A 57,671-nucleotide genomic window follows, 5' to 3' on the forward strand; every position below is an offset into this window, starting at 1 on the left:
AATGGGAGTGAAAAACTCCCACGCCGAAAGACCAAGGTTTCCTGCGCAACGTTAATCGACGCAGGGTTAGTCGGTCCCTAAGGCGAGGCTGAAAAGCGTAGTCGATGGAAAACAGGTTAATATTCCTGTACTTCTAGTTATTGCGATGGAGGGACGGAGAAGGCTAGGCCAGCTTGGCGTTGGTTGTCCAAGTTTAAGGTGGTAGGCTGAGATCTTAGGTAAATCCGGGATCTTAAGGCCGAGAGCTGATGACGAGTTGCCTTTAGGCGACGAAGTGGTTGATGCCATGCTTCCAAGAAAAGCTTCTAAGCTTCAGATAACTAGGAACCGTACCCCAAACCGACACAGGTGGTTGGGTAGAGAATACCAAGGCGCTTGAGAGAACTCGGGTGAAGGAACTAGGCAAAATGGCACCGTAACTTCGGGAGAAGGTGCGCCGGTGAGGGTGAAGGACTTGCTCCGTAAGCCCATGCCGGTCGAAGATACCAGGCCGCTGCGACTGTTTATTAAAAACACAGCACTCTGCAAACACGAAAGTGGACGTATAGGGTGTGACGCCTGCCCGGTGCCGGAAGGTTAATTGATGGGGTTAGCTAACGCGAAGCTCTTGATCGAAGCCCCGGTAAACGGCGGCCGTAACTATAACGGTCCTAAGGTAGCGAAATTCCTTGTCGGGTAAGTTCCGACCTGCACGAATGGCGTAACGATGGCGGCGCTGTCTCCACCCGAGACTCAGTGAAATTGAAATCGCTGTGAAGATGCAGTGTATCCGCGGCTAGACGGAAAGACCCCGTGAACCTTTACTATAGCTTTGCACTGGACTTTGAATTTGCTTGTGTAGGATAGGTGGGAGGCTTTGAAGCGTGGACGCCAGTTCGCGTGGAGCCATCCTTGAAATACCACCCTGGCAACTTTGAGGTTCTAACTCAGGTCCGTTATCCGGATCGAGGACAGTGTATGGTGGGTAGTTTGACTGGGGCGGTCTCCTCCTAAAGAGTAACGGAGGAGTACGAAGGTGCGCTCAGACCGGTCGGAAATCGGTCGTAGAGTATAAAGGCAAAAGCGCGCTTGACTGCGAGACAGACACGTCGAGCAGGTACGAAAGTAGGTCTTAGTGATCCGGTGGTTCTGTATGGAAGGGCCATCGCTCAACGGATAAAAGGTACTCCGGGGATAACAGGCTGATACCGCCCAAGAGTTCATATCGACGGCGGTGTTTGGCACCTCGATGTCGGCTCATCACATCCTGGGGCTGAAGCCGGTCCCAAGGGTATGGCTGTTCGCCATTTAAAGTGGTACGCGAGCTGGGTTTAGAACGTCGTGAGACAGTTCGGTCCCTATCTGCCGTGGACGTTTGAGATTTGAGAGGGGCTGCTCCTAGTACGAGAGGACCGGAGTGGACGAACCTCTGGTGTTCCGGTTGTCACGCCAGTGGCATTGCCGGGTAGCTATGTTCGGGAGAGATAACCGCTGAAAGCATCTAAGCGGGAAACTTGCCTCAAGATGAGATCTCACTGGAACCTTGAGTTCCCTGAAGGGCCGTCGAAGACTACGACGTTGATAGGTTGGGTGTGTAAGCGCTGTGAGGCGTTGAGCTAACCAATACTAATTGCCCGTGAGGCTTGACCATATAACACCCAAGCAATCTGCAACGCAGATTGTGGTGGTGAAGACGAAAGTCACCGAAAGTTTGCAAAACCACAAAGTCACATACCCAATTCGCTGGAGTGTCTAACAAGACCTTCTGGCAACAGAATTTCTTGACGACCATAGAGCATTGGAACCACCTGATCCCATCCCGAACTCAGCAGTGAAACGATGCATCGCCGATGGTAGTGTGGGGTTTCCCCATGTGAGAGTAGGTCATCGTCAAGATTAAATTCCGAAACCCCTATCTGCGCATGCAGGTAGGGGTTTTGTCTTTATAGTAGAAGCATCAAGAATTCGCCGGTACGTCACAACAGACGGACCAGCACACAGAATTTCTTGACGACCATAGAGCATTGGAACCACCTGATCCCATCCCGAACTCAGCAGTGAAACGATGCATCGCCGATGGTAGTGTGGGGTTTCCCCATGTGAGAGTAGGTCATCGTCAAGATTAAATTCCAAAACCCCTGTCTGCCTTGCAGACAGGGGTTTTGTCTTTTCTGGCTACTATCAAGCGCTCAGGTAAGCCTTGATAGTCCTGGCCGCCGTATTCAAATGGCGTTCAAGCACCTTGATGGCATCATCAACTGACTTATCGTTCGCAGCATCTACCAAGGCGTTGTGGTCATCCTGGGTCAGTTTCCCCAAGCCCATCGACGACAGGTGAAAGCGTAAGAAGCGCTCTTCTTCGTTCAGCTCGATTTCAATCAGGTGCAGCAGCTTCTTGTTGGAAGCCTTGCTGTACAGGCTCATGTGAAACAACCGGTTCAGCCGGCCGATTTCGGCGTGCCGGGTTTCGTTTTCCAGTTGCTTGATATAGCTGCGAGCAAGGGCGATATCTTCGGCTTCCAGCAGAGGGATCGACTGGCGCAGCGCTTCAGATTCCAGAATCACTCGCAGGGCATAGGTGTCTACCGCATCTTCACCGATCAGCGGAGCAACCACCGCGCCTTTGTGTGCCACCACCTGTAGCAATGACTGCGCTTCAAGCTGGCGTAGAGCCTCGCGTACGGGCATACGGCTGACGCCGAACAGCGTCGCCAACTCTTGCTGTCGCAGAGCCATACCGGGTGCCAGGCGGCCTTCCAGAATGGCATTGCGCAACCGCTCTTCAATCACACTACGAGCCAGGTGCGGCGGGATTTGCTCGCTGCCCAGTATTTCGCTCAAGGATTTGGATTTCTCGGTCACGCTTTACTCTGTCCTTAATGTCGGGATGGATTAAATGTTGGATCCAATCACGCTAGTTAGCGTATGGACCCTTGTCAAACTCGCAGGCGCGCGCCTGAACCGGTCGGCAGGCTGCGAGTGTGATGGGTAGTTGCTATCGTGAATGAAGTTTTTCTCCAAGGGAAGTCGAGCCGACTACAGGGCATGGGTCTTCCGGGATGATCGCAGGCTGATGTTGTCGTGATTGTAAGGTGCCATTGTTTTTTCATGGGCAAGGCCGCACCATCGGTGTTTTTCCACAGGTTTGCGCAGGTTTTCGTATTGGCGATGCGTTGGGCTGTTCAGTTGACCTTGCGCCGGCTCGGCCTTGCCGTGGTGTTCGGCTGCCTGCTGTTAGGCAGCCTGCACGCCGATTGGGATTTCTCCCAGATCAGCCGACGAGCCCAATCCCTGTATGGCCCACTGGGGCCAGGGCAGGGTCGTATCGATGCCTGGCAAAACATGCTGACCACCCAGAAGCAGGGCAGTGAAGCCGAGCAGCTCAAGCGGGTGAATCAGTTCTTCAACCACCAATTACGTTACGTGGAAGACATCGACCTGTGGCGCGAGGTCGATTATTGGGCAACACCGATACAGGCACTGATCAAGGGGCAGGGCGACTGCGAAGACTATGCTATCGCCAAGTACTTCAGCCTGCGGCGCATGGGAGTGCCGGCGGAAAAACTGCGCATCACCTACGTCAAGGCGTTACGCCAGAACCGTGCGCATATGGTCCTGACCTATTACTCAAGCCCCAATGCCATGCCGTTGGTACTCGACAGCCTGATGGACGCAATCAAGCCCGCCAGCGAGCGTACCGACCTATTGCCGGTTTATTCCTTCAACGGTGAAGGCCTGTGGCTGACAGGTTCCGGAGGTAATAAAAAGGTTGGCGACACGAAACGTTTGTCGCGCTGGCAGGATCTACTGAAAAAGATGCAGGCCGAAGGTTTCCCGGCCGAACCGGTTTACTAAAGGAGCACAGATGTCACTGTTCAAACAATTGCTGCTTGCCATCTGCCTGTTCCTGGTAGTCGCGTTCAGCGGCAGCTTCATGGTTAGCCTGGAAAGCTCACGCAGCCAGTACGTAAACCAGTTGCGCTCCCACGCACAGGATGCGGCCACGGCGTTGGCGTTGTCGCTGACGCCGAACATTGATGATCCGGCGATGGTCGAGTTGATGGTCAGTTCGATTTTCGACAGTGGTTACTACTCCAGTATCAAGGTCATCGACCTGGGCTCCAACGCCGTGCTGGTAGAGCGCCACGCCGAAGCTGATGCCAATGGTGTACCTGCCTGGTTCATTCGCCTGATAGGCCTTGAGGCCGCAGGAGGCGATGCTATCGTCAGCCGCGGCTGGCAGCAGGCGGCGCGGGTTGAGGTGGTGAGCCATCCTATGTTCGCTCTGGGCAAACTTTGGCAAAGCGCTCTGGGCAGTCTCGGTTGGCTGCTGCTGTGCGGCGCCTTGAGTGCGGTGCTCGGTGCGTTGCTGCTGCGCCGTCAGCTCAAGCCACTGGACTACATGGTGGCGCAGTCTCACGCTATCGCTCGTCGCGAATTCCTCAGCCTGCCAGACCTGCCCAGCACACCTGAACTGCGTCGGGTGGTCCAGGCCATGAACCAGATGGTCGAAAAGCTCAAGGCGCTGTTCAAGGAGCAGGCTGAGCGCAGTGAAAAGCTGCGCGTCGAATCCTACCAGGACAGCCTGACGGGCTTGGCCAACCGCCGTTATTTCGAGATGCAGCTCAATGCCCAGGTCAGCAATATCGAGGAAGCCCGGCCGGGTTACCTGTTGTTGCTGCGAGTGAAGGATCTGGCCGGGCTTAACCAACGCCTGGGTGGCCAACGCACTGATCAGCTACTCCAGGCGGTAGGGCAGCAACTGCAACGCACCTGCGCTAACTACCCGGAAACCAACAACCTGATCACCCGCAGCCGTGGCGGTGAGTTTGCCGTGCTGGCACCGGGCTTGGTGCATGAAGAGGCGGTACAGCTTGCTCAGGCCCTGGAGGTGACCCTGCAGAGCCTGGCCGACACCGGCGCCACTGACGTCACGCCAGTGGCCTGTATCGGCATGGCGCCGTATAGCCCCGGTGATGCTCCCCAAGCCTTGCTCAAGCTGGCAGATGAAGCCTTGGCGCGTGCAGAGAGCCAGGTAGAGCCGGGTTGGGTGTGCCTCGAGCAGGGCACCGCCCCGCAAGCTGGCAATACTCACCATGCCTGGCATCAGTTGCTCGACGATGCACTGAAGCAAGGGCGCTTTCAGCTGTTTTTCCAACCGGTGGTGGCCAGTGATGCACCGGAGCGGGTGTTGCACTACAAGGTAATCTCGCGGGTACTGGATGACCAGGGTCAAGCGATTGCCGCGGGGCGCTTCCTGCCCTGGCTTGAGCGCTTTGGCTGGTCGGCGCGCCTCGATGTGCTGATGCTTGAGCAAGTGTTGAAACACATGCAAAACCACACCGAGGCCCTGGCCCTGAACCTGTCGGCGTCCACCTTGGCAGATCCGGCCGCGTTGCAACGGGTTTATGAGCTGCTTGGCCAGCATCCGGCACTGGGGCCGCGTCTGACCCTGGAGATTGGTGAAGAACAGTTACCCGACCAGGCCGTACTCGAACAGTTGACCCGGCGTTTGCGCGCGCTCGGTTTCAGCCTGAGCCTGCAGCGCTTCGGTGGGCGCTTCAGCATGATCGGTAACCTGGCCCATCTGGGGCTGGCCTACCTGAAGATTGATGGTAGCTACATCCGTGCGATCGATCAGGAGCGGCACAAGCGCTTGTTCATCGAAGCGATTCAGCGCGCCGCTCACAGCATCGACCTGCCGCTGATTGCCGAGCGCGTCGAAACCGAAGGGGAGCTTAAAGTGTTGCGCGAGATGGGCATCCAGGGCGTTCAGGGGCGTTTGGTAGGTGAGCCTGCACCCTGGCGCTAAAACAGGCGTGGGCAGGCCCTGAGGGGCCTGCAGCGCTTAGATCAGGCCGCCGTTCTCGTCACTGTCATCGATCAGATTGGTCAGCCCGCCCAGCACCTGACGGGCATTCGACCGGCTGAGCAGCTTGGCTTGAGCACCAGCCGGCAGGTCGGTGATGCTAATCACACCTTTGGTGGTGAGCACTTCGATCAAGTCTTCGAGTACCCGGATCATGTCCAGGTCACTCTGCTTGAGCTGCTTGAGGCTGTTCTCGACAACGTCATCAGCAAACCAGTCCTGAATTTCGGCGTGGTCGGCAGGCAACTGTTCCGTGTATTCGTCAAAGGCGGCGGCTTCTACCCGAAGCAACTGGCCCTGTGCGTCACGTTGCACATAGAACATGGGAATCCCTCGTAAATTGAGTCCGTAACCGCAGTCAGCAGCATAGGCCAAGCTCGCCAGGCTGTGGGACTGGCGAGCGAGTATGCCGGGTGAACAGGGTACAGGCCAAGCCTGCTGGCCTCGGTAGCCATGCCAGGCTACCGAGGTCGAGGGCTATCAGCTGTTGGAGTGGTCGATCTTGATGGTCGGGTCGGCACCAGATACCAGCGAGTTGATCGTGGTGTTGGCCCAGTTGACGCCTTCCAGCTTGATCGTCACATCCGCGTTGGCCAGGCCACCGGCGGAGTTCAGCTTGCCTTCGGAGCTGACCTGCAGGGTCGACTCGCCATTGACCGTGGTGATCTTCAGGAAGTTGTCGATCGTGCTGCCCTTCTCGCTCTGCAGCAGGTCGCTCAGATCCAGACGGTCACCCTCGCCAGGCTTGAAGTCCTTGATCACATCCTTGCCAGTGTCGCCGGCTTTCCACACGAAGGTGTCGGCGCCGCTGCCACCGGTAAGAATATCGTCGCCTTTGCCGCCCATGAGGATGTCGTTCCCTTCATCGCCAAGCAGGGTGTCAATGCCCTCTCCGCCAATCAGCGTGTCGTTGCCGGCGCCACCGATCAACACATCCTTGCCGCTACCGCCGAGCAGAATGTCATTGCCCTTGCCGCCTTCGAGACGGTCATCGCCACCCTGGCCGAAGATAATGTCATTGCCGTCGCCGCCGAGCAGCGTATCGGCACCATCGTTGGCGCGTGAAACATCAAAATCACTGACGTGTTCGGTGATGTACTTGTGCAGAACGCGGCCATCGACATCGCCCAGTTTCATATCCAGCTCACGGGCAACATAAGCCTGTATCGCTTCGATACCGTTGCCGGCGATTCCGTCGAAGCTGACCAGATCACCGAAGATAATGTCGTTGCCTTCACCGCCGTTGACCGTGTCGTTGCCAGGGTTAGTGGCTTCGGTATGACTGAGAATGGCTTCGGCCAGTTTGCTCGGATCGATGTTGGACTGCGGTTTGCCGTCGGTGTCGTAGTACTTCAGGTCATTGGCGTTAATCGTGCTATTGAGCCCGATCGCTTCCACACTTGAATGCTTCGACAGCAACAAGAACGAGTCTTTTGAGTTGCTGTCGATGTACCAGGACGACCCGCCCTGATACGACAACTCATACGTGCCGTCGCCTTGAGCATGCAGCTCACCCGAGGCTTTGTCGTCGTCACGCCAGCGGTTGCCAGAATAGTATTCGGCTGTGAGGTAACCGTTTTTGTCGATACTGATCCGGTTGTTGTCACCGATCATTTTGTCAGTGACAACATCACCCAGTTTGTACTTCATCGCGCCGAGCACACCGTCCAGGGTGAGGCTGGAGTTCTTGAATACCGGGTCGGACTCGCCGGTTTGATACCGGTTAGGTTTGCCGTCAGTGATAAAGAACGTCTGGTTGCTACCGGTGCTGCCGCTGATTTTGAGGTTCTGGAACCAGTTGGCGGTGGTTTTGAACGCGTCTTCGTAGTTGGTATTGCCGCCGGCATAGAACTTCTGCAGTGCAGCTTGCAGATCAGTGAGCGCGTTTTTGTCGGCCAGGTTGACCGTAATAGTGGTGTTCACCTGATCGGAGAAGTCCACCAACAGGATGTTCACCGTACCGGACTGCGCACCTTTGACACTGTTGGCCAGCGTAGTGAATACCGACTCCAGGGATTTCTTCGCAGCTTCTACGCCTTTGCTGCCCATACTGCCCGAAGTATCGACAATGAACGCCAGGTTGTAGTCCTGCCCTGGGGTAACGTGCAGACCGTTGACGTCAGCAACGACGATGTCGTTTTCGCTGCCCAGCGACTTATCGTCATTGACCTCGGTCAGGTTGCCGGGGAGGTAGCTGTCCGGGTGAACGGTGACCGTGATCTTGCCAGGGGTGGACGCGCTGTCGTTGTTGGCCTTCTCGGTCGATGTCGCGGTGACAGAGATGTCGAACTTGCCTTGGTAGTAAGCCGGTGGCTTGAGGCTCAGACCATTGAGGTTCCAGCCGGTGACATCCACTTCAGTCTTGCCAACGGTGACAGTGTGACCGGCGCCATCGCTGAGGATCGAGCCTTCCGGAATACCGCCCAGTTTGATGCTGAGGGTTTCCGAGCCATCGGTGTCGGTCAGGCTGCTGGAGATGCCCACCAGTTTGACGGTACCGTTCTCGGCACCTTCATTGAGCTTGTAGCCTTGGTAGTAGCCTTCACCGTTGTCGCCGTGCAGTTCGCCGACGGTCACGCCAGCGTTGTTCAGGTCGTTCACGCTCGGGTACATCGGGATGTTGCTATTGCTCAGGTCGACCGGAGCGCTGCCGTTGACCGACAGGTTGACGTCATAGCTGCCCGGACCACTCTGGTTCGCGTGGTAGATGTCCAGGGTGTAGTAACCACTGGCGCCCGGCGTGAATGAACCCGTGAACGTCCCGCTGGCATTGCCCCAGGTGGCAGACGCCACTTTCTGGCCGCCGATGGTAATCAGCAGGCTGTCGTCACCCATACCGCTGAAGGTGTAGGTTTTACCGGCTTCAAGATAAATCAGGCCAGAAGTCTTCGAGCCCGAGCCGGCTGTCACGCTGCTATCGGATTGGGCATTGGTGACCGTCGACGAGCTATTGGGTTTACCGGCGTTGTCGAAGACCGTCTTCAACGCGTTATCGGTGATGCCGTTGCCGTTGGTACCCAGGCCGCTCAGGCTGTTCCAGGTTTCCTTGAGCAAGCCGATCGAGTTCACGTTGTTGCTGCCGATGATCAGAGTCGGTGCATCGGCAACCGGAGTAATGTCGACCTTGATGGTCGATTCATTACCCACGCCTTGGCCATCAGTAGGTTTGAACTTGATCTGCGCGTAGTCGGCTTCTTTGTTGCCCACGCCGTTGCCGCCGTTGGCATTGATACCCGACTCGTTGCGATCCGGAACGAATTTCAGCTTACCGGCATCGATATCGGCTTTGCTGAAGACCTTGCCAGCATCAGCGCTGGTCAGGGTTTTCCAGACGTTGCCGTCCTTGTACTGCAGCACACCATCGGCAGGCAGTTGAGTGATGGTAAGACCGAGGTTGGCGGCCGGGGTATCGGCATCGGTGATGCCAAAGTTGGCCCAGCTCAGCACCAGGTCATTATCTTCAGTGCCGGTTACGGCACCACCTGCGGCAACGGGGGCTTCGTTGCTCTGGATGGTGGTGGTGACGCTGCCGTTGCTACCGACCTCCAGTTTTTCGAAATTGCCACCGGTGGCCGAATCGATCTTCACGGTGAAGGATTCAACGCCCTCGGCGACACCATCACGCAGGATCGGCACACTGAAGTTCCCAGTGCTGCTGCCTTTCGGAATCGTCACGGTCGTTACGCCGGTGAAGTCCGAGCCATCTTTGGCCGTGCCGGAGTAAGTCAGCGTAATAGTGACGTCGGCTTCCGCCTTGCTGGACAACGTCAGGGTGTAATTGGCGGAATCACCCTCGGCAACCGAGGTGGTGCCGGAGATATTGACCGTGGTGGTGTCGGTGGTGTCCTTGATATCGGCGGTTGCGGTAGCGCCGGTAAGGTCAGTGCCTTCGAAGTTGCCGCCGGTCACCTTAGTGACGGTGGCGGTCAGGGTGCTGCCGTCTTTGTAGACGTCTTCGACGTTGGTGTTCGGCACGTCGAGTTTGCCGTAGCCCTTGTCGTTGACGGTGACGGTGTAGTCCTTGCCCGCGACGTTGACGGTCAGGGTAGCGGTGGTGCCGGTCTGTGGCGGATTGCTCAGCTGGAAGTGGAAGGTGACGTTAGCGTCGCCTTCTTTCGCAGCGTCTGCAGTGACCTTGACGGTGGTGTCCTGGAAGGTGTCTTTGACATCAACCGTGACCGACGCGTCTTTGAGGTCAGTCCCTTCGAAGTTGCCGCCGTTCACTTCAGTCACGGTCGCGGTGACCTTGCTGCCGTCGAGGTAAGCGTCTTCGATGTTGGTGTTCGGGACGTCGAGCTTGCCATAGCCCTTGTCGTCAACGGTGACGAAGTAATCCTTGCCGCCAACGTTGATGGTCAGGATGGCAGTGCTACCGGCTTGCGGTGGATTGCTCAGCTGGAAGTGGAAGGTGACGTTAGCGTCGCCTTCTTTCGCCGCGTCTGCAGTGACCTTAACGGTGGTGTCCTGGAAGGTGTCTTTGACATCAACCGTGACCGACGCGTCTTTGAGGTCAGTCCCTTCGAAGTTGCCGCCGTTCACTTCAGTCACGGTCGCGGTGACCTTGCTGCCGTCGAGGTAAGCGTCTTCGATGTTGGTGTTCGGCACTTCGAGCTTGCCGTAACCCTTGTCGTCAACGGTGACGAAGTAGTCCTTGCCGCCGACGTTGATGGTCAGGATGGCAGTGCTACCAGCCTGCGGTGGGTTGCTCAGCTGGAAGTGGAAAGTGACGTTAGCGTCGCCTTCTTTCGCAGCGTCTGCTGTGACCTTGACGGTGGTGTCCTGGAAGGTGTCTTTGACATCAACCGTGACGGAGGCATCTTTCAGGTCGGTACCTTCGAAGTTGCCACCGTTCACTTCGGTCACGGTCGCAGTGACCTTGCTGCCGTCGAGGTAGGCGTCTTCGATGTTGGTGTTCGGGACGTCGAGTTTGCCGTAGCCCTTGTCGTCAACGGTGACGAAATACTCTTTACCGCCGACATTGACGGTCAGCACCGTCGTGCCTTGTGGCGGGTTGCTCAGCTGGAAGTGGAAGGTGACGTTAGCGTCGCCTTCTTTCGCCGCGTCAGCAGTGGCCTTGACGGTGGTGTCCTGGAAGGTGTCTTTGACATCAACCGTGACCGACGCGTCTTTGAGGTCAGTCCCTTCGAAGTTGCCGCCGTTCACTTCGGTCACGGTCGCAGTGACCTTGCTGCCGTCGAGGTAAGCATCTTCGATGTTGGTGTTCGGGACGTCGAGCTTGCCGTAGCCCTTATCGTCGACAGTGACGAAATAGTCTTTACCGCCGACATTGACGGTCAGCACCGTCGTGCCTTGTGGTGGGTTGCTCAGCTGGAAGTGGAAGGTGACGTTGGCGTCGCCTTCTTTCGCAGCGTCTGCTGTGACCTTGACGGTGGTGTCCTGGAAGGTGTCTTTGACATCAACCGTGACGGAGGCATCTTTCAGGTCGGTACCTTCGAAGTTGCCGCCGTTCACTTCGGTCACGGTCGCAGTGACCTTGCTGCCGTCGAGGTAAGCATCTTCGATGTTGGTGTTCGGGACGTCGAGCTTGCCGTAGCCCTTATCGTCGACAGTGACGAAATAGTCTTTACCGCCGACATTGACGGTCAGCACCGTCGTGCCTTGTGGTGGGTTGCTCAGCTGGAAGTGGAAGGTGACGTTGGCGTCGCCTTCTTTCGCAGCGTCTGCTGTGACCTTGACGGTGGTGTCCTGGAAGGTGTCTTTGACATCAACCGTGACGGAGGCATCTTTCAGGTCGGTACCTTCGAAGTTGCCACCGTTCACTTCGGTTACGGTCGCGGTGACCTTGCTGCCGTCGAGGTAGGCGTCTTCGATGTTGGTGTTCGGGACGTCGAGCTTGCCATAGCCCTTGTCGTCGACAGTGACGAAGTAATCCTTGCCGCCAACGTTGATGGTCAGGATGGCGGTGCTACCGGCTTGCGGCGGGTTGCTCAGCTGGAAGTGGAAGGTGACGTTAGCGTCGCCTTCTTTAGCCGCGTCTGCAGTGACCTTAACGGTGGTGTCCTGGAAGGTGTCTTTGACATCAACCGTGACCGACGCGTCTTTGAGGTCAGTCCCTTCGAAGTTGCCGCCGTTCACTTCAGTCACGGTCGCAGTGACTTTGCTGCCGTCGAGGTAAGCGTCTTCGATGTTGGTGTTCGGCACTTCGAGCTTGCCGTAACCCTTGTCGTCAACGGTGACGAAGTAGTCCTTGCCGCCGACGTTGATGGTCAGGATGGCAGTGCTACCAGCCTGCGGTGGGTTGCTCAGCTGGAAGTGGAAAGTGACGTTAGCGTCGCCTTCTTTCGCCGCGTCTGCAGTGACCTTGACGGTGGTGTCCTGGAAGGTGTCTTTGACATCAACGGTGACGGAGGCATCTTTCAGGTCAGTGCCTTCGAAGTTGCCGCCGTTCACTTCAGTCACGGTTGCAGTGACCTTGCTGCCGTCGAGGTAGGCGTCTTCGATGTTGGTGTTCGGCACTTCGAGCTTGCCATAGCCCTTGTCGTCGACAGTGACGAAGTAGTCCTTGCCGCCGACATTGATGGTCAGGATGGCAGTGCTACCGGCTTGCGGTGGATTGCTCAGCTGGAAGTGGAAGGTGACATTGGCGTCGCCTTCTTTCGCAGCATCTGCAGTGACCTTGACGGTGGTGTCCTGGAAGGTGTCTTTGACATCAACCGTGACCGACGCGTCTTTCAGGTCAGTCCCTTCGAAGTTGCCGCCGTTCACTTCGGTTACGGTCGCAGTGACTTTGCTGCCGTCGAGGTAAGCGTCTTCGATGTTGGTGTTCGGCACGTCGAGCTTGCCGTAGCCCTTATCGTCGACAGTGACGAAATAGTCCTTGCCGCCGACATTGACGGTCAGCACCGTCGTGCCTTGTGGTGGGTTGCTCAGCTGGAAGTGGAAGGTGACGTTGGCGTCGCCTTCTTTCGCAGCGTCTGCAGTGACTTTGACGGTGGTGTCTTGGAAGGTGTCTTTGACATCAACCGTGACCGACGCGTCTTTGAGGTCGGTACCTTCGAAGTTGCCACCGTTCACTTCAGTCACGGTCGCAGTGACCTTGCTGCCGTCGAGGTAAGCGTCTTCGATGTTGGTGTTCGGCACTTCGAGCTTGCCGTAGCCCTTGTCATCAACGGTGACGAAGTAATCCTTGCCGCCAACGTTGATGGTCAGGATGGCGGTGCTACCGGCCTGCGGTGGGTTGCTCAGCTGGAAGTGGAAGGTGACGTTAGCGTCGCCTTCTTTCGCCGCGTCCGCAGTGACTTTGACGGTGGTGTCCTGGAAGGTGTCTTTGACATCAACCGTGACGGAGGCATCTTTGAGGTCGGTACCTTCGAAGTTGCCGCCGTTCACTTCGGTCACGGTCGCAGTGACCTTGCTGCCGTCGAGGTAAGCGTCTTCGATGTTGGTGTTCGGGACTTCGAGCTTGCCATAGCCCTTGTCGTCAACGGTGACGAAGTAATCCTTGCCGCCAACGTTGATGGTCAGGATGGCAGTGCTACCGGCTTGCGGCGGGTTGCTCAGCTGGAAGTGGAAGGTGACGTTGGCGTCGCCTTCTTTCGCCGCGTCCGCAGTGACCTTAACGGTGGTGTCCTGGAAGGTGTCTTTGACATCAACGGTGACCGACGCGTCTTTCAGGTCAGTGCCTTCGAAGTTGCCGCCGTTCACTTCGGTTACGGTCGCAGTGACCTTGCTGCCGTCGAGGTAAGCATCTTCGATGTTGGTGTTCGGGACGTCGAGCTTGCCGTAGCCCTTATCGTCGACAGTGACGAAATAGTCTTTACCGCCGACATTGACGGTCAGCACCGTCGTGCCTTGTGGCGGATTGCTCAGCTGGAAGTGGAAGGTGACATTAGCGTCGCCTTCTTTGGCCGCGTCTGCAGTGACCTTGACGGTGGTGTCCTGGAAGGTGTCTTTGACATCAACCGTGACCGACGCGTCTTTCAGGTCAGTGCCTTCGAAGTTACCGCCGTTCACTTCAGTCACGGTCGCAGTGACTTTGCTGCCGTCGAGGTAAGCGTCTTCGATGTTGGTGTTCGGCACGTCGAGCTTGCCGTAGCCCTTGTCGTCAACGGTGACGAAGTAGTCCTTGCCGCCAACGTTGATGGTCAGGATGGCGGTGCTACCGGCTTGCGGTGGATTGCTCAGCTGGAAGTGGAAGGTGACGTTGGCGTCGCCTTCTTTCGCAGCGTCTGCTGTGACCTTGACGGTGGTGTCCTGGAAGGTGTCTTTGACATCAACCGTGACCGACGCGTCTTTCAGGTCGGTACCTTCGAAGTTGCCGCCGTTCACTTCAGTCACGGTCGCAGTGACCTTGCTGCCGTCGAGGTAAGCGTCTTCGATGTTGGTATTCGGGACGTCGAGCTTGCCGTAGCCCTTGTCGTCAACGGTGACGAAGTAGTCCTTGCCGCCAACGTTGATGGTCAGGATGGCGGTGCTACCGGCTTGCGGTGGATTGCTCAGCTGGAAGTGGAAGGTGACGTTGGCGTCGCCTTCTTTCGCCGCGTCTGCAGTGACCTTGACGGTGGTGTCCTGGAAGGTGTCTTTGACATCAACGGTGACGGAGGCATCTTTCAGGTCAGTGCCTTCGAAGTTGCCGCCGTTCACTTCAGTCACGGTTGCAGTGACCTTGCTGCCGTCGAGGTAGGCGTCTTCGATGTTGGTGTTCGGCACTTCGAGCTTGCCATAGCCCTTGTCGTCGACAGTGACGAAGTAGTCCTTGCCGCCGACATTGATGGTCAGGATGGCAGTGCTACCGGCTTGCGGTGGATTGCTCAGCTGGAAATGGAAGGTGACATTGGCGTCGCCTTCTTTCGCAGCATCTGCAGTGACCTTGACGGTGGTGTCCTGGAAGGTGTCTTTGACATCAACCGTGACGGAGGCATCTTTGAGGTCGGTACCTTCGAAGTTGCCGCCGTTCACTTCAGTCACGGTCGCAGTGACCTTGCTGCCGTCGAGGTAAGCGTCTTCGATGTTGGTGTTCGGCACTTCGAGCTTGCCGTAGCCCTTGTCGTCAACGGTGACGAAATAGTCTTTACCGCCGACATTGACGGTCAGCACCGTTGTGCCTTGTGGCGGGTTGCTCAGCTGGAAGTGGAAGGTGACGTTGGCGTCGCCTTCTTTCGCCGCGTCCGCAGTGACCTTGACGGTGGTGTCCTGGAAGGTGTCTTTGACATCAACCGTGACCGACGCGTCTTTCAGGTCAGTCCCTTCGAAGTTGCCGCCGTTCACTTCGGTTACGGTCGCAGTGACTTTGCTGCCGTCGAGGTAAGCGTCTTCGATGTTGGTGTTCGGCACGTCGAGCTTGCCGTAGCCCTTATCGTCGACAGTGACGAAATAGTCCTTGCCGCCGACATTGACGGTCAGCACCGTCGTGCCTTGTGGTGGGTTGCTCAGCTGGAAGTGGAAGGTGACGTTGGCGTCGCCTTCTTTCGCAGCGTCTGCAGTGACTTTGACGGTGGTGTCTTGGAAGGTGTCTTTGACATCAACCGTGACCGACGCGTCTTTGAGGTCGGTACCTTCGAAGTTGCCACCGTTCACTTCAGTCACGGTCGCAGTGACCTTGCTGCCGTCGAGGTAAGCGTCTTCGATGTTGGTGTTCGGCACTTCGAGCTTGCCGTAGCCCTTGTCATCAACGGTGACGAAGTAATCCTTGCCGCCAACGTTGATGGTCAGGATGGCGGTGCTACCGGCCTGCGGTGGGTTGCTCAGCTGGAAGTGGAAGGTGACGTTAGCGTCGCCTTCTTTCGCCGCGTCCGCAGTGACTTTGACGGTGGTGTCCTGGAAGGTGTCTTTGACATCAACCGTGACGGAGGCATCTTTGAGGTCGGTACCTTCGAAGTTGCCGCCGTTCACTTCGGTCACGGTCGCAGTGACCTTGCTGCCGTCGAGGTAAGCGTCTTCGATGTTGGTGTTCGGGACTTCGAGCTTGCCATAGCCCTTGTCGTCAACGGTGACGAAGTAATCCTTGCCGCCAACGTTGATGGTCAGGATGGCAGTGCTACCGGCTTGCGGCGGGTTGCTCAGCTGGAAGTGGAAGGTGACGTTGGCGTCGCCTTCTTTCGCCGCGTCCGCAGTGACCTTAACGGTGGTGTCCTGGAAGGTGTCTTTGACATCAACGGTGACCGACGCGTCTTTCAGGTCAGTGCCTTCGAAGTTGCCGCCGTTCACTTCGGTTACGGTCGCAGTGACCTTGCTGCCGTCGAGGTAAGCATCTTCGATGTTGGTGTTCGGGACGTCGAGCTTGCCGTAGCCCTTATCGTCGACAGTGACGAAATAGTCTTTACCGCCGACATTGACGGTCAGCACCGTCGTGCCTTGTGGCGGATTGCTCAGCTGGAAGTGGAAGGTGACATTAGCGTCGCCTTCTTTGGCCGCGTCTGCAGTGACCTTGACGGTGGTGTCCTGGAAGGTGTCTTTGACATCAACCGTGACCGACGCGTCTTTCAGGTCAGTGCCTTCGAAGTTACCGCCGTTCACTTCAGTCACGGTCGCAGTGACTTTGCTGCCGTCGAGGTAAGCGTCTTCGATGTTGGTGTTCGGCACGTCGAGCTTGCCGTAGCCCTTGTCGTCAACGGTGACGAAGTAGTCCTTGCCGCCAACGTTGATGGTCAGGATGGCGGTGCTACCGGCTTGCGGTGGATTGCTCAGCTGGAAGTGGAAGGTGACGTTGGCGTCGCCTTCTTTCGCAGCGTCTGCTGTGACCTTGACGGTGGTGTCCTGGAAGGTGTCTTTGACATCAACCGTGACCGACGCGTCTTTCAGGTCGGTACCTTCGAAGTTGCCGCCGTTCACTTCAGTCACGGTCGCAGTGACCTTGCTGCCGTCGAGGTAAGCGTCTTCGATGTTGGTATTCGGGACGTCGAGCTTGCCGTAGCCCTTGTCGTCAACGGTGACGAAGTAGTCCTTGCCGCCAACGTTGATGGTCAGGATGGCGGTGCTACCGGCTTGCGGTGGATTGCTCAGCTGGAAGTGGAAGGTGACGTTGGCGTCGCCTTCTTTCGCCGCGTCTGCAGTGACCTTGACGGTGGTGTCCTGGAAGGTGTCTTTGACATCAACGGTGACGGAGGCATCTTTCAGGTCAGTGCCTTCGAAGTTGCCGCCGTTCACTTCAGTCACGGTTGCAGTGACCTTGCTGCCGTCGAGGTAGGCGTCTTCGATGTTGGTGTTCGGCACTTCGAGCTTGCCATAGCCCTTGTCGTCGACAGTGACGAAGTAGTCCTTGCCGCCGACATTGATGGTCAGGATGGCAGTGCTACCGGCTTGCGGTGGATTGCTCAGCTGGAAATGGAAGGTGACATTGGCGTCGCCTTCTTTCGCAGCATCTGCAGTGACCTTGACGGTGGTGTCCTGGAAGGTGTCTTTGACATCAACCGTGACGGAGGCATCTTTGAGGTCGGTACCTTCGAAGTTGCCGCCGTTCACTTCAGTCACGGTCGCAGTGACCTTGCTGCCGTCGAGGTAAGCGTCTTCGATGTTGGTGTTCGGCACTTCGAGCTTGCCGTAGCCCTTGTCGTCAACGGTGACGAAATAGTCTTTACCGCCGACATTGACGGTCAGCACCGTTGTGCCTTGTGGCGGGTTGCTCAGCTGGAAGTGGAAGGTGACGTTGGCGTCGCCTTCTTTCGCCGCGTCTGCAGTGACTTTGACGGTGGTGTCCTGGAAGGTGTCTTTGACATCAACCGTGACCGACGCGTCTTTCAGGTCAGTCCCTTCGAAGTTGCCGCCGTTCACTTCAGTCACGGTCGCGGTGACCTTGCTGCCGTCGAGGTAAGCGTCTTCGATGTTGGTGTTCGGCACTTCGAGCTTGCCGTAGCCCTTGTCATCAACGGTGACGAAGTAATCCTTGCCGCCAACGTTGATGGTCAGGATGGCGGTGCTACCGGCCTGCGGTGGGTTGCTCAGCTGGAAGTGGAAGGTGACGTTAGCGTCGCCTTCTTTCGCCGCGTCCGCAGTGACCTTGACGGTGGTGTCCTGGAAGGTGTCTTTGACATCAACCGTGACCGACGCGTCTTTCAGGTCAGTCCCTTCGAAGTTGCCGCCGTTCACTTCAGTCACGGTCGCGGTGACCTTGCTGCCGTCGAGGTAAGCATCTTCGATGTTGGTGTTCGGCACGTCGAGCTTGCCGTAACCCTTGTCGTCGACAGTGACGAAGTAGTCCTTGCCGCCGACGTTGACGGTCAGGATGGCAGTGCTACCGGCTTGCGGTGGGTTGCTCAGCTGGAAGTGGAAGGTGACGTTAGCGTCGCCTTCTTTCGCAGCGTCTGCAGTGACTTTGACGGTGGTGTCTTGGAAGGTGTCTTTGACATCAACCGTGACCGACGCGTCTTTGAGGTCGGTACCTTCGAAGTTGCCACCGTTCACTTCAGTCACGGTCGCAGTGACCTTGCTGCCGTCGAGGTAAGCATCTTCGATGTTGGTGTTCGGCACTTCGAGCTTGCCGTAGCCCTTGTCGTCAACGGTGACGAAGTAGTCCTTGCCGCCGACATTGACGGTCAGCACCGTCGTGCCTTGCGGCGGATTGCTCAGCTGGAAGGTGAAGGTGACGTTGGTATCGCCTTCCTGTGCAGCATTGGCTTTGACCTCTACCGTTGTGGTGTCGATGGTGTCTTCGACATCGGCAGTGGCGGTCGCGCCAGTGAGGTCCGTGGCTTCGTAGTTGCCGCCATTGATCTCGGTAACGGTGGCGGTGACTTTGCTGGCATCGAGGTGCGCGTCGTCGAGGTTGGTGTTCGGCACATCGAGGGTGCCGTAGCCCTTGTCGTTGACGGTGACGAAGTAGTCTTTGCCGCCGACATTGACGGTCAACACGGTGGTGCTACCCGCTTGTGGCGGGTTGCTCAGCTGGAAGGTAAAGGTGACAAAGTCGCTGCCTTCCTGCGCGGCGTTAGCCTTCACTTCGACCGTGGTGGTATCAACGGTGTCTTTGACCTCAGCCGTCGCCGTGGCACCGGTCAGGTTGGTGGCTTCGTAGTTGCCGCCATTCACCGACGTCACGGTAGCGGTGAGGGTGCTGCCATCGGCGTAAACGTCTTCACCGTTGGTGTTTGGCACGGAAAGCGTGCCTTTACCGCTGGCATCGACGTTGACGGTGTAATTCTTGCCACCGACGTTAACGGTCAGGGTCGTAGCGCCCTGTGGCGGATTGCTCAGTTGGAAATTGAAGGTGACATTGGTATCGCCTTCCTTCGCCGGATCAGCGCTGACGGCCACGGTGGTGGTATCAACGGTGTCTTTGACCTCAGCCGTCGCCGTAGCACCGGTCAGGTTGGTGGCTTCGTAGTTGCCGCCATTCACCGACGTCACGGTAGCGGTGAGGGTGCTGCCATCGGCGTAAACGTCTTCACCGTTGGTGTTTGGCACGGAAAGCGTGCCTTTACCGCTGGCATCGACGTTGACGGTGTAATTCTTGCCACCGACGTTAACGGTCAGGGTCGTAGCGCCCTGCGGCGGATTGCTCAGTTGGAAATTGAAGGTGACATTGGTATCGCCTTCCTTCGCCGGATCAGCGCTGACGGCCACGGTGGTGGTATCAACGGTGTCTTTGACCTCAGCCGTCGCCGTAGCACCGGTCAGGTTGGTGGCTTCGTAGTTGCCGCCATTCACCGACGTCACGGTAGCGGTGAGGGTGCTGCCATCGGCGTAAACGTCTTCACCGTTGGTGTTTGGCACGGAAAGCGTGCCTTTACCGCTGGCATCGACGTTGACGGTGTAATTCTTGCCACCGACGTTAACGGTCAGGGTCGTAGCGCCCTGCGGCGGATTGCTCAGTTGGAAATTGAAGGTGACATTGGTATCGCCTTCCTTCGCCGGATCAGCGCTGACGGCCACGGTGGTGGTATCAACGGTGTCTTTGACCTCAGCCGTCGCCGTAGCACCGGTCAGGTTGGTGGCTTCGTAGTTGCCGCCATTCACCGACGTCACGGTAGCGGTGAGGGTGCTGCCATCGGCGTAAACGTCTTCACCGTTGGTGTTTGGCACGGAAAGCGTGCCTTTACCGCTGGCATCGACGTTGACGGTGTAATTCTTGCCACCGACGTTAACGGTCAGGGTCGTAGCGCCCTGCGGCGGATTGCTCAGCTGGAAATTGAAGGTGACATTGGTATCGCCTTCCTTCGCCGGATCAGCGCTGACGGCCACGGTGGTGGTATCAACGGTGTCTTTGACCTCAGCAGTCGCCGTGGCACCGGTCAGGTTGGTGGCTTCGTAGTTGCCGCCATTCACCGACGTGACGGTCGCGGTGAGGGTGCTGCCATCGGCGTAAACGTCTTCACCGTTGGTGTTTGGCACGGAAAGCGTGCCTTTACCGCTGGCATCCACGTTGACGGTGTAATCTTTGCCACCGACGTTAACGGTCAGGGTGGTAGCGCCCTGCGGCGGGTTGCTCAACTGGAAGTTGAAGGTGACGCTAGTGTCGCCTTCCTTCGCCGGATCAGCGCTGACAGCCACAGTGGTGGTGTCGATAGTGTCTGTAATCTGGGTGACCGCCGGCGTCTTGTCCGAGATTACGCTCAGTCCACCGCCGCCCGTAGTGCCGGTAATGGTCGTGGAGATTTCGCCGCCATCCAGGTACACGGTATCGTTCGGCGGGATGGTCACGCTGACGCTACCGGTGGTTTGCCCGGCGCTGATCACAATGACCTGGCCATTGGACAGGGTCACGGTCAGGTCGGTCAGGGGTGGCTGGCCGACAGTGGCGGTGTAGATAATCACGCCACCGGCTTCAGTAATCGACGGCGTCGCTTTCAGGGTGAGGCCGGTTTCGACATCGGCGGTCGGTGGCACCAGCTGGTTGTTGCCGTTGGTGTCCAGGCCGCCCAGTTCTTCACGCTGATCGTCGGTGGCAAAACCGATCGGGCCGGTCGGGAAGCCGATGGTCGGGTCCACGGAGCCTGCAGTGGCATCAAGCATCACGAAGCTGTGGCCACCACCGGCGGCACCGCCAGAGCCGGAGGCCGAAGGGCCTGCTGCGGTGGCTTCAAGTTCGGTCGTCGGGTCAGCACCGGCGGCGATTGCCTGCTGCAGCTCTTCAACCGAAGGCGCCGCTTGAGCGGTGGCAGCGGCCAGGTCGGTGCTGCTGTCCGGGGCATCAGCGCTCCATTGGGTATCGCGGCCCAGGTCCAGGGTGCGGCCGTCAGCCAGCTCCAGGCTCACGGCGCCGGCAAGGCCGGTCAGTACCTGCTCGCCAACGAACAGGCGGTCACCTTCGATAAGTACGCGCCGCACGCCTTCTGGTGATACGGCGATAACTTGACCAACAATGCTTTTGACGATGGCAACAACACTGCTCATTGGACTCTCCGGGTTACCCGTTCAATTGGCTTCCATGCCCAGGCGGCGCTGAATTGCCGCGTTTAGATGGAATGTTTCGAATTTAATTTGACGCTGAATTTGTCAAACTTTTGACTATATCTTTTGGCTATTAACTTTATGCCAAACTATTGACCTTACTGTTGCCATCCTAAACAATCGGCCCCGTAATGTCACATTGATATTTTTACGGCTGCCACCCTTCCTGCGTACGCTTGAGTACCCATTCGGAAGTCTCCGACATAACGTCTATCTGGTTGCCATTTTCGAATGCAGCAACGCCTTTTGCTGTGATTTGGGACAAGAGGTCCCCAGGAAAAAAGTCTAATGCGCGCGTCATTGTTCACCGCTCTTCCTTTCGCTCTCGCTGCCAGCTTCGTTCAAGCACAAACTCTGCCAGAGGCCATGCAAAAAGCCCTTGAGGTGCACCCGGAAATCCAGGCCGGGGTCAACAGCCGTATCGCTGCGGACTACCAGCTGCGTGCTGCCAAGGGTGGCTACTTGCCGAAGGTTGACGTGCTGGCAGGCTACGGCCGCGAAGGGACCGACAGCCCGAGCACTGGCAACCGCTGGGAGACGCTCAACCGTGGTGAATCCAGCCTGCGCCTGCGACAAATGGTCTTCGACGGTTTTGCCACGTCCAGCGAAGTAGGGCGTCAACAAGCCACCGTCAACTCGCGTGCCTATGCCTTGCTTGGCTCGTCCGAGCGCACGGCACTGACCGTAGCCCAGGTTTACCTGGATGTCCTTACCCGACGTGAAATGGTGCGCCTGGCCGAAGACAACCTGCGCAGCCACGAACGTATTTACGACCAGATCAAACTGCGTACCTCGAATGGCGTTGGTCGCCTGGCTGACCTTGACCAGGCCGAAGCGCGTCTGGCCCAGGCCCGCAACAACCTGATCACCGAGCAAACCAACCTGGCAGACGCCAAAACCAACTACCTGAGCGTGGTTGGCCAGATGCCTGATGAGCTCAGTGCGCCTGCACCGTTCATCGACCTGTTGCCGGCCAACCTCGACGAAGCGCGTCAGCAGATGGTCGAGAGCAGCCCGATCCTGCGTTCGGCAGAATCCGACATTGCGGCAGCGGAAAAGCAATACGAGGCGGCGAAGTCTACGTTCTATCCGCGCTTTGATGCAGAACTCGGACGAACGGCCGATAACGATATTGATGGCATGAACGGCCACAATAACGAATGGCAGGCTATGCTGCGTATGAGCTTTAACCTGTACAACGGTGGAAGCAACAAGGCCGACCTGGAATCCAAGTCGTACCTGACCAATCAGGCGCTGGACATTCGTAACAATGCCTTGCGCCAGCTCAATGAGGAATTAGGCCTGGCATGGAATGCTATGGACAACGCCAACGCGCAATTGCCTATTGCCCAGCAATATGTCGACTACAGCAGCAACGTGCGTTCCGCTTACCAGAAGCAGTTCAGCCTGGGCGAGCGGACCTTGCTCGACTTGCTCGATAGTGAAAACGAACTCTTCACCGCCCAGCGTCGTCTGACGGAGGTGAAGAACATTCAAGTATTTACTCAGTATCGAATCAAGGCGACCATTGGCCAACTGCTCAAGAGCCAGGGTGTTGTAGCGCCGATGGCCACCGTTGTGCAGAACGATTTGAAACCGCAAGTGAGCCTGCCTGGCATGAACTGAGGCTCACCGTGAACCCCGACCGTCACCATTAAGAGAAGCCGCGTGGAATCAGAAGTCAGTCGAGTCCAACTCAGCCATGATCCACGCAGCCAGCACGACGACCCGCTGCTGGACAGCCTTTTGTCACTGTGTGTGCTGCACCAGAAGCCCGCCAGTCGAGCCATGCTGACCACCGGCCTGCCGCTGCCGGAGCAGCGCCTGAGCCCGGAACTGCTGCCACGCGCAGCAGCCCGTGCTGGTCTGCAGGGTCGTCTGTTGCAACGCAAGCTTGAGCAGATCCCGAGCATTGCCATGCCCGCCATGCTGCTGCTCAAGGACGGTCGCAGTACGGTGCTGCTCGGTTGGGAAAATGACGATACCGCGCGGCTGTTGCTCAGCGAGAGTGACGGCGGCGAGGTCCACGTCAGCCGCGAGGCGCTGCAGGCGGACTACAGCGGCCGGGTGTTTTTTGCCCAGCCGCAGCACAAGTTCGACGTCAATCACGGCAACCTGATTCCCCGCGCCCGCTCCTGGTTCCGCGACACGCTCAAGCGCAGCCGCTGGCTGTACATCGATGCCATTGCCGCAAGCCTGGTGATCAACCTGATCGCCCTGGCGGCGCCGCTGTTCGTCATGAACGTCTACGACCGGGTGGTACCCAACCAGGCGACGGCGACCCTGTGGGTGCTGGCCATCGGTATTGCCGGTGCCTATATCTTCGACTTGATCCTCAAAGGCCTGCGCAGTTTGTGCCTTGACCTGGCGGGGAAAAAGACTGACCTGATCATCTCGGCCACGCTGTTCGAACGCATTGTCGGCATGGCGATGAAGTACCGTCCGGCGCGGGTCGGCAGCTTTGCCCAGAACATTCACGAGTTCCAGGGGCTGCGTGATTTCCTGGCCTCGCTGACCCTGGCGAGTCTTATCGACCTGCCGTTCACCCTGCTGATCTTGCTGGTGATCGCCATCATTGGCGGGCACCTGGTGTGGATCCCGATCATTGCCTTCCCGCTGGCCCTGGGCATTGGCTACGCCCTGCAGAAGCCCCTGACCGCCACGCTTGAGCAAACCATGGCCCTGGCCTCCGAGCGCCAGTCGAGTCTGATCGAGACCTTGGCCGGCCTTGATGCGGTCAAGGTCAATAATGCCGAGAGCGAGCGCCAGTACATGTGGGAGCAGACCATCGGCACCCTTAGCCGTCTGGAACTGCGAGTCAAAGTGCTGTCTGGCCTGGCGATGAACATCACCCTGCTGATCCAGCAACTGGCGGGTGTGGCGCTGATCTGTGCCGGTGTCTACCAGATCATTGCCGGCAACCTCAGTATGGGCGGCCTGATTGCCTGTTACATGCTCAGTGGTCGCGCCCTGGGCCCGATGGCGCAACTGTCCGGTTTGCTCACCCGCTACCAGCAGGCCAAGGTCACCATGGTGTCGACCGACCAAATGATGGCGCTGCCGCAGGAGCGCAACTTCGAAGAGCGCCCGCTGAGCCGTCAGGTGCTGCAAGGTGCGATTGAGTTCCGCGGTGTCGATTTCACTTACCCGAACCAGCAGAACCAGGCGCTCAAGGGCGTCAACCTGGTCATTCGGCCGGGTGAAAAGATCGGCATCATTGGCCGTAGTGGCTCCGGTAAGAGCTCGCTGGCCAAGCTTATTGTCGGCCTCTACGAAGCCGACAAAGGCTCGCTGCTGGTCGACGGCGTAGACATCCGCCAGATCGACGTCAGCGAACTGCGCCACAATGTCGGTTACGTGCCGCAAGACATTCAGCTGATGGCCGGTACCCTGCGTGACAACCTGGTCAGCGGCGCACGTTACGTCGAAGATGAACTGGTGCTGCAGGCCGCCGAGCTGTCGGGCGTCCATGAATTCGCGCGCCTGCACCCGCAAGGCTATGAGCTGCAGGTGGGTGAGCGTGGCCAGAACCTCTCTGGCGGTCAGCGCCAGAACGTCGCCCTGAGCCGGGCACTGCTGCTCAATCCGCAGATCCTCTTGCTCGATGAACCCACCAGCGCCATGGACAACACCGGCGAGGAACGTCTCAAGCAGCGCCTGCAGGCCGTTATCGAGAGCAAAACCGTGGTCCTGGTCACCCACCGGGCATCGTTGTTGTCACTGGTCGATCGTCTGATCGTCGTTGACCGGGGGCAGATTGTTGCGGATGGCCCGAAAGCCGCCGTTATGGATGCGCTGAAGAAGGGGCAGATCAGTGTTGCATAAGATCGATATGGGCCAATTCAAAGAGAACCTGCGCAAATACTTCAAAGGCACCGATTCCCTTAGCGGCCAGCCACTGCCAGAGGTCAACAAGGCGCTGATCGAAGATGCGCCGCGCATCGTGCGCATGACCATCTGGGGGGTAATCGCCTTCTTCCTGTTCATGGGGCTGTGGGCCAACTTCGCGATCATCGACGAAGTCACCCGCGGTGAAGGCAAGGCAATTCCTTCGTCCAAGCTGCAGAAAATCCAGAACCTGGAAGGCGGTATCGTTGCGCAGATCTACGCCAAAGAGGGTCAGATCGTCGAAGCGGGCGCCCCTTTGCTGCGCCTGGACGACACGCGTTTTGTCTCCAACGTCGGTGAAACCGAGGCAGACCGGCTGGCCATGGCGCTGCGTGTAGAGCGCTTGAGTGCTGAGGTTGAAGACCGCCCACTGAAAATCGACGAAGAGATTCGCAAGGCCGCACCAAGCCAGGCAGCCAACGAAGAGGCGCTGTACCAGAGCCGTCGTCAGCAATTGCAGGACGAAATCGGCGGCTTGCAGGAGCAGTTGGTACAACGTCAGCAAGAATTGCGCGAGTTCAGTTCCAAGCAGGCCCAGTACCGCAACAGCCTGCAGCTGTTGCGCCAGGAAATCAGCATGTCTGAGCCGCTGGTAGCCCAGGGCGCGATTTCCCAGGTTGAAGTGCTGCGCCTCAAGCGTGCCGAAGTGGAGAACCGCGGCCAGCTGGACGCCACGTCATTGGCCATCCCGCGCGCCGAATCGGCGATCAAGGAAGTAGAGCGCAAGATTGACGAGACTCGCGGCAAATTCCGTAGCGATGCGCTCACCCAGCTTAACGAAGCACGTACCGACCTGAGCAAGGCTCAAGCCACTGGCAAAGCCCTGGATGACCGGGTCAACCGGACCCTGGTGACCTCGCCGGTTCGCGGTATCGTCAAGCAGCTGTTGGTCAACACCGTGGGTGGTGTGATCCAGCCGGGCAGTGACCTGGTTGAAATCGTACCGTTGGACGACACCCTGCTGGTTGAAGCGCGTGTGCGGCCGCAAGACATTGCCTTCCTGCATCCTGGCCAGGAAGCCATGGTCAAGTTCACCGCCTATGACTTCACCATCTATGGTGGCCTGAAAGCCAAGCTTGAGCAGATTGGTGCCGACACCATCACCGATGAAGAAAAGAACACCTTCTACGTGATCAAACTGCGCACCGAGCGCAGCCACCTGGGTACTGACGACAAACCGTTGTTGATCATCCCGGGCATGGTCGCTTCGGTGGACATCATCACTGGCAAGAAAAGCGTGTTGAGCTACCTGCTCAAACCGATCATCCGCGCCCGCGCCGAAGCCCTCCGCGAACGCTAAGAGCGGGCTTTCTGTAGGAGCGGGCTTGCCCCGCGATGCGACGTGACTGACGGATCGCAATCGCGGGGCAAGCCCGCTCCTACCGGGTGTTTTAAGCGGTCTGGTACTGCGCCGCTGCATTGCTCAACGTTTCGGCAATCTGCTGGCGCAGGGCCAGAGGCTGTTCAACGATCAAACTGTCGCCCTGACTCAACAGCCACCAGCGCAACTGCCAGCTGTTACTCACCGTCGCCTGCAAACAATGGCCGTGCTCCAGTTGCGTCAGTTGCATGTCCGCCGACAGCGGCGTTTCCCGCACCAAACGCGCCAGGTTATCGCTGATCCAGGCGTGCAATTCGATCTTGTCGGTGTCACCGAACTGCAGCGCATCGCTACGCAGGTAGGCCTGCAGATCAAAGTCGCGCAGGCCTTCGGTGGCGGTGTCGAGTACGCGCAGCTGGCGGAAGCGATGCACGGCGAACTGACGAATGTCGCTGTAAGGGGCCGCGGTGGCAATCAGGTAACTGATCTGCCCACGCTGAATCAGCGCCAACGGATTGAGGGTCAACTGGCTAACCCGGTCGTTGTGCGCCGAATAGTACTGGCAGTGCAGTTGGTATTCTTCAAGCAAGGCTTCTTGCAGGGTTTCCAGAATAGTGTCCGGAACTTCCGGGGCCTGCATATTCAGGTCCGCCCGCACACTCGCAACCTTGTCCAGCCAGCGCGCCGCCTTGTTGGCGCTGGACAGGTGTTCGAGCTTCTGCCGCGCATGATTAAAGCGCGCATCCAGCACTTTGAGCATGCTGCTGGGCAATAGCGGTCGCACCGCTTCTTCAACCAATGCCAGGCTCAGCGCCTCATTGACACTGATCCCGCGCAATTCAACGCAGGCGTTGGCCGCCCAATGCCAGCCGTAGGGAATGCTCTTGTCGTTGCGTTCCAACGGGAAAATCAGCGACAGCTCGTTCAAGTCGCGTTCGATGCTGCGTTTGCTGATGGTAAAGCCGGCGCCTTGCAAACGGGCGACCAGCTCGGCGCTGGTAATACCGGGCGAACGGCTGGGCAATTGGCGCAGCAGCTCCCATTGGCGGCTGAGGGTGGCACGGGTAGTGGCAGAGGGCAAAAGATAACGTCCTTGTCTAGGCTTGCGGTTGTAGCATGGTCCCAGCGGAGAGATATGGCAATTGGCCATTTATCTTTCAATTCAAGGATGAAGCCGTTGATTTGCCTCAAACGGATTGTTCGCGACAGGTTTTGTCGTCGCAGTGAGCAGAATCACGCCTCATCACACCCGCCATCAGTCTGGATGGGTTGTTCAATGAGGATGAACATGTCAGCTGCCAGCAACATCTACCCACTGCTCGAGCGTCTGCTGCCTGAGCGAATCATTCCGATGCCGGGTCGCTCCGGGCAGTTGGAGCGGTTGTACGCCGGGGTAGGTATGCCCAGTCAGCGGGCGGCTTTGGGCGAAAGCTTCATCCTGATCAGCCGCCTGGAAGAAGCCAGCGATCTGCAAGCGCTGTACAGCGAGCTGCGTGGCCTGGCACTGGATGGCAGTGTGGCGGCGCTCAACGACCTGGGCTGGATCTGGCTCAATGGCAAATACTGGCGCGCCGACCCGCCGCTGGCCGGTCACTTGCTGCGCATGGCCGCGCTGCAGGGCAGTGCCGCGGCCTGGTTCAACCTGGGGCAGCAGTACTATTTCGGCAAGGGTGTGGAGGTTGCCTATGCCAGCGCGGCCGAGTATTACCAACACGCCTTCGAGCGTGGCATGGAGCAGGCAGCCGCGGCCCTGGGTGATCTCTACGAGGAAGAAATCTGCGACAGCGACGCGCAGCAGTGGCAGGTCGATCTGCACATGGCTTACAGCTGGTTCTTGCGAGGTGCGCAGCGTGGCGAGGCGCGTTGCCGCTTCGAAGTCGGTTATCGGCTGCTGCATGGGCAAACCGTGGCCGTCGATCAGAAGGCCGGCATCTATTGGCTGGAGCTGGCGGCCGTCGCGGGGGTGATGCAGGCGGCTGAAGAGCTGGCAGTGCACTTCAGCGTGTCACACAACAACCTGCGCTACCTATACTGGCGTGACCAGGCCATTGCGATGGGCAGTTCGTTGGCGCTGACCATGAAGCTCGACGATCAACTCCAGCCCTGAGAGGGCAGTCGTCAGCCACGCTTGACGGCGGAGGCGTTGTTCGCAGAACATTGATAGTTAGCAAACTATGAATATAGCGATGACCCTCCCTTCATGACTCGTGACGCACTGCAACAGAACATCAGCAGCGGTATGGTGGTGGCCAGTCGGCATTGGCGGCGCATGTGCCAGACGACCTTGGCCGACTACGGTATTTCCGAGGCGTGCGCCATGCCGCTGCTGATGATCATGCGCCTGGGTGATGGTGTTCACCAGGTGGCCGTTGCCCGGGCCGCAGGCCTTGAGAGCCCGTCACTGGTGCGCCTGCTCGATCAACTGTGCAAAGCCGGATTTGTCTGCCGCAGCGAAGACCCGGTAGATCGCCGGGCCAAAGCCCTGAGTCTGACCAGCAGGGGGAGGGTTGTGGCCGAGGCCATTGAAAGCGAACTGACGCGCTTGCGCCGTGAGGTGCTCAAGGACATTGACGAGGCCGATCTATTGGCCACCCAGCGGGTGCTGCGGGCTTTTGAACAGGCGGAACAACGCATGGCAGGAGTGCCGTCGTGAAGGGTTTTTTCAGCACCGTGCCGCCCGCGCGTGACTGGTTCTATGGCGTGCGCACCTTCGCGGCATCGATGATCGCCCTGTACATCGCCTTGCTCATGCAACTGCCGCGGCCTTACTGGGCCATGGCCACCGTCTACATCGTTTCCAGCCCCTTTGTCGGCCCCACCAGTTCCAAGGCCCTGTACCGCGCATTGGGCACGTTGCTGGGCGCTGCTGGTGCGGTGTTCATGGTGCCCTTGCTGGTGCAGACTCCGGTGCTGCTGACCGTGGCTATCGCCTTGTGGACCGGCACCTTGCTGTTCCTTTCCCTGCACCTGCGCACGGCCAACAGCTATGCCCTGATGCTGGCGGGCTATACCTTGCCGATGATCGCCTTGCCGGTTGTCGATGACCCGCTGCGGGTGTTCGATATCGCCTCGTCCCGGGCGCAGGAAATCTGTCTGGGGATCGTCTGTGCTGCGGTTGTCGGGGCGATTTTCTGGCCCCGCCGACTGACACCGGTACTGGTGAGTGCCAGTGGCAACTGGTTCAACGAAGCGATCCGCTACAGCGATACCTTTCTCGCTCGTGCCGCATCACCGGAAACAGTCGGCAGCGCACGGGCCTCGATGGTGGCGACCTTCAATTCCCTGGAGTTGATGATCGGTCAGTTGCCTCACGAAGGTGCCCGTCCGCAAACGGTGAAAAACACCCGTGAGTTGCGCGGTCGGATGATTCACCTGCTGCCTGTCGTCGATGGCCTGGATGATGCTTTGCTCGCCCTGGAGGCCCGCGCGCCGGAGCAGGCCAGGCAACTGCAGCCGTTGTTGGAGCAAGCGCGCGAGTGGCTCAAAGCCACCGCCAGCGATGCCGCGCCGAGCCGCTGGTCGGCGTTGCGCGCGGAAATTGAGCACATGCAGCCCAGTGCCGCGTCGCTGGATCAGCGTCCGTCATTGCTGCTGTCCAACGCCCTGTACCGCCTGGCGGAATGGGTCGACCTGTGGCAAGACTGCTGCAGCCTGCTGCACGCCATCCGCAACGAAGATCAGTCCCCTTGGCGTGCGGTGTACCGGCATTGGCGCCTGGGTCGGCTGACGCCCTTCTTCGACCGAGGGCTGATGCTGTACTCGGTGTTCTCCACCGTCACCGCAATCATCGCCGCCACCAGCCTGTGGATTCTCTCCGGCTGGAACGACGGTGGCAGCGCAGTGATTCTCGCGGCGGTAGCGTGCAGCTTCTTCGCCGCGATGGACGACCCGGCACCGCAGATCTACCGGTTTTTCTTCTGGACCGCCGCCTCGGTGGTGTTCGCCAGCCTCTACCTGTTTCTGGTGCTGCCCAACCTGCACGACTTCCCGATGCTGGTGTTGGCGTTCGCCGTCCCGTTCATCTGCGTGGGCACCCTGACGGTACAGCCGCAGTTCTACCTGGGTACCTTGCTGACCATCGTCAACACGGCGTCGTTCATCAGTATCCAGGGTGCCTACGACGCTAACTTCCTGACCTTCGTCAACTCCAACCTGGCAGGGCCGGTGGGCTTGCTGTTCGCCTTTATCTGGACCCTGGTGATGCGCCCGTTCGGCGTGGAGCTGGCGGCCAAGCGCCTGACGCGTTTCAGTTGGCACGACATCGTCGGCATGACCCGCCCCGCGACCCTGGCCGAACATCGCCGCCTCGGTGTGCAAATGCTCGACCGCCTGATGCAACACCTGCCACGCCTGACCCAGACCGGCCAGGACACCGGCAGCGCCCTGCGCGATCTGCGCGTCGGCCTGAGCCTGCTCGACGTGCTGGCCTATGCGCCACGGGTGGGCGCACAACCACGGCAAATGCTGGAACGCGTGGTCGCGGAGGTGGGTGCGCATTTCCAGGCCTGCCTCGATGCCCGCCGTCGTCTGCACGCGCCCGAAGCACTGCTGCAGAACATGGAGCGCGCACGCCGCGCGCTGAACCTCAATGACCTGGCAGACAGCGCCGAAGCCCGGGTGCACCTGTTGCACGCCTTGAGCGGCTTGCGCCTGGCGTTGTTGCCTGGCGTCGAGGTGGTGCTGGAGCCCTCTGATGACCAACCGCAATTGCCTTATGGTATCGATGGAGCGCCCCTGTGATCGGTGAACTGGATATCAGCGGGGTGTTCCTGCCCACGCTATTGGTAATGATGGTTGCCACCTACCTGTTGTTTCTCGGGGTGCACGCGGTGCTCATCCGCGTGCATTTCTACCGCCTGGTCTGGCACCGGGCGTTGTTCAACGTTGCGCTTTACGCCGTGCTGCTCGGCACGGTTGACCACTTTTGCCGAAACCTGATGCTGCCATGAAAAAACCTTTATTGACCCTGGGCCGCGTGGTCCTGACCCTGCTGGTAGTGACACTGGCGACCGTTCTGGTCTGGCAGATGGTCATGTACTACATGTTTGCCCCCTGGACCCGCGACGGGCATATCCGCGCCGACGTGATCCAGATCGCGCCAGACGTGTCTGGCCTGATCCAGCAGGTTGAAGTGCGCGACAACCAAGTGGTCAAGCGCGGCGACGTGCTGTTTACCATCGATCAAGACCGCTTCCGCCTGGCTCTGCGCCATGCCCAGGCGACCTTGGCGGAACGCAAGGAAACCCTGGCTCAGGCCCAGCGTGAGGCGCGCCGTAACCGTGGCCTGGGTAACCTGGTGGCGCAGGAGCAACTCGAAGAAAGCCAGTCGCGAGAGGCGCGGGCACAGTCGGCGCTGGCCGAGGCGCAAGTGGCGGTGGACGCTGCTCAGCTCAACCTCGACCGCTCGGTGGTGCGTAGCCCGGTGGATGGCTACCTCAACGACCGCGCCCCGCGTGCCCATGAATTCGTCAGCGCAGGCAAGCCGGTGCTGGCAGTGGTCGATAGCGCCTCGTACCACGTCGACGGCTATTTTGAAGAAACCAAACTGGGGGGTATCCACATCGGTCAGGCTGTGGATATCCGCGTCATGGGTGACAGCGCTCGCCTGCGCGGACACGTGCAAAGCTTTGCCGCCGGTATTGAAGACCGCGACCGCACCAGCGGCGCCAACCTGCTGCCCAACGTTAACCCGGCCTTCAGTTGGGTGCGCTTGGCGCAGCGGATTCCAGTGCGGATCGCCTTCGACGAAGTGCCGGCAGACTTTCGCATGATCGCCGGACGCACCGCGACGGTGTCGATCATCGACGGTAACGAGCAATGAAACGACTGTCGTTGCTCGGCCTGAGCGTGCTGCTGTCGGCCTGCCAGATGGTTGGGCCGGACTACAAAGTGCCGAAAGAGGCGGCCGTCCAGCGTGCTGACCTGCAAGGTGAGTTGCGCCAGGACGCCAATAGCGTGGTGTCTGCGCCAGTGCCCGCGAACTGGTGGCATCTGTATCACGACCAGCGGTTAAACAGCCTGGTCAGTCAGGCGCTGGCGGCCAACAGCGAACTGCGTGTTGCCGCCGCCAACATCGCCCGTGCCCGGGCGCAGGTCGAACAGGCTGAAGCCCAGGGCGGACTCAACGGTGGGGTAAAGCTGGGCGCACAGCGCTTGCAGGAATCCGGCGAAGCCTTCCTGCTGCCGGAAAAAGTCCCGGTGGCGAACATCGGTGAAGCGATCATCAGCGCTTCTTATCAGTTTGACCTGTGGGGCACCCTCAAGCGTGGCGTAGAGGCTGCCCAGGCCAACGCCGATGCAACCCAGGCCGCTGCCGACACCGCGCGCATTACCTTGGTGGCCGATGTCGTGCAGGCCTACACCCAGGTGTGTGCGGCCAACGAGGAATACCACATCGCCCGCGAGTCGCTGGACCTGCAGGAACAGAGCGTCAACCTCACCCAGCGCCTGCGTGACGCCGGGCGTGGTGATGAAACTCAGGTAACCCGCTCGCAGACCCAGTTCAAATCACTGCGTGCCGAGTTGCCTCGTTACCAGGCGGCCCGCGAGGCTGGCCTGTACACCCTGTCGATGCTGCTGGCCAAACCGGTGGCGCAGTTGCCCGCGGGGACTGCCGAGTGTGCGGAATTGCCGCACATCGCCCAGGTATTGCCCGTGGGTGATGGCGCTGCGCTGCTCAAGCGCCGCCCTGACATCCGTCAGGCCGAACGCCAGCTGGCCGCCTCTACCGCGACCATCGGCGTGGCGACCGGGCAGTTGTACCCGGACATCAGCATCGGTGCGCAGGTAGGTACCATCGGCATCCTCGAAAACCTTGGCGAACCCGCCACCAATCGCTGGGGCTTTGGCCCATTGCTGACCTGGACTGTCCCGACCAACGGCTCACGGGCGCGCATCCGCGAGGCCGAGGCCTCGACCCAGGCGGCGTTGGCGCATTTTGACGGGGTGGTGCTCAACGCCATTCGCGAAACCCAGACCAGCCTGGCGCAGTACAGTGCACTGCTGCAGCGGCGTGATGCCCTGGCCGACGCCGAGCGCTCCGCGCAACAGGCGGCAGACCAGACCCATCGCTTCTACCAGGCTGGGCGTGAGTCCTTCCTGGCTGATCTGCAGGCGACACGGACCTACACCGACATGCGCGCGCAACTGGCCATGGCCAACACCCAAGTGGCGATGGGCCAGATCAGACTCTTCCTGGCCCTGGGCGGCGGCTGGTAACCCCCTCCGGTAGGAGCGGGCTTGCCCCGCGATAGCGATCTGTCAGTCACATCGCATCGCGGGGCAAGCCCGCTCCCACAGGTAGTGCAGACAGTTGTTCCCACCGAGGTTGTCATTTGTCCATCATGCCCTTGAGCAAATCGATCGGCACTGGGAAGACGATGGTCGACGATTTGTCCCCAGCAATCGTGCCCAACGTCTGCATGTAGCGCAGTTGCATGGCCCCCGGCTGGCGCCCGAGCATTTCCGCCGCCTGCATCAGCTTTTCCGACGCCTGCAGTTCACCTTCGGCATGAATCACCTTGGCCCGCCGTTCACGTTCGGCTTCAGCCTGACGGGCAATAGCGCGGATCATCGATTCATTGAGGTCAACATGCTTGATCTCGACGTTGGCCACCTTGATGCCCCAGGCGTCGGTCTGCGCGTCGAGAACCTGGCGGATATCCAGGTTCAGGCGCTCACGCTCGGCCAGCAGTTCATCCAGCTCGTGTTTACCAAGCACGGCGCGTAAGGTGGTTTGTGCCAGCTGGCTGGTGGCCATGAGAAAGTCCTCGACCTGGATGATCGCTTTCTGCGGATCGAGCACGCGAAAGTACAGCACCGCGTTCACTTTGACCGAGACGTTGTCGCGGGTGATGACATCCTGCGGCGGCACATCCAGCACCACGGTCCGCAGGTCCACCTTGACCATTTGCTGTACGCCGGGAATCAGCAGCACCAAACCCGGCCCCTTGACCCGCCAGAAGCGCCCAAGCTGGAACACCACGCCGCGCTGATACTCGCGCAGGATGCGAAACGCCGACAGCAGCAACACCGCAGCAAAAGCCAGTAGTGCACCAATGCCCAGTTCGAAAAACATCTTCAGTCTCCTTGCACCGCAGCCTCGGCTGCAGCACTGACGTCCAGTAGTACGCCCTTGCGTGAGATCACCCGGACGTGTTGCCCCACCTGTAGCGGCGTCTGGCATTGCGCCTGCCACTGTTCACCCTGTGCTTGCACAGAGCCGATGTATGGATCGCTGTCGTTCACCGCCATGACCGTGGCCAGGCTGCCGACCAGCCCAGCGTCACCGCTGACCAGCGCTCGTCGGCGTGCTTTCACCGCCATGCCCACCACACCACCGAGCAGCAGGGCCGAGAACAGCGCCAGAAACAGGATCAGCGGTAGCGGGATGCCGAAGCCCGGCACATCGGTGTCCATCAGAATCACCGCACCCACCACAAAGGCGACGATGCCGCCGAAGCCGACCACGCCAAAGCTGGGCATGAAGGCTTCGGCGATCATGAACGCCACCCCAAGCAGGATCAGCCCGGCGCCGGCATAGCTCACCGGCAGCAGTTGCAAGGCGTACAGCGCCAGCAACAGGCAGATGCCACCGATCACCCCGCCTACGCCGGAGCCGGGGCTCATGAACTCGAACATCAGGCCGTAGACACCGATCATGATCAGAATCAGCGCCACACTGGGGTTGGTGATCACCGCCAGCAAGCGTGTGCGCCAGTCGGGCTGGCGCTCGATCACGGCCGCGTTGGCGGTGTTCAGGGGGCGCGATTGCCCGGCGGCTTCGAGGGTTTTGCCGTCCAGTTGGCGAAGTAGATCCGGCAGGTCGTTGGCGACGCGGTCGATGACTTTCAGGCGCAGCGCTTCGCTGGCGGGCAGGCTGACAGCGTCACGCACAGCCTGCTCGGCCCATTCGGCATTGCGCCCGCGCAGTTGCGCCAGGCTGCGAATGTAAGCGGCAGCGTCGTTGACCTGTTTGCGGGTCAAGGTGTCTTGCTCGGTGGGTGCCGGTTGCTTGTCGCCGGTCGGTGCTGCCGGTGGTGCGCCCGGGTCTTTCGGCGTACCGGGCAAGCCGCCGATCTGCACCGGGGTGGCAGCACCCAGGTTGGTGCCGGGGGCCATCGCGGCCACGTGGCTGGCATAGAGAATGTAGGTACCGGCGCTCGCCGCCCGCGCACCGCTGGGCGCAACGAAGCTGGCGACGGGCACAGGGCTGGCAAGGATCGCCTTGATGATCTCGCGCATCGAGCTATCGAGCCCGCCCGGTGTATCCAGGCGAATCACCACCAGTTGCGCCTGGTCGGTTTTGGCTTGTTGCAGGCCACGTATCAGATAATCGGCACTGGCCGGACCGATGGCGTCGTTAATACTGAGCACCAATACCGAATGAGCGGGCGCTGCCTGGCTGCCAGGCAACGCGCCGAGCAAGAGCAGGAAGAGCAGGTGCCGACACCAACGAGCGATCACCTGAATTCACCCGGATTGTGCGTGTCTACTAAGTTTAGTCTGCTGCCTGCAGGCGCACGGCCTAAACTTCAACAGTGGGGGAGCTCTCTCTGGAGGTGCATCATGCGTATGGCAAAAACCCTGCAGCAGTGCCTGGACAAGGCCGGCTGCGACTACGACATCGTTCCTCACGCGCACTCATCCACCAGCCTTGAGTCGGCGCGCATGGCAGGGGTTCCGGCCGAGCGGGTGGCCAAGTCAGTCATGCTCGACGACCGTCATGGCAACTACCTGATGGCCGTGCTACCGGCCAATCGTCACCTGGACATGAGCAAAGTGCAGGCCACCGGACAGTGGCACATGACCTCGGAAAGCAACTTGCCCCACTTGTTTGGCGACTGTGAACGCGGCGCCATTCCGGCCATGGGCGATGCCTACTCGATCAAGATGCTGGTTGACCCAACCCTGACCCGCCAAGGCGATGTCTATGTCGAAGCCGGCGATCACGACCACCTGATCCACATGAACATGGCGCAATACCTGAAACTGGTGCCTAACGCCGAAGTGCGTGAGGTTTGCTGATGATCAACCCACTGCCAGGCTGGCGTCGTGGACGGCTGGTCTGGCGCTAAGGAGTGACCTATGGAAGCACCCAATCACAAGTTTTCAGAATTGTTCAAACAGCTTGGCTTGCCCGACGACCCGGTTGGCATCGACCAGTTCATCACCAGCCATTCGCCGCTCAAAGGCGAGATCAAACTGGTCGACGCACCGTTCTGGAACGAGTCGCAACGGACCTTTCTCAAGGATAGTATCGAGGAAGATTCGGACTGGGCAGTGATGTTCGATCAGCTCAATGAGGCCCTGCGAAATAAACGCTGAGTGGCACTGATACCGGCGTGCGGCGTTGCTATGCTCAGAAAAAAACAACAGGGGGATAGCGCAATGAAAGATCCCTATGCCGTCGGTTTCTGGTGTTCCGTGAGTGCTTTGGGCCTGCTGACCGTCGGTTATTTCTACGGCGTCAAACAGAGCTATCAACTGGACCAGGCCCTGGTATTTCTCTACGCAGCCAGCGGAGTGATCGGGGCACTGGCATTGACTGCACTGGCCTGGATTGCCTGGCAGCAATTACGGGTCAGCAAGCGCCAGCTGGCTCAGGGCCGAACGCTGGTGGCGATCTGGAACACCAAAGTCGCCTTGCGGCGCGTTGAAACCGTTTTCGACCGCTACTTCTGGGGCAGCTACTGGCAGCCGGGGCGAACCTTTCAGGAAGTTATGGGCGAGTTGGAAGGCACGCCGCTGGAGCAAAGCCTGGAAGCCCTGAAACGCGAGTGCCGGGAGCTGGACAAAGAAACCCACGACCTACGCCGACACTGGCTGGACAACGCCCGCGAACTCTCCACCGTCGCCACCGCCATGGCCCGTGAGCGCTATCAACTGGACCTGTGCGATTCGCAGCAAAGCGGCGGACGAGGCGGACGAGGCGGCGCGGTACTGAACCGCGACCTGGAAGTGCTGGTGTACACCTGGTCGGCACGCCTGCGCAGCTTCGACCACCAGCTCGATGAGCTGGAGGGCGAATACCGCTGAGCCGCTACGCGGCGAATCAATCGCCGCGAATGTACTGTTCCAGCTGCTGAATCATATTGGCTTGCTCGGCGATGGCTTCTTTGACCAGGTCGCCAATCGACAGCAGGCCCAACAGCTCGCCGTTCTCCACCACCGGCAGGTGGCGCAAATGGCTGTTGGTCATCATGTTCATGCAGTACTCGATGTTCTGGTGCGGGTCCACGGTGATTACCGGTGCGCTCATGATCGCGCTGACCGGAGTACCCACTGACGAGCGGCCCTTGAGCACCATCTTGCGCGCGTAGTCGCGCTCACTGACGATCCCCACCACTTGGCCACCCTCGACCACAGGCAAGGCGCCGACGTTTTTCTCGGCCATCAACTTGAGGGCATCGAGGACCATTTGCCCGGGGCCAATGGTATGAACCTGCTGGTGCTGCTGGGCTTTGGTTTTCAGGAGCTGTGCCACGGTTTTCATAGAGGCCTCTGCAATGCTGGGAGTTGATGACGGCAGATAGCTAAAGAATCGTGTACAGACGGCCACAGAGCAAGAGCGAAAGCGGCATCGAGCCCATTGAAAAACGTCATCAACCACCGCGGGTAGGAGCGGGCTTGCCCCGCGATAGCGGTGTGTCAGTTTCACCGCATCGCGGGGCAAGCCCGCTCCCACCGGGGGGAGTTAGTTGCAGTCGGAGGCGCTGGACACCTCTTGGCTGGCCTCTTTGAGGGCGGCGGCGACGGCGGCGGCATCGTTGGCGGTGTAAACCCGGCCACCGGTGTTTTCAGCCGCGCAATTGGAGCCGGTGCTTTTGCTGATGTTGACGATGTTGATCCGCAGTCGTGGCTGTTGCTCGGCAATCTGCTTGGACACAGCACACACACTGCGCCCACAGCTGTCGCTGCCATCGACGAACATCACGATTACACCATCACGGTCGCGGCCGTTCATCTGGCTGGCGGCGGCGTCAAGGCTGTCGCCCAGCGCCGTACCGCCGGAAGGCTGCAACTTGTTGATCTTGTCGATCAGGACGTTGCGTTGGCCGGGGTTGAATACGCCATGGTCCAGCGGTGCCCGGCAACCCTCGAAGGTGACCAGGCGCATGTCGATATCGTTGTCCAGGTTCTGAATGACTGAGCTCAGCGAGGTCTTGGCCACATCCATGCGCGAAATCCGCTGCGCGGCGTCGTACGGCAGGAACTCCTCCACCAGCGGCACCCTGCGCAGCAGCGTGATGTACCACTGCTCGTCTTCACGCTTGACCCGAATCCGCTCATCCATGGAGCCCGAGGTGTCGAGCACCACGGTAAATTCCGAGGCCTTGAATGCCCCGCCAGGGGTGCAGGCCTGTGGCCCAGCGGCTTGCCAGAGCTGACGCAGCGTCGGCCATAGCTGGTACAAACCGTATAGCAACGCGAGCAACAACAAGCCCAGCAGCCACGGCCACAGCACCAGCGGCCGACGTTGGCGCACCGGGCGTGGAGGAGGTGGCGGCGGGGCCGGTTTTGGAGCGGCTGGCGCTGCGACGGGAGGTGGCGCCTGCACAGGCGCTGGCTGACCCCAACGCACCACCAGTGGCTCACCGTTGATGCTGTACAGGTTGTTCAGGTCAGGGCTGCCAATCAGCTGGTTCAGCGCCTGCGCTGCCGCTGGCTGGCCACGTCGCTCCAGCTCCTGAGCAAGCTGCTGAACGGCGGCCTGGCGCTCTTCATAACGCTGCAGCAGTTGCGCCTGCTGTTCCCGCTCGAGGCTGGCATACAGGTGCGGCTGACCTTCCAGCGTTGACCACCACTCCAGCACACCATCACGGCCTTGGCGCGGAATGGCATACAGCTGGGCAATGCTCAGCGGAAAGTGCTGGCGAATCAGCGCCACCGTCTGCTCCAGCACCGAGGCCGCTTGCTGGTTCGCCTGTGTGTCGCGTAGTACTCGTTGCATTTGCCCGGCCCTTAGTCGCAGTTGGCTTTGCTGGACACGTCCTGGCTCGCCGCCTCAAGGGCCACGGCCAGCTGTGCAGCATCGTTGGCCGAGTAGACCTGCCCACCGGTACTGGTGGCGATGCAGTCAGCCAGGCTGTTGTTGCTGATGTTGATCAGGTTGACCTTCAGTCGCGGTTGCTCTTGGGCGATGCGTTGCGCCACTTCGCAGACGTTCTGGCCGCAGCCATCCGCGCCGTCGACGAACATCACGATCACGCCGTCGCGGTTGCGGCCATCCATGGCGCGGGCAGCCATGTCCAGGCTGGCGCTGAGCGCGGTGCCATCGTTGGCGACCAGGCCCTGGATACCCTGGATCAAGGCCGGGCGCTGGGCCAGGTTGAATACGCCGTGGTCCACCGGCGTGCGGCAGCCGTCGAAGGTGACGATGCGCATGTCGATGGCCGGGTGCAGGTCATTGACCATTTGCGTCAGCGACTGCTTGGCCACATCCATACGAATCGGGCCCTGCATGATCCGTTTCAGGCGCACAAGGTCAGGTGCCGGGTTGTCCTGGTTTTCGAAGAACCACTGCTCATCGTCCAGCGTCGCTGCGACGTTGAGCTGCATGGAACCTGAGGTATCGAGCACCACCGACAGTTCTGGCGGCTGTACGGTAGGGCTCTTGATGCAGGCAAACGGCTTGGTCGGCGCCGGCTCGCCTTCGAACCAGCGCGCCAGGTACGGCCAGCCGAACCACAAGGCAGCCAACAGGGCCAGCAAGGCCAGTAGCGGCAGCAGGAACCACGGTAGCCAGATCCAGCGGCGGCGCACCGGGGCAACGGGCGGAGGCGGCGCAGGCGGTGGTGCAGGCGCCACGACCGGCTCGCCCCAACGCACCAGCAGCGGCTGGCCGTTGACGCTGTAGAGGTTATCCAGGTTGGCCGGGCCAATCAGGCGCCGCAAATTCAACGCCTCGCCCGACAAGCCACGCTGCTCCAGCTCGGCGGCCAGTTGCCGAATGGCGTCCTGACGCTGCTCGTAGACGTTCAGCAAACCCGCTTGCTGGTCAGCGTTGAGCTCGCGGTACAACCGTGGCTGGCCTTCAAGCTCGGTCCACCACTCACGCACGCCATCCTTGCCGCTGCGCGGAACGGCATACAGCTGGGCGACGCTGGGAGGGAAGTGCTTGGTGATGATCGCGATTGTCTGGACGAGATCGGCCAGGCCCGAATGGTCTGGCCCGGCATCACGGGTAACCCGCTGCATGATGGAATCCTGAAAAAGATCGGCAGCCGAAGCTGCCGAAGGGGCTTACTCGTAACCCAAGCTCAACTGCAGGCGGCTGACCTGCTGCTGGAGGGCTTTAAGCTCTTGTTTACGGGCTTCAAGCTGGGCGCTGCTGGCATTTTTTGCCGGTGCGCTCTGGCTGGCCTTGAGCTGTTTTTCCAACCCGGCGATCTGCTGTTGCACATCGCTTTTATTGCCGTGGCGGGCCTTGAGGGTGCTCAACAAACCGTTGAGCGACTTCTCCAGGCTCGCCTGCTGGCGCTGCTGGGTGGCCAGGTCCTGACGGGTCGAGGCTTGCAGCGCGCTGAGCTCGTCGAACACCTGGTTGAACTGGCGGTTCTGCTCACGGGCGGCGATCAGCTCTTGCTCGCTGTTGCGCACGCCCTCGGCGTAGCCGCCACCGTAATCACAGTTGAGCTTGCTGATCAGGCTGGCGCTGCTGTCCGAGGCGCTGCATTGCGAGGCAGTGGTGGCGCAGCCCGCCAGGGTGCTGAGCAGCAAGGCGCCAAGGCCGATTCGTAGCAACATGACTTATCCTCAGCCCAGAGTGATTGCCGAACGCTGGTTGTAGAGGCCATCGACCTCTTGCTGCAGCGACGCGACCTTGGTGTTCATTTTGGAAATCTCGGCCTCGACCTTCGCCACTTCAGCCGGGCTGGAACCGCTTTCACGCTCAAGCTTGGCGACGCCTTGGAACTCGGTGATGCGCTTTTGCATGTTGGTCACGTCTTTGCGCATCAGGTCGAGGTTCTTGTCGATGCTGGCGATGTTTTCCTTAGCCTTGGCCTTGTCGACGGTCTTGGCTTTGATGTCGCGCTGAATGTCGGCGATCTGCTGCTTGTCGTCGTTGATCACGCGCTGCAGGGTGGTGGTGCGCTCGGCGACTTTGGCGGTTTCTTTCTGCACGTCCGCGCTCATCACATTGAGGCGCTGAGTGGTGTCGGCGTATTTGGCGCGACGATCATCCAGGTAGTAGTTGGCGCCCATTGCCACGCCACAGGCGGCCAGGCCGGCAGCAACGGCGCAGACCGCCTTGTTGCTCGAGTTGGACAGGGTGCAGGCCAGCACGCCACCGGCAGCGGCAACCGCGCACGCCTGATAACCCGAGGTGCTGAAGAACTTGGCGTCGTTACCCGAGGTCAGGCGCGGGTCAGCGGTGCCTGGGCTGTTGTCGCCGAGCAGCGAACTGCCGGTGCTGGCGCAACCGCTGAGCACCAGGCTGGCCGCCATCATCAAACCGATCCACACCCGGGCAATACCTGGTTTTTTGCTGTTCACGTTAGCTTTCCTTGTTCGCGGTTAATTATGAGTTACGGCCTTGCAGCTCTTGAGCCAGGCGTTGATGTCGATCTTCTGGGTCTTGAGGAACGCTGCCTGGTTGCTCCAGTGGGTGCGCAGGTAAGGCGTCAATTCGGCAAGGTTCTTGTTCGCCGTCAGCACCCCTTCGAGCACCGGGATCTGCGCTTCGAGCAGCGGCTGGCCATAGAGCGAGGCCGAGTCCACCAGCGAGCTGGCGTAGTAACGGCTGAGCTTGTGCAGGCGGTCGTCTTGCTCGTCCAGTTTGGTTTTGCGCATGCCGCAGGTCGGGTCTTCCTCACCGGCCTTGCAGTTGGCGGCATAGTTTTTCTGCAGGAAGTCCAGGTACTGGCCGTCATCGAGCATCTTGGTGCACAGGAACGCACCGAGGTTGAGGCTGGCGCGGATCGCCTGGTCACGGGCTTCCTGCTGTTGCTGGTTGCTCGCGCGCAGTTGGTTTTCCACGCTTTTGAGCTGGTCTTTCAGGCCTTGGTCTTCAACGCTGGAGGCCAGGTCTTCAAGGGCTTTGACGGTGCCTTTGTCTTTCGGGTTGGCCGACGGCTGATCGTTGCCCAGCTTGCTCCAGCTCTTCTCGATGCTGCTGACGCGCTCACGCGAAGTCAGGGTCGGCGACACCAGCGCCAGGCGCACACCGTTGGTTTTTTTCGTCACCGGGCCCTCGCCGTTGTAGTACGGCTCTTCCTGGCGAAGCGCTGTGCGCAACTGGCCTTCGGCGGTCAGGTAGTTGCCGCCGCGCACCACATAGCCACCGGCCTGACCGTGCTGACGGTCGAGTTTGTTCAGGCGGAAGGGTTCGAACATCATCTCGCTGGCGTTGCCGAGCATGTCGTGCAGGCCCAGCGGGTTAGGCTTGAGCAGGCCGCTGAGCTGCAACTTGCCGTTGGCCGACTGCGCGCCCGCGTACCATTCATAGCTGTTCAGGCCTTCAGGCATGGGGTAACGGCCGTCACGGAATTCAGCCGTGCTGACCTGCAGACCACCACGGGCAGCAAACTCCCACTCGGTTTCGGTAGGCAGGCGCAGGAAGCCCTGGGCGCCGTCTTCGCTCGGTAGCTTGGCCGCAGCGTTGGCGCGCAGCCAGCGGTTGTATTTGTCGGCGGCCTGCAGGGCATCCAGCCAACTGACCGACACCACCGGCAAGCGCAGTTTGTTCGACGGCGTCGGGCAGGTTTCGCTGGTCAGGGCCTGGTACTGCAGCTGGGTCATCTCGTACTTGGCCATCAGGTAGTAACGCGACTTGTCACCCTTGGCGCTGGTGAAGCTGCCGGAGATGAAGGCGGGGCGGGTCTGTTCGACATAGCCCCACTCGGCGCTGTCCTGGCCGATGTTGATCGGGAAGTCGTCCAGCGGCCCGGCCAGCGGGATCAACACCTTGCGAAACACCATCGAGCCTTCGCACGGCATTGGCAGCACCACGTCATCGGCCTCTGGCATCGGGTTGTAGTGCTTTTCTTCCCAGGCAGCGGCTGAAGCGTTAAGCAGGTAGCCGAAACTCAGAGGTACAAACATCAGACGGCAGCAGGCTTTAAAGCTCACGCAAACTCTCCGCAGGTTGAATTCGAATCGCACGCAGGGCACCGATCAGGGCGACCAGGGCAGCGACCAGGAAGGCCAGGAACAAGGCCACCAGGCCATGCCAGACAGTGATGTGACAAACAAAGGTGCCGGTGGCCTGACTGCTGCCGAGCAAGTAATCGAACAGCAGGCTGCCGACGAAGTAACTGCCCAGCCCACCGAGGTAACCCACCGCACTCAGCAGCAATGCCTGCAGCACCACGTAGCCCGCCACTGCCGCACTGCCAAAGCCCAGCAGGCGCAGCACCGCCAGGTTGCGGCGTTTACGGTCGATGTTGGCGAGGAAGGCACCCACCAGCGAGGCGATGCAGCCGATCAGTGCGGCACCGGCAATCACGCTGAAGATCAGCCCCAACACGTGGTTGATGGCCTTGACGCTGTCGATCTCGGCCAGGCGGCTGCTGGTCTCGATGCGTTGTTCGTTGAGCCAGCGTTCCAACGGCTCGACGCTGTCGATATCGCGGGCATAGAGGCGGGCGCGGGCATAGCCGACGTTCACCCCGTCCAGGGTTTTGCCCGTCACACCGCCCAGCGCCGCGACCTGATAGCCATCGCGGTAATACTCAAGTTCAAGCAGCAGCTCGGGGCTGACAAACGCCGCCGGGCGGGCGAAGCGCGCAGGCTCCAGCACTGCCTGCACTTGCAGAGTCCGTTCCCCGCGCTCATTCACGCCGTCCATACGCCGGGCCACGCGCAGACGCACGCTGTCGCTGGCTTTGGCGCTCAGGCGCTCGGCGGCGCGCGCGCTGAGAATCACCTGATCACCCTGCAGGGCACTCAGGGGCGAGTTGAGCAACGGGTCGTTGGCCTGGGTTGGAATCACTTCGACGTTGTCAGCGAAGCGGCCACGCTCGCCGAGCAGGTCCGCCTGGGTGTTCAGCGAGCGGGTCTGGCCGATGGCGAAACCTACTTGCGGTTGTTGGCGTAGGGCTTCAATCCATTGGCGGTCATAGTGACCGCTGCTGAGCATTTTGATTTCAAGGTTGCGCGGGTCGCTCAACAGTTCGTTCTGCAACTGGCTGACCACGCCATGCTTGAGACCGAACAACAGCAGCAGCGGGGCAATCACCGCCACCAGCGACGCGGCCATGCACAGGGTGACCTTGCGGTCGTGCCAGAGGTCGGCCAGCGACAGCTGCAGGAGTAATCCGAGACGCTTATGCCAGGGCTTCAAAGCGCGTCTCTCCTTCACCGTTGACCGCGCCCAGGCGTGGCAAGCCGAAACTGTCGATCAGCGCCCAGTCGTGCGATACCACCAAAGCGCTGAGGCCCAGCTCGCTGACCAGATTGAGCAACAGCTCGAACAAACGCCGGGCGTTGAGCGGGTCGAGGGCTGCGGTGGGTTCATCGGCGAGCAGCAGGCGTGGCTCATGGGCAATCGCCCGAACGCAGGCCACGCGCTGACGCTCACCAATCGACAGCGCCTGGGGCAACTTGTCGAGCAGCGGGGCAAGGCGCAACACATCGATGGCTGTGCCTACTGCGTCACTGCGGCCGGAAAGGCCGAGCATGCGGCGTGGCAAGTTGATGTTCTCGCGCACCGTGAGATACGGCAGCAGACCACCGTTCTGCAGCACGAAACCCAACTGCTGCGAACGCACAGCAGCCAATTCTGCCTCACGCTCAGCGGCCAGCAACCGCGCTACGTCCAGCGCCTCTGGCCCCAGTTGGTAGCGCTCCAGCGCCTGCGGCGCCAGCAACAGGCCGATGGCTTCGAGCAGGGTGCTTTTGCCGCAGCCGCTTTCGCCGGTGATCGCGCAGATCTCTCCTTGGCGCAGCTGCAGCGAGTCCAGCCGTACCTGGTGGGCTTGCGGGCCTTGCCCGCGCACCACCAGCAGTCCTTTGATATCCAGCATGGGGCTTAGGGCATCATCTCAAGCGGAACGGGATACACGTTGTCACGGCTGTCGCTGCCTGGCGCCAGTGCTACCCAGCGGTCCACATCAGCGTTGTAGCGCTGGTAGTGGCGCAGCTTGGTGCTCAGGTTGCGGATGAATTTCTCCTGCGCCAGGCCGTCCAGGCCTTTCCAGGTTTCTTCATCGAGGTTGAGCACCTCGCTCTGGTACGGCAGGTCTTCCAGGTACTCACCCAGCACGCCGAGGTCGGCAACACGGGTGGTCGAACCTTGCTTGAGCTGGTTCGGGTCAGCACCCATGGTGGCGGCGACCGAACGCAGGCGGGTGAACATCTCGCTTGGCGAAATCATGCCTTCGTTGGCCGCATCGACAATCTGCTTGAGCACATCGCTCAGGTCACTGAGCTGGGCCTTGGTCAGCAACACCCGCACATCGGTAGTCGGCAGGTTCTGCTTGATCAGGTCACGGTCGCTGATCCACGCCTGGAACACCGGTGGTGCCTGGGTGCCAGTGGTTTTGCCGAGATAAGCCAGTTGCATGGCGTGGCCGATCAGCGCGGCGTCTTCCAGCATCTTCTTCTCGGCCGGATCGACCTTGGCGTTGGTGGCGCTGCCGATTGCATCTTCACCCAGGTACGCGGATTTCACCTGTTGGGTGATGGCCGCAGCCAGGCCATCGACCTTGCGGCCGAAGGCTTCGACGTCACCGGCATTGACCGGGTAGTACAGCGAGGTATTGGTGCCGGGGTAGTTCGACAGGGCCCGGTACTGAGCTTCGGCGTGGCTGTGGTTCTTCGCGCCTTTCGGGGTTTTCAGGTGCAGGGTGTAGAGCGCGACGCCAGGGTTGCTGGCCTCGATCTTGACCTGCTCGGCGCCAAGGCCGGTGCCCGACAGCTTGTCGGTGCCGTCGATGGCACCGGCGTCGGTGATCAGCACCACGTACCGGGCGCCAAATTGGCTCCAGTCCACCTTGTCCACCGCGTGCATGACACCGGCATAGGCGTCTTCATCGAAGGTGCTGCTGGAGACTTTGGCCTGTTTGAGGTCAGCGACCTTGGCCATGAAGTCGGCACCGTCTTTGACCGTGTTGGGGTCGGCGTACATCTTGCTGACGTACTCCAGCCCAGGCACGGCCTTGGTGCTGGAACGGTAGGCAACCAGACCGAACTTGACCTGCTGACCGAGGTTTTCCTTCTCGATCTGCTCGTACACGCGCTTGATCGCTTCGCGGGTACGGTCGATGTATGGGTCCATGGAGATGGTCGAGTCGATGACGAACACCACCGCGGCACTGAACGCCTTCATCTGCGTCTTGGCTGCAGCAGGGGTGCTCGCAGACGCCGCAGCGGCATTGGCAGCATCCGCTTTGCTCACCGAGGCGACGTTGAGAATACGGGTACGGAAACCCTCTTCCGTCATCACTTCTTCGCCGCTCAGCACGGGCAGTAGGTAGAAGTTCTTCTGCATATCGACGAAGAACTCCGGCTCCTGGGCCAGAACGCCAGGGGCTTCGCTGCCTTGCTTGAGTTTGGCCCGCAGTGGCGCCACCTGGCTGACCGGATCCGGCGCGTCAAGGATGCCTTCGAGCTGGCTGCGCTCCTTGAAGAACATCAGGCGGTCGCGGTTGGCCGGGTTGGTGAAGGCCAGGGTCAGCTGCATCTTCCATTCAACGGTGCAGTCGCCGGGTAACCAGCCGATGCTCTTGCCTTGCGTGTCCGGGCCAACGCGCAGCCATTCCTGGGCACCCACCGTGCTGCGCTCGTACACATAGAAGCGGCTGAACGCGGGTTGGGCAGTACCGGCCGCATCACCGGCGGCGGTGCCGAGTTTGCAGCTTGGAGTGGTCAGTACACGCTGGAACAGGGTTTTCTTGCCAGCCTGCAGCAGCGGCTGGTCGGCCGCTTGCAGCAACGGGCTCAGGCTCATGGCCAACAGGGCAGCGGCTACGCCGCGCAGTTGCAGGCTCATGGCTTGAGTTCCTCAAAGCGCTGTTTGGCATCGGCGTTGTTTTCGTCGAAACCCAAAATGGTCTCGTACCAGTACGCTGCAGTCGCGTTGTCAGGCGTTTTGAAGCATTCGCTTGGCTGGTGGTACTTAGGGTCGTACTCGTGGGCGTAAGCGGTGGCGATCTGAATGTCGCCGCTCTGCGCACGGTTGGCGTACAGACGCTGAGCAACCGCACACTGGTTATTGGCCTTGGCCAGGTTGATCACTTCCAGCAGGGCAGCACTGCCCGGCGCTTTCTGGATGCAACCTTGCACGAATGCCAGTTCTGGCTGGCTCTTCATGCTTTCCAGTGTGCAAGGCGCTGCTGCATCGGCGACCGGCTCGGTGGTGGGTGCAGGCGCGGGTAGCGGCTCATCGACCACTGCAGGTTTAGGTTGTTGCATAAACCACCAGGCACCGCCAGCAATCGCCAGCAGCACGAGCAACAGCAGCAACGGCAGCAGCCAGCGGTTTTTCTTCGCGGGCGCTGCCGGTGGTGGGGTCAGCGGTGGTTCGGGAATCGGCTCTGGCGCGGGCTCAGCAACGACCGGTGCTTCAACCACGGGAGCGGGTGGTTCAGCAACGACCACTGGCTCAGGAATCTGCACCGGCGGTGCAACCGGTGCTGGCGCAGGCTCAGGCTTTTTCGCACCGGTGGAGGCAATCGAGGCGAGCAGGTGCTTGTCCAGACGCACCATGGTCGCTTCACTCTGGCCCAGCCCCGGGTTGTTCAGGGTGATGCGGAAGTTGGCAGTGCCACTGGCGGCCAGCAGCGGGTCGATCAGATCAGGACCGACCAGCACCTGCAGCGCATCGGCACCCTCTGCCGGCGCCAGGCCGATCAGCGGGAAACCGTGGGCGACGTTGGTCCACTGCTTGCCGGGGTGCAGAAAGTCACGGGTCTGGCTGCTTTGTACCGAATACTCAAGCCCCGCGCTGGCGCCCGTCCAGCCAGTAATCCGCAACCACCCCTGACCCGGGGTGTTATCGATCAATGGCAGTACATCAACTCTGATACCCATGCACTCAACTCGCTTCGAATGTGTTCAGCAGGACCGCCAACTGGCGGCGCTGCTCGGTAGTAATTTCCGGGTCGGCGCCGCTCTTGGCGTTTTCCTGGGTCAGCCAGGCCAGGCCCGATAACCAATCCACCTGATAACGCTGTTCCTGGTGCGACGGCTGCTCTGGCAGCTGCGGCAGTTCGCCCGACGGCACCGAACGATAGAAGCTGAATACCGGTGCACGGTCGCCCAGCAGGCTGTGCGGGCGCTCGGCCTCCGGCTTGGCCAGCAGGCCGAACCAGGAAAGGAAGTCGCGCATTAGCAACTGCACCGACAGCACCTGGCGCTGCACGGTCTGATCGCGATGCAGGCCACCTTGCACCCGGCGGGTGACCGCCTGATCCAGGTCGGCCATGAAGGCCTTGTTGCGCACGGCGCTGATCAACTCTTCGGTGAGGGCATCAACGATGTCTTTGTTCAGGCGCAGGCTGTTGAGCAGCAGGGTGCGTGTGCCCAGGTCGCGCATGTGCTTGATCCAGGCTTTGAGCGCAGCGCGGGCGAAGCGCTGTTCTGGGGTCAGGCGCTGTGCCAGCGGTTTTTTCACCGCCGGGGCAGGCTCCGCTGCAGAACTGGCGAACAGGTTGCCGAAGTTCAGCGCTGGCGCCTGGTTGGCCGGTGCCCGCACGTTCTGCTCAGGCTCGGCCTCGGCTTCAGCGTCCAGCCCGTCGATGTGGTACACGCCACTCAGGTACAGGTCGCGCAGCTCTTCCACCGGCAATTGCAGCTCATGGATCAGGTTGGCGATGACATCCGGGTCGGCGCCCAGGTTGTCGAGCAGGTACTGGGTTTTCTGACGTTTCTTGTTCAGCAGTTGTTCGAAATCTTCTTCACGCCACACATGCAGGCCATGCTCCAGCAGATCGGCGCGGCACTGGTGCAGCTGTTCTTCGATACGGGTCAGCTTGAAGTCGATGTTGGCGACACCCTTGAAGCTGCTGCTGAAGCGAGTGATACCGCCGTCATTGAGCTCCAGCATGGCTTGCCAGGCATCTTGCGGGTCTTTCACGTGGCGCTGCACCGAAGGGCTGGCAGCAAAGCACTGCTTGAGCTGGCCCAAACGCTGCACATGGCGGTCGGTGAATTCGTTTTCTTCGCCGCTGCTGCCATCGCGTTCGATGAACGCGGTGTCCAGGCGCGGCTTGCGCACCAGGTAGGTGTTGTTGAACGGGTCGTTCGACCAGTTCTTCATCCACTCCATGGCACCGAAGCGCTCGATCATGGTCAGCTTCATCATGTTCTCGCAGCCCTCAGGCAGTTGCCCTTCGCTCAGGCCGAGGGTGTTGCTGATGAAACCGTCGAGCATGGTCAATGCCCAGATCAGGCCCGGGGTGCGCTGACCGCGCTCTTGCGGGGTGGCGCCCTGGGTTTTGTGAATCCAGCGGGTCAGCACCGGCCCGACGCTGACCACTTCGCTCTGCTTGAACGAGCTGGTGCACAGCACCAGGGCGTTCATTTGCTGCGCGTCGGTGTAGCGTTCGAACAGGTAAGCGACCTTGCCCCGCAGAATCAGGGTCGAGACCGGGTTGATCTCTTCAACCGCGTTCGGGTCGGCGGCGTCTTCGATGCGCAGCAGCTTCTGCCGGGTGCGGTAGCCGGGGAAGTCGAGCAAATCGACTTCTTCCACCACAGGGTCTTTCGGCGTGTTGCTCAGGCGGAAGGTCATCTCGGCGGTCAGCGCGGCCAGCTGGGCAACGGTCAGGCCGGTGCTGGCCTGTGCCTTGCCTTCGCGAACCGGCAGCACGTTGACCGGCAAATCACGGCCAGTGCCCAGACGTCCGAGGATGTCGACGTTCATGATGCTGTTGGCTTGGGTGTAAACGCCGTTTTCGTCTTTGACCAGAACGCTCAACGGTGCGAAGACGGTGTCCGGGTAGCCCATTTTCTGCAGGCCACCGACCAACTGCTCGTACACCTCGGTCAGGCCGTCCTGCTCGCCCCAGAGAATCGAGAACAGCTTGGCGCGCTGGCGGTAGTTCAGGCGCGGGGCCAGTTTCATCACCCGCGGCCAGTACACTTCGGAGAGCTTGCGCACCGACTTCTCGTAGTTGCCTTTGAGGTAGTCCCACAGGGCAACGACGTCATCGGCGCTGACGCCGGGCTGCAGGTTCTCGACTTCGCGGCCTTCGAACGCGGCGAGTACCGCCTGGATGCGCTCGTCGGTGAACGAATAGTCGAGCTTCTCCTGGTCGAAGTCTTCAAACCAGGCGTTGGACAGGATCTTCGCCACTTCGATTTCGCTGAACAGCTTCAGCTCTACCGGGAAGTTGGCGTCCGGGCTTGGTTGCGCCCAGCGGCTGAAGCGAGTAACCAGGCCGGTGGCTTCTTTGCCCAGACCGGTCGGGTTGACGTGCTCGATGAAGTCGAGGGTCTTGCCGCCGAAATCGGTTTCCAGACGGCCACTGGTGTCGGCCGCCAGGGCGGAAATCAGGTACGACTTACCGGCCTGCGACAGGCCGAAGAAGCCAATTACCATCGGCGTCGCAGCAGCGCGCTGCAGATCGCGGGCACGGTTGCGGGCGCGGTGCAGGCGCAGGTTCAGACCATCGGCTTCGGCCTCGACACTGGCCGCGTTGCCACGGACCTGTTCGATCCACTGCAGGGCCTGGTCGGCGCCTTTGTGAACGGCGCTCCAAGCGCCCACCAGTTGTTGCTGCTTTGGCGTTAGATTGCTCATTTTCCTTTGACGTTCCCGCTGTCGAGCCAATAGTCACTGTCACTCAGGTTGCCGGTCGGCATGGTGTTGAGTGAGAGCTCAAGATCCCGTTCGAAGTCGAAGTCGGCATCCTGAATGTTCGATTTCAGATCCGAGATAATCAGCTTGTCGCTGATCAGCCCCTGCTCGAGCAGAATGTCCGATGGCTCATCGACGGCCAGTCGAATGCGCAGCACCGGCGCTTCACCGCCCTTGCCGATCGACTGCGAGAAGTTACGCTGCCCTTGCGGGGTGAAACGCAGGGTGTAGAGCGGCGAGGCCGACCAGCGCTCGGCGGCCAGTTGGCGGTAGCCGAGGTGCATGTCGCCACGCATTTCCAGCCACGGCGTACCACGCTCTTCGCCTTCACCCACGATTGGCAGCTGGATGCGGCCCTTGTCGGAGGTCAGGTTGTGGTACAGCACGTCACCATGCTTGATGGTCCCGGCGTTATCGATCTGACCGAAGTGCTTGATGATCGAGTACGGCTTGAGCATTGCGGTGCGGAAGTAGAAGTTCGGCACGCTGTGCTTGGCGCACAGCAGGCAGATCATCGCACCGACCGAGGCGGTACTTTTCGGGTCGTCGATCAGGCCGTTCTTGTGGAACGGGTACCAGCCACCGGTGCGGTAGTTTTGCAGCGGCAGAATGCGTCCTGGCGGCAATGGCAGGCGCTGGCGGATGAACGCCTGAATGCCTGGCAGGCGCGACGGACGCCCGGTCAGCAGCAGAGCGTCACAGGAATAATGCGAGATCACTTCGCACAGTTCGCTGAGCACTTTGGTGATGTTGATCTGGCCACCGACAAACGCCAGGTGAACTTGCTCCAGGTCCAGCGTCAGCGGCGTGCTCAGCAGGTCCAGGGTGCCATCGCGTCCGACGTCACGGCGCACCGCAGCGTTGACGAACTCCAGCACACTGTCGTTGACCGAGGCATCGCCCAGCAGCTCGCGCCAGCTCTGCTCAACCACCTCCTGCGGCGTTTCCGGGTCGTATTGCTCATAAGCCTTGAGCACCGCCAGGCCCAGCGGTACGAACACCTGCAGGTTCAGCTGCTGGCGCAATACGCGCTCTTGCGCACTGGCTTCGCCGTTACCGCACAGGCGCGACATCAGCGCATCCGGGGCATACACACCGGCGTCCTGCAGCGCGCGCTTGAACGACGGCAGAATGAATTCGCGGATCACATCCAGCAGGATGTCGTCACCGGCCACTTTGAAACCGTCGCGGAAGCGTTGCTCAGGGACGATGTGCACGTTGGCACCATTGCCGCCGTTGGCACCGCGATCCAGGCGGTAGTCGGTGATGACCAGGTCGGTGGTACCGCCACCGATATCAATGGTGGCCAGGGTGATCTGCTCGGCTTCGGTCTTGTCCGGGCGTGCCAGCGTGGCAAAGAACTCTTCCGGGTGACCGGCGAAGTTTTCGCTGATTTCGTTGTACAGGTACACCAACTGGCCGCAGCTGGCTTCGTCCCAGTCCACGCGGATGCTTGGCAACGGGGTACGTGGTTTGACGGTCTTGTCTTTGAACGGGTTGCTGTCGCCTTCATGCCAGCCCAGGCTTTTCCACACCAGGCCGACGGCTTCGAACATGCGATTGCTGAGAATGCTGCGCTCGGCCTGCGGCATGCCTGGCGGTACAGTCAGGGTGATGCTGTTGAGCAGGCGCGGAGTGCGCGCGCGGCCTTGGCGCGAACGTTGCGCCGGGCTGTTGATCTGCGACAGCGCCTGAGTCACCACTTCAGCGAGCATGAAGGTCATCAGGTTGCTGCGCGAATACAGCGACGAGAACGCCGACATATCGTTTTTCGGCGGCAGGTACAGCGCTTGGCCGAGGTCGTTGATCAGCGACGAGAACGGCGCGGCAATCGCTTCCGGTTCATCGCTGACCTTCTTGTTCGAAGTGTTGAAGCGCCAACCGTGGGCGTAGGCTTTCTCGTCCCACAAGTAACGTTTCGGGCTCGACAAGCCGGTGGAGCCTTCGGTGCCACGGCGACGACTGGCCAGACGCCCGGCTTCACCACCGACGCGGGCCAGGGTCGGCCACTGGAAGGCATCGTGACGACCACTCTGGCTCGACCACTGATCGCTACCAAAGGCGGCCTTGCTGAACTCGACCCGGCTTTCGAACGCCTGGTTGTAGATCTGGTGCGGCTCGCTCAGGTCGCGCAGCTCCAGCACATAGTTGTTGAGCATGCCAGCGCCGGCCTGGCCGTGGTCTTCGATGAGAATGCCGCAGGTGCGCGAGTTGCCGACGTCCAGTACCAGATCAACCTTGATCGGCTGCACAACGCCTTGGGCGTCGTTGGCCACCACCTTGATTTCCGGGATCTCGACCTTGGGCTTCTCGGTGCTTTGCTCGGCTGGCACCGGGCGGCGCAGCAGGCTCAGCAGGTTGAGGTAGTGCGCGATGTGACGGTTGCCTTGCAGGTCACGGTCCAGACGCTCACGGGTCCACTCGGCGCGGGCCTCGGTGTACAGCTCGGTCAGCCATTCGCGGATCCAGTTGTTGGTCAGGAACCAACCGTATTCGCGCGCGCTGCAAGCCAGCTTGAAGGCGACACCGGAGCGCACGTCTTCTTCACTTGGGGCCAGGTAGGCGGCGCCGTCGACACTCTTCATGATGCGGCAGTCGAAGGCGATGGTCAGACGGTGGGTATTGCCGTCGATATCGGCTTCCGGCAGCTTGACCAGACGCATGCGCGACCAGTTGTTCGGGCCTTCGTCGTAACGGTGCGGCGGCATGTAGCGCAGGAACGGAATCGGCAGCCAGACGCCATCGAACAGCTTCAGGCTTTCTTCCATGCCCAGGCGGAAGTGGTTGTCTTCGGTGGAGTCGAACTCGACCTGAACCATTTTGTCGGGCTCAGGTTCGTAGAAGTCCTTGTACTCCTTGGACCACAACAGGCGAGTCGGGACCATACCGTTGTTGAGCTGAACGAACTTGCCGGCCTGCTCATCGGGGCCCAGGCGCAGGGCGAAGTCCATGAACTGGATGCCGCTATCGCTGACCAGCGTGACCGTTTCTTCAAACTGAGTGATTTCAGGCAACATCTTCTGCGCTTCTCGTGTTATTGGCCGGCTTGATTCATCAGCATCTTGAACTCGTCTGCGCCGTAGTTACCGGAGCAGTCGGCGATGCTTTGAGCGCCTGGTGTGCAATTCACTTGGGGGAGTTCGTAGCTGCTGCCATCGGCACAGGCTGCCTGGCCGTCGTTGGTGATCGACAGCGTGCCGCCATTCATGGCTGCCGCCACTGGCGCCTTGCAGCTCACGCCATCGGAGCGGCTGACCGTGGCCTGGCCTTTGCCATTCTGGAAGTCGTACTTCAGGCGCAGCGGCTTGCCGGTGCCCACTTCCTGAATACCGGCACCGTTGTAGTTGCCGTTGAGGAAGTCGGCGGCGCCATTGCCGACATTCGGCGGAATGGTCAGCCCTGAGGTTTGTGACGGCGGTACTGGCTGCTCTACTGGCAGCTCAGGCGGGGCAGGTGGCTGCTGGTCAGCCGGAATTTCCGGTGGCGTTGGCTGCTGATCGGCAGGCGGTTGCTCAGCAGCGGGTTCGCCGTTGTTCGCCTCAGGTGCCTGAGGTGGCTCGCTGACCGGTGCGCCAGAGTTGCCCGCCTCTGGGGCGCCGGAAGGAGTGGGCACGTTGCCGCCAGTTGGCAGCGTCGCGCCAGCGCCGTTGTTTGTACCGACAGGCTGGCCCGTGGTTACAGGCAGGCCGTTGCCTGTAGGCAGGGTGGTTGTCGGCAGGCTTGGATCTACGTGGATATCCGGCTTGTTGAAATCGCCGAGCGGCAAACCGCCCAGGCCCATGCCCGGCCAGCAACTGCGCAGCCCGAACAGCAACAGGGCAAGCAGCAACAGCAAGGCCAGCAGCCACAACAAGTACCGCCACCACGGGCGTTTGACGACTTCGGTGACCACCGGGGCCGGCTGTGGAGGCGGTGCAATCGGCGCGACCGGCGCTACCGGTGCAGGTGCAACAGGCTCGGCGACTTTCGGGGTGGTGGGGTACAGGCAATGCAGTGGTTGACGGCTGCGCTCGGCACCGGCGTGGATAAAGCCCCAGAAGGTCAGGACTGGTTTGCCGTCGACCAGGTACACATAGTTTTCATCGGGGAACGGCACCACACAGGTCAGCAGCTTGCCGAACACCGTGCGATCGCCTTGCGCGCCGGGCTTGCTGCCGGGCAGTGGCTGGCCGTTGGCGTCGAGACCGAGAAACTCGTTGCTCAGGTCGTTGATTCGGCTTTGCAGCACTTCCAGCTGCGCGCGTGCGGGCGCACGTTCTTCTTCGGTCGCGCTGCTCCAGGGAATCACATCACCCAGGCGGTCGCTGTACCAATCGATTTTGCTGCCCAGCTCATCGGTTTGCGGAATGGCCAGGTGCTCGACCAGCCCCGGATGGTCGGGGTTTTTCCGTCGAATAGCTTCACGAAGCTGCAATGCAGCCCGGTAAACCGGCTGACCGGTTTCCCCCAGCGCAGTGAATTGTTCACTTTTGCCGCTGCGTAGCAGTACTCCGCGCATCCTTGATCTACCTTCTGCTCTTCCGATAAGCAACGGGCGGCTCTAAATAGAGACGCCCGAAATGTCGTGCAACACTAACGGCATGAGCAGAAGTCGTCAATTCAAACGGATGGCAATTTGCTATTGGTCAGACAGCGCCGCCTGTGGGAGCGGGCTTGCCCCGCGAAACAATGTGCCAGACAGCCCGCAATCGCGGGTCAAGCCCGCTCCCACAGAGTGCCCGCATGGCCCATTTTCAGCCCCGGTAGGAGCGGGCTTGCCCCGCGAAGCAATGTGCCAGACAGCCCGTAATCGCGGGTCAAGCCCGCTCCCACAGAATGCCCGCATGGCCCATTTCCGACCCCGGTAGGAGCGGGCTTGCCCCGCGAAGCAATGTGCCTGACAGTCCGCATTCGCGGGTCAAGCCCGCTCCCACCGGAGGTTGCTAGCTGTTCATCTGAACCATGGCCCGTTCTTCTATGCCCTCCAGCAACGCCTCAACCAACCCCTTGGCCATCTCTACCGAATGAAGGGTCGACCACAAGAAATTCTTGCTGTCTGGATGGATGTCATCGAACGCTTTGTAGCCAGTGTCGTAAGCACAGCTCAGATATAAAGAGGCATGCACCAGCGCATCATGGGCAGCGATCCCGGAGCAAACGGAAAACAGAGGAGAGTGCCCGGCCGGGCAACAGCCGAAGACGGTGTGTGCGGTGGTTGTAGATGCTTCAAGCGGTGGGTCGGGAACTATTTTTTTCATGTCGGCGATCCATTGTTGGGCTGACACCGTCATTCGTTACCACACGAATGGGTGGCAGCTGTACGCGGGGTGGTAAACCGGGGGATCGTCCAAACCCGGCAGGCCCGAAAGCCTCCCGCGCACAGCCGCCATAGGCTGTATAGGATGATCCTCACTCCGGGTTACCACACCCGATCACCGAGTTTTCGGTGACGAGTAGGAGCCTAGAAGTAAGTATTCCCAGGGACAAGCAGATGGGGATCGACAGACTCGGTAGGGTATTTCCTAGGACGTTACATCGGCCAGTATTTTCGGAAGATCGACATAAAATCTGACATTCTTCACCCCGCTAACTGCCTGTAAACTCCGCAAAGCACCGCCGTAGGCGGCTTGTTCATTGATGACGCGTTGAGAGGATAGAGAATGAGTCTCTGGGATGACCTGAAAAAGAAAGCCGTCGACGCCAACCCCGAATTGGCTGCCAAAGCGGCCCAGGCATTGACCAAAGCCAAGGAACTGGCAGTTGAGGCTGGCCAGAAGGCTGCGCCGGTACTCAAGGAAGCGAGCGAGAAAGCCGCCGCCTACGCCAATGAAAAGACCCCAATCCTCAAAGCCCAGGCTCTCAAGGCCATCGAAGACGCCAAGGTGCGCCGCGCCGAGCTCAAGGAGCGCGCCAAGCACGACAAGGCCGCGCGCGATGAAATGATCCGCACCATGTACGACATCAGCCTGTCAGCCGAAGACCCGAACTTCATCGATGAGCCGTTCAACCACTTCGACCGTCAGCTGTGTTTCTTCATCTTCAGCGGTGAGGTGCTCGACAGCCAGAAGCGCAACCAAACGCACTTGAGTGCCAGTCATTCACACAGCTCCGGTGGCGGTTACATTGCCAATGGTTACGGCTCGATTGGTGGTAGCTCGTCGTCGATGCACGTCAGCAGTCACAATGTGCAGGAGCACGAGTTCTGGGTGCGTTTGGACAATGGCAAAGAAGCGTGCTTTCAGTTTTCCAACAGCAACGTGCGCATTCGTGAAGGGCAGTACATCAGCATGGTGTTCGCGCGCCCGGCCGACAGCCAGAACGGAAGAATGGTTACACTTTACAACCACAACGCCGAGGCCAGTTACAACATCGCCTCACCGGCTACGATCAACCAGATGTTCAACCTGTACACGGTAGAGCCTGGGCTGTTCAACAAAACCGAAGTGACCACCACCCGCAATCGTCTGCTGCAGGAGCTGGATAAACGCTTGGGGCAGTTGGCGCGCTACTCGGCGATCCACGGCAAAGCGCCAGTGCAAGGCCAG

The 57,671-nt window shown here is 60.1% G+C and carries 35 protein-coding genes and 3 rRNA genes (2 of these 38 cut by a window edge); 18 read left to right on the top strand and 20 right to left on the bottom strand.

Going from position 1 to position 57,671, the window contains the following annotated elements; translation table 11 throughout:
- The 3 genes from ACP6KB_RS00590 to rrf (ACP6KB_RS00600) form a co-directional block, all read left to right on the top strand.
- Positions 1–1,630 (top strand): 23S ribosomal RNA (locus ACP6KB_RS00590) (it extends 1,261 nt beyond the left edge of the window).
- A 129-nt stretch (positions 1,631–1,759) separates the two neighbouring features.
- Positions 1,760–1,875: ribosomal RNA gene (rrf, locus tag ACP6KB_RS00595) — 5S ribosomal RNA — on the top strand.
- A 110-nt stretch (positions 1,876–1,985) separates the two neighbouring features.
- Positions 1,986–2,101: ribosomal RNA gene (rrf, locus tag ACP6KB_RS00600) — 5S ribosomal RNA — on the top strand.
- Positions 2,102–2,160: 59 nt separating this feature from the next.
- Here rrf (ACP6KB_RS00600) and ACP6KB_RS00605 read toward each other — a convergent pair.
- Positions 2,161–2,841 (bottom strand): GntR family transcriptional regulator, encoded by a 681-nt coding sequence (locus ACP6KB_RS00605; protein WP_442111276.1) that lies wholly within the window; start codon positions 2,839–2,841, stop codon positions 2,161–2,163.
- A gap of 306 nt (positions 2,842–3,147) precedes the next feature.
- On the opposite strand from ACP6KB_RS00605, the gene lapG reads away from it, so the two are divergent.
- Both lapG and lapD read left to right on the top strand, forming a co-directional pair.
- Positions 3,148–3,834, top strand: coding sequence for a cysteine protease LapG (gene lapG / locus ACP6KB_RS00610; RefSeq protein WP_442111278.1), 687 nt, complete (start codon positions 3,148–3,150; stop codon positions 3,832–3,834).
- Between the two features lie 10 nt (positions 3,835–3,844).
- Positions 3,845–5,791, top strand: a complete 1,947-nt coding sequence (gene lapD, locus ACP6KB_RS00615; RefSeq protein WP_442111280.1) for a cyclic di-GMP receptor LapD — start codon at positions 3,845–3,847, stop codon at positions 5,789–5,791.
- Between the two features lie 36 nt (positions 5,792–5,827).
- On the opposite strand, the gene ACP6KB_RS00620 is transcribed toward lapD, so the two are convergent.
- Together ACP6KB_RS00620 and ACP6KB_RS00625 are read right to left on the bottom strand one after the other, a co-directional pair.
- Positions 5,828–6,172 carry a tryptophan synthase subunit beta gene (locus ACP6KB_RS00620; protein ID WP_442111282.1) on the bottom strand — a complete coding sequence of 115 codons (345 nt, stop codon included), beginning with the start codon at positions 6,170–6,172 and terminating at the stop codon, positions 5,828–5,830.
- Between the two features lie 156 nt (positions 6,173–6,328).
- The gene (locus ACP6KB_RS00625; protein ID WP_442111284.1) at positions 6,329–21,136 is read right to left on the bottom strand and encodes a retention module-containing protein; all 14,808 of its coding nucleotides are present in this window, start codon (positions 21,134–21,136) and stop codon (positions 6,329–6,331) included.
- Between the two features lie 345 nt (positions 21,137–21,481).
- On the opposite strand from ACP6KB_RS00625, the gene ACP6KB_RS00630 reads away from it, so the two are divergent.
- From ACP6KB_RS00630 to ACP6KB_RS00640, 3 genes are read left to right on the top strand one after another with little or no spacing between them, the layout of a single operon-like run.
- On the top strand, positions 21,482–22,819 hold the full coding sequence (locus ACP6KB_RS00630) for a TolC family outer membrane protein (protein ID WP_442111286.1): 1,338 nt from the start codon (positions 21,482–21,484) through the stop codon (positions 22,817–22,819).
- Positions 22,820–22,861: 42 nt separating this feature from the next.
- On the top strand, positions 22,862–25,018 hold the full coding sequence (locus ACP6KB_RS00635) for a type I secretion system permease/ATPase (RefSeq protein ID WP_442111288.1): 2,157 nt from the start codon (positions 22,862–22,864) through the stop codon (positions 25,016–25,018).
- 7 nt (positions 25,019–25,025) lie between these two features.
- Positions 25,026–26,381: an HlyD family type I secretion periplasmic adaptor subunit gene (locus ACP6KB_RS00640; RefSeq protein ID WP_442114236.1), complete on the top strand. Its 1,356-nt coding sequence runs from the start codon at positions 25,026–25,028 to the stop codon at positions 26,379–26,381.
- A 91-nt stretch (positions 26,382–26,472) separates the two neighbouring features.
- On the opposite strand, the gene ACP6KB_RS00645 is transcribed toward ACP6KB_RS00640, so the two are convergent.
- Positions 26,473–27,483 (bottom strand): helix-turn-helix transcriptional regulator, encoded by a 1,011-nt coding sequence (locus ACP6KB_RS00645; RefSeq protein ID WP_442111290.1) that lies wholly within the window; start codon positions 27,481–27,483, stop codon positions 26,473–26,475.
- A gap of 207 nt (positions 27,484–27,690) precedes the next feature.
- Between ACP6KB_RS00645 and ACP6KB_RS00650 the strand changes: the two genes are divergently transcribed.
- The 6 genes from ACP6KB_RS00650 (at position 27,691) to ACP6KB_RS00675 (ending at position 33,620) form a co-directional block, all read left to right on the top strand.
- Positions 27,691–28,509, top strand: a complete 819-nt coding sequence (locus ACP6KB_RS00650; RefSeq protein ID WP_442111292.1) for a tetratricopeptide repeat protein — start codon at positions 27,691–27,693, stop codon at positions 28,507–28,509.
- Between the two features lie 93 nt (positions 28,510–28,602).
- The gene (locus ACP6KB_RS00655; protein ID WP_442111294.1) at positions 28,603–29,055 is read left to right on the top strand and encodes a MarR family winged helix-turn-helix transcriptional regulator; all 453 of its coding nucleotides are present in this window, start codon (positions 28,603–28,605) and stop codon (positions 29,053–29,055) included.
- The gene (locus ACP6KB_RS00660) at positions 29,052–31,142 is read left to right on the top strand and encodes an FUSC family protein (protein WP_442111296.1); all 2,091 of its coding nucleotides are present in this window, start codon (positions 29,052–29,054) and stop codon (positions 31,140–31,142) included. The genes ACP6KB_RS00655 and ACP6KB_RS00660 overlap by 4 nt, the downstream gene beginning before the upstream one ends.
- Positions 31,139–31,351: a DUF1656 domain-containing protein gene (locus ACP6KB_RS00665; protein ID WP_442111298.1), complete on the top strand. Its 213-nt coding sequence runs from the start codon at positions 31,139–31,141 to the stop codon at positions 31,349–31,351. The genes ACP6KB_RS00660 and ACP6KB_RS00665 overlap by 4 nt, the downstream gene beginning before the upstream one ends.
- A complete protein-coding gene (locus tag ACP6KB_RS00670; RefSeq protein ID WP_442111300.1) occupies positions 31,348–32,223 on the top strand; it encodes an efflux RND transporter periplasmic adaptor subunit in 876 nt (291 codons plus the stop codon). Before ACP6KB_RS00665 ends, ACP6KB_RS00670 begins: the two co-directional genes overlap by 4 nt.
- On the top strand, positions 32,220–33,620 hold the full coding sequence (locus ACP6KB_RS00675; protein ID WP_442111302.1) for an efflux transporter outer membrane subunit: 1,401 nt from the start codon (positions 32,220–32,222) through the stop codon (positions 33,618–33,620). The genes ACP6KB_RS00670 and ACP6KB_RS00675 overlap by 4 nt, the downstream gene beginning before the upstream one ends.
- 112 nt (positions 33,621–33,732) lie before the next feature.
- Here ACP6KB_RS00675 and ACP6KB_RS00680 read toward each other — a convergent pair whose 3' ends face one another.
- Positions 33,733–34,479, bottom strand: a complete 747-nt coding sequence (locus ACP6KB_RS00680; protein ID WP_442111304.1) for a slipin family protein — start codon at positions 34,477–34,479, stop codon at positions 33,733–33,735.
- A 2-nt stretch (positions 34,480–34,481) separates the two neighbouring features.
- Positions 34,482–35,867, bottom strand: a complete 1,386-nt coding sequence (locus tag ACP6KB_RS00685; RefSeq protein ID WP_442111306.1) for an NfeD family protein — start codon at positions 35,865–35,867, stop codon at positions 34,482–34,484.
- A 102-nt stretch (positions 35,868–35,969) separates the two neighbouring features.
- On the opposite strand from ACP6KB_RS00685, the gene ACP6KB_RS00690 reads away from it, so the two are divergent.
- From ACP6KB_RS00690 to ACP6KB_RS00700, 3 genes are all read left to right on the top strand, one after another.
- Positions 35,970–36,428 (top strand): aminoacyl-tRNA deacylase, encoded by a 459-nt coding sequence (locus ACP6KB_RS00690; protein ID WP_442111308.1) that lies wholly within the window; start codon positions 35,970–35,972, stop codon positions 36,426–36,428.
- A gap of 60 nt (positions 36,429–36,488) precedes the next feature.
- Positions 36,489–36,728 (top strand): DUF2789 domain-containing protein, encoded by a 240-nt coding sequence (locus tag ACP6KB_RS00695; RefSeq protein ID WP_133216342.1) that lies wholly within the window; start codon positions 36,489–36,491, stop codon positions 36,726–36,728.
- Between the two features lie 63 nt (positions 36,729–36,791).
- Positions 36,792–37,439, top strand: a complete 648-nt coding sequence (locus ACP6KB_RS00700; protein WP_442111310.1) for an NADH:ubiquinone oxidoreductase subunit N — start codon at positions 36,792–36,794, stop codon at positions 37,437–37,439.
- A 16-nt stretch (positions 37,440–37,455) separates the two neighbouring features.
- Here ACP6KB_RS00700 and ACP6KB_RS00705 read toward each other — a convergent pair whose 3' ends face one another.
- The 14 genes from ACP6KB_RS00705 to ACP6KB_RS00770 form a co-directional block, all read right to left on the bottom strand.
- The gene (locus tag ACP6KB_RS00705; protein WP_442111312.1) at positions 37,456–37,896 is read right to left on the bottom strand and encodes a CBS domain-containing protein; all 441 of its coding nucleotides are present in this window, start codon (positions 37,894–37,896) and stop codon (positions 37,456–37,458) included.
- A 201-nt stretch (positions 37,897–38,097) separates the two neighbouring features.
- Complete coding sequence (locus ACP6KB_RS00710) at positions 38,098–39,354, bottom strand: VWA domain-containing protein (RefSeq protein ID WP_442111314.1); 1,257 nt, start codon at positions 39,352–39,354, stop codon at positions 38,098–38,100.
- Positions 39,355–39,365: 11 nt separating this feature from the next.
- On the bottom strand, positions 39,366–40,601 hold the full coding sequence (locus tag ACP6KB_RS00715) for a VWA domain-containing protein (protein ID WP_442111316.1): 1,236 nt from the start codon (positions 40,599–40,601) through the stop codon (positions 39,366–39,368).
- Between the two features lie 45 nt (positions 40,602–40,646).
- Positions 40,647–41,150 (bottom strand): hypothetical protein, encoded by a 504-nt coding sequence (locus ACP6KB_RS00720; RefSeq protein ID WP_442111318.1) that lies wholly within the window; start codon positions 41,148–41,150, stop codon positions 40,647–40,649.
- A 9-nt stretch (positions 41,151–41,159) separates the two neighbouring features.
- Positions 41,160–41,900 carry a hypothetical protein gene (locus tag ACP6KB_RS00725; protein WP_442111320.1) on the bottom strand — a complete coding sequence of 247 codons (741 nt, stop codon included), beginning with the start codon at positions 41,898–41,900 and terminating at the stop codon, positions 41,160–41,162.
- Positions 41,901–41,921: 21 nt separating this feature from the next.
- Positions 41,922–43,448, bottom strand: a complete 1,527-nt coding sequence (locus ACP6KB_RS00730; protein WP_442111322.1) for a formylglycine-generating enzyme family protein — start codon at positions 43,446–43,448, stop codon at positions 41,922–41,924.
- A gap of 16 nt (positions 43,449–43,464) precedes the next feature.
- Entirely contained in the window at positions 43,465–44,688 is a 1,224-nt protein-coding gene (locus tag ACP6KB_RS00735; RefSeq protein ID WP_442111324.1) for an ABC transporter permease, read from the bottom strand.
- Positions 44,672–45,370: an ABC transporter ATP-binding protein gene (locus tag ACP6KB_RS00740; protein WP_442111326.1), complete on the bottom strand. Its 699-nt coding sequence runs from the start codon at positions 45,368–45,370 to the stop codon at positions 44,672–44,674. Before ACP6KB_RS00740 ends, ACP6KB_RS00735 begins: the two co-directional genes overlap by 17 nt.
- A 5-nt stretch (positions 45,371–45,375) precedes the next feature.
- Entirely contained in the window at positions 45,376–47,295 is a 1,920-nt protein-coding gene (locus ACP6KB_RS00745; RefSeq protein ID WP_442114237.1) for a vWA domain-containing protein, read from the bottom strand.
- Between the two features lie 38 nt (positions 47,296–47,333).
- Positions 47,334–48,377 carry a hypothetical protein gene (locus ACP6KB_RS00750; protein WP_442111328.1) on the bottom strand — a complete coding sequence of 348 codons (1,044 nt, stop codon included), beginning with the start codon at positions 48,375–48,377 and terminating at the stop codon, positions 47,334–47,336.
- 4 nt (positions 48,378–48,381) lie between these two features.
- Positions 48,382–51,090, bottom strand: coding sequence for a putative virulence factor (locus ACP6KB_RS00755; protein ID WP_442111330.1), 2,709 nt, complete (start codon positions 51,088–51,090; stop codon positions 48,382–48,384).
- Positions 51,087–54,164, bottom strand: coding sequence for a virulence factor SrfB (locus ACP6KB_RS00760; protein ID WP_442111332.1), 3,078 nt, complete (start codon positions 54,162–54,164; stop codon positions 51,087–51,089). Before ACP6KB_RS00760 ends, ACP6KB_RS00755 begins: the two co-directional genes overlap by 4 nt.
- A 17-nt stretch (positions 54,165–54,181) precedes the next feature.
- Positions 54,182–55,645 carry an SrfA family protein gene (locus tag ACP6KB_RS00765; protein WP_442111334.1) on the bottom strand — a complete coding sequence of 488 codons (1,464 nt, stop codon included), beginning with the start codon at positions 55,643–55,645 and terminating at the stop codon, positions 54,182–54,184.
- A 424-nt stretch (positions 55,646–56,069) separates the two neighbouring features.
- A complete protein-coding gene (locus ACP6KB_RS00770) occupies positions 56,070–56,384 on the bottom strand; it encodes a DUF3077 domain-containing protein (protein WP_442111336.1) in 315 nt (104 codons plus the stop codon).
- A 402-nt stretch (positions 56,385–56,786) separates the two neighbouring features.
- Between ACP6KB_RS00770 and ACP6KB_RS00775 the strand changes: the two genes are divergently transcribed.
- Positions 56,787–57,671: the 5' portion of a hypothetical protein gene (locus ACP6KB_RS00775; RefSeq protein ID WP_442111337.1), read on the top strand. Its footprint extends 9 nt past the window's final position; only the first 885 of its 894 coding nucleotides appear in the window; the start codon lies at positions 56,787–56,789; its stop codon lies beyond the right edge, outside the window.

This window comes from Pseudomonas sp. NUPR-001, assembly GCF_052147955.1.
Lineage (GTDB): Bacteria > Pseudomonadota > Gammaproteobacteria > Pseudomonadales > Pseudomonadaceae > Aquipseudomonas.

Bases quoted from the DNA above. Each gene is read 5' to 3' on its own strand.
- ACP6KB_RS00640 (WP_442114236.1), top strand. From the start codon at position 25,026: ATGGGCCAATTCAAAGAGAACCTGCGCAAATACTTCAAAGGCACCGAT.
- ACP6KB_RS00745 (WP_442114237.1), bottom strand. From the start codon at position 47,295: ATGAGCCTGAGCCCGTTGCTGCAAGCGGCCGACCAGCCGCTGCTGCAG.
- ACP6KB_RS00710 (WP_442111314.1), bottom strand. From the start codon at position 39,354: ATGCAACGAGTACTACGCGACACACAGGCGAACCAGCAAGCGGCCTCG.
- lapD (WP_442111280.1), top strand. From the start codon at position 3,845: ATGTCACTGTTCAAACAATTGCTGCTTGCCATCTGCCTGTTCCTGGTA.
- ACP6KB_RS00770 (WP_442111336.1), bottom strand. From the start codon at position 56,384: ATGAAAAAAATAGTTCCCGACCCACCGCTTGAAGCATCTACAACCACC.
- ACP6KB_RS00730 (WP_442111322.1), bottom strand. From the start codon at position 43,448: ATGTTTGTACCTCTGAGTTTCGGCTACCTGCTTAACGCTTCAGCCGCT.
- ACP6KB_RS00630 (WP_442111286.1), top strand. From the start codon at position 21,482: ATGCGCGCGTCATTGTTCACCGCTCTTCCTTTCGCTCTCGCTGCCAGC.
- ACP6KB_RS00680 (WP_442111304.1), bottom strand. From the start codon at position 34,479: ATGTTTTTCGAACTGGGCATTGGTGCACTACTGGCTTTTGCTGCGGTG.
- ACP6KB_RS00765 (WP_442111334.1), bottom strand. From the start codon at position 55,645: ATGCGCGGAGTACTGCTACGCAGCGGCAAAAGTGAACAATTCACTGCG.
- lapG (WP_442111278.1), top strand. From the start codon at position 3,148: ATGCGTTGGGCTGTTCAGTTGACCTTGCGCCGGCTCGGCCTTGCCGTG.
- ACP6KB_RS00715 (WP_442111316.1), bottom strand. From the start codon at position 40,601: ATGCAGCGGGTTACCCGTGATGCCGGGCCAGACCATTCGGGCCTGGCC.
- ACP6KB_RS00760 (WP_442111332.1), bottom strand. From the start codon at position 54,164: ATGTTGCCTGAAATCACTCAGTTTGAAGAAACGGTCACGCTGGTCAGC.
- ACP6KB_RS00670 (WP_442111300.1), top strand. From the start codon at position 31,348: ATGAAAAAACCTTTATTGACCCTGGGCCGCGTGGTCCTGACCCTGCTG.
- ACP6KB_RS00720 (WP_442111318.1), bottom strand. From the start codon at position 41,150: ATGTTGCTACGAATCGGCCTTGGCGCCTTGCTGCTCAGCACCCTGGCG.
- ACP6KB_RS00695 (WP_133216342.1), top strand. From the start codon at position 36,489: ATGGAAGCACCCAATCACAAGTTTTCAGAATTGTTCAAACAGCTTGGC.
- ACP6KB_RS00700 (WP_442111310.1), top strand. From the start codon at position 36,792: ATGAAAGATCCCTATGCCGTCGGTTTCTGGTGTTCCGTGAGTGCTTTG.
- ACP6KB_RS00655 (WP_442111294.1), top strand. From the start codon at position 28,603: ATGACTCGTGACGCACTGCAACAGAACATCAGCAGCGGTATGGTGGTG.
- ACP6KB_RS00705 (WP_442111312.1), bottom strand. From the start codon at position 37,896: ATGAAAACCGTGGCACAGCTCCTGAAAACCAAAGCCCAGCAGCACCAG.
- ACP6KB_RS00755 (WP_442111330.1), bottom strand. From the start codon at position 51,090: ATGAGCAATCTAACGCCAAAGCAGCAACAACTGGTGGGCGCTTGGAGC.
- ACP6KB_RS00750 (WP_442111328.1), bottom strand. From the start codon at position 48,377: ATGGGTATCAGAGTTGATGTACTGCCATTGATCGATAACACCCCGGGT.
- ACP6KB_RS00740 (WP_442111326.1), bottom strand. From the start codon at position 45,370: ATGCTGGATATCAAAGGACTGCTGGTGGTGCGCGGGCAAGGCCCGCAA.
- ACP6KB_RS00620 (WP_442111282.1), bottom strand. From the start codon at position 6,172: ATGTTCTATGTGCAACGTGACGCACAGGGCCAGTTGCTTCGGGTAGAA.
- ACP6KB_RS00690 (WP_442111308.1), top strand. From the start codon at position 35,970: ATGCGTATGGCAAAAACCCTGCAGCAGTGCCTGGACAAGGCCGGCTGC.
- ACP6KB_RS00675 (WP_442111302.1), top strand. From the start codon at position 32,220: ATGAAACGACTGTCGTTGCTCGGCCTGAGCGTGCTGCTGTCGGCCTGC.
- ACP6KB_RS00625 (WP_442111284.1), bottom strand. From the start codon at position 21,136: ATGAGCAGTGTTGTTGCCATCGTCAAAAGCATTGTTGGTCAAGTTATC.
- ACP6KB_RS00650 (WP_442111292.1), top strand. From the start codon at position 27,691: ATGTCAGCTGCCAGCAACATCTACCCACTGCTCGAGCGTCTGCTGCCT.